The sequence below is a fragment of the Ferrimonas aestuarii genome, assembly GCF_005116665.1.
In the GTDB taxonomy this organism is placed as follows: domain Bacteria; phylum Pseudomonadota; class Gammaproteobacteria; order Enterobacterales; family Shewanellaceae; genus Ferrimonas; species Ferrimonas aestuarii.
The window spans coordinates 1-57,201 of the sequence record NZ_SWCJ01000001.1; the positions used below are offsets into that span (position 1 = coordinate 1).

Consider the following 57,201-nt stretch of genomic DNA (forward strand, 5'->3'; position numbering starts at 1 on the left):
GGTGAAAGTCCAGGGTCCCCTTCGTCTAGAGGCCTAGGACACCGCCCTTTCACGGCGGTAACAGGGGTTCAAATCCCCTAGGGGACGCCACTTATTTACTCTTGTCACCAGAGTCTAAATGGTGAAAGTCCAGGGTCCCCTTCGTCTAGAGGCCTAGGACACCGCCCTTTCACGGCGGTAACAGGGGTTCAAATCCCCTAGGGGACGCCACTTATTCGTTCGAAAGAGCAATTGAAGTGGGGCTATAGCTCAGCTGGGAGAGCGCTTGCATGGCATGCAAGAGGTCCGCGGTTCGATCCCGCGTAGCTCCACCACTTCTTAACTCACGACTCAACATCGTGAGTAAGTGATGGCAAAATACCAATGCGGTTCGATACGACACCCCAAAGGTAGCTCCACCACTTGTTTACTCTTGTCATCAGAGTCTAAACGGTGAAAGTCCGGGTCCCCTTCGTCTAGAGGCCTAGGACACCGCCCTTTCACGGCGGTAACAGGGGTTCAAATCCCCTAGGGGACGCCACTTATTCGCTCGAAAGAGCAATTGAAGTGGGGCTATAGCTCAGCTGGGAGAGCGCTTGCATGGCATGCAAGAGGTCCGCGGTTCGATCCCGCGTAGCTCCACCACTTCTCTACCTTCGTTATCTCTCTTTGACGTAATCTACGATCATCACGGCTCGATATCATTCCCACAAGCACTCGCTCCACCACTTCTCTGCCTTCGTTATCTCACTTTGACGTAATCCACGATCGCCACAGCTCGATACCAGTCCCACAAGCACTCGCTCCACCACTTCTCTACTTACGTTGTCTCATAGTGGTGTAATCCATGATCTCCACGGTTCGTGCCCGATTGTCACTGAGTCACGATGGCCTAGAGGGCGTTGTTAACTTGTCCTTAGGGCGCTACCGGTGAAAGTTAACTGTAATTCTTAACCCGAACTGTTAGCTACTATGCGCTTACCTAAAAACGTAGCTGCATTTCCAATTTTTTCAGTAGGTCTGCCTTCATTGCGACAGTTGTACGAAAACTTAAAAATTCATTTGGTTAAAAAGACTCTCAATTGTTAACAGATGAAGGGCAGTGAGTTTATTTAAAACAATCTGTAATGGTCTTTACTATGTAAGGTTTTGATTTGATCTGGCGAATTGTGTTGATCTTGAGCGTTACTCAGGTGTTTTTTCTGGATATTTTGTAATTTTACTGTAAAGAATCATGGGTGTTGGCCGATTAATACGTTACTGACTGTTATAAGTGTCACTGATGTATGCGAATCGCCACTAATACGTCTGCAATGATGACTGCAGATTTTTTAAGACAAAATCGCAATGGAATAACGACATCGATGGAGCGACTGTCGTCTGGTTTGCGAATAAATTCAGCGAAAGATGATGCTGCGGGATTGCAGATCACCAATCGAATAAGCTCTCAGATCAATGGTATGTCTGTGGCCATTCGTAATGCCTCCGACGCCATCTCTATGGCTCAGACGGCGGAAGGTGCGATTACTGAGGTAAACGATGTACTGTTCCGCCTTCGAGACCTGAGCCTGCTCTCGGCCAACGGCTCCTATGCAACAGAGGATAGGGAAGCCATGCAGAAGGAAGCTGGGGCGCTGTTGTCGGAGCTGAATCGAATTAACGACACCACTACTTTCGGTGGTCAGCGGCTATTTGAGGATACCGACCACGTAAGGGTTGGTGATCCGAAATACAGTGAGATCGTTGGCCAGTTGGGCACCCGGTGGTTGTCCGCTGCGGAAAAGTTAATTTCGGATCAGCTAGGCATCGATGGTAAAGGCACTACGTTAAAAATTGATTTAGAAAACTATGACGGCGCCGGCGGAACTGCAGCATATGTGCAATCTGCTACAGGGGGCACCGGCGAAGCGATAAATCAGGTTTTAGTGATAGACATGGATGACTTTGGTGAAGGCAAAAGCACGGGAATGCTTGAGCTTGATGAGGTCATCCTCCATGAAATGACTCACGCCATTCAAGGGGCCAACTTTGAGGAGTGGGGCAACTTATCCACGTGGTTTATCGAAGGGGCAGCAGAGGCAATGCGCGGCGCTGATGATCGCTTAAGCATTGACATTGCCAATCATGGTATCGCTGCTATCTGGAATCAGGTGAATACCGATAAAGCCAGTAACGCCAACCCTACAGGAGCACTTCCCACTGCGGGTGCTTATTCTGGTGGTTATGTGATCCACCGGTATATGTTTGATGAGCTCGGCGATGCGGGCTACAAGCAGATAAATACTGAGTTGGCGAATGGGGCCACGTTGGACGCTGCGCTAAATACGGCTTCCGGTGGCCGCTGGGGAGACATGAATGCCCTGTTTACTGAGTTAGGCAGTGCAGCAGCAGGCTATGCCAATAAGTTTGATGAGTTTGTTCAAACCAAGATGGATTTGACCAACGGCGATAATGGTTCTCTGGTGGGGTATGATGCAACGGGCTCTGGTCCTCTGCTGGACAACGTCATGGCAAATACCAGTGGGTCAGGCTCTAAGTCTGGCGCGGCTTCTTTCGAAGAAACCGTGGTTTACAACGATGATGACGATGACAATACCGACTTTGGCTCAGCTAAGTACGATACGACTCTGTTAGCGGGTATCGAAGAGGAGGCCATTGAATCCTATGGAGGCTCTAATGATCAGGAGTCGGGTTACGTCATCACGGCTCAGATTGGGGCGAATTCTGGCGAACAGATGTCGTTCCAATTGGGCACTTTTAGCAGTACCAACCTAGGGTTAAAAGATCTTAATTTGGTTGATAACCCTCAAGGCGCCATCTTCGCTATCGATAACGCATTGGAGGCAGTGGGAAGCAGTCAGGCTTCCCTCGGGGCAACCATGAACCGGCTGGATCACGCCATTTCGAACCTCACCAACGTCTCGACCAACCTCAGTGAAAGCCGTTCTCGAATTCAGGATACGGATATGGCCAAAGAGGCCGCGAACTTGGCCAAAAGGCAGCTACTAGAGCAATCTTCGTCGGCCATGTTGGCTCAGGCGCTGCAGATGCCTCAAATGGTGTTGCAGCTACTGTAATGGAAACAATAACGGCAGCCTAATTGGCTGCCGTTTTACGAAGAGGCGTTTGAGTCACATCGATAGCGCTTTAACGAGTTCGCGCTTCATGAAGTCCACGATGATGGGTTGCGCTTGCCTATTTGGGTGAATGCCATCTCGCTGCATCAACTCCGGGTTTGGAGCGATATCGATCATGAAAAAGGGCACAAGCGGCACCTCTAACTCTTGATGCAACTGCTCATAAACCGCTTCAAACGCTTGAGTGTATCTGGGGCCATAATTGGGCGGGATCATTACTTCACTGAGCAGTACCCCAGAACCTGAACTGATTGAAGCGTCGATAATTTTTGTAAGGTTGCTTTTCAGTAGGCTAGGGGGAAAACCGCGCAGGCCATCATTGCCACCGAGTTCAACGAACACCCAGTCCGGCTGGTGAGTCTCAAGCAGCTTAGGTAATCGCCTAAGGGCTCCGCCGGTGGTCTCGCCGCTTACCGATACATTAATCAGTTCGTAGTCATCCAATTCTTGATTGAGCTGATGAACCCACCCTTCCTTTTCACTCATACCGTAGCTTGCGCTCAAACTGTCGCCTAAGATAAGAATACTTACACTGTTCGCAAAGCTAAATGACGGAAAAAACAGTATAAAGATTAAAAACAGGGATCGAAGAATCATCACTATGCCTACATCAACTCAAGAATTAGCCATTGAAGTAAAGCAGCTTCAACAGCGAGTCCCCACTTTAGATGGCGAGTTACAGATCCTGCGAGATGTGAATCTGCAGGTCGCCTACGGTGAGTCTATTGCCATTATTGGTCCGTCTGGGGCGGGAAAGTCAACTCTATTGTCACTGCTTGCTGGCCTTGATAACGCCTCTTCAGGAGAGATCTGGCTTGCGGGCGGCCCCCTGCATCAACTGGATGAAGAGCAGCGAGCAGCCTTGAGAGGCAAGAAGGTTGGTTTTATCTTTCAGTCATTTATGTTGGTTGAAAGCCTCACCGCACTGGAAAACGTAATGTTGCCCATTGAGCTATCCGGTGCCGGTAATGCCGAACAGGAAGCTCGGGCATTGCTTGAGCGCGTTGGGCTATCTCACCGACTTGATCATTTTCCCAATCAGCTTTCTGGTGGTGAGCAGCAACGGGTTGCCATCGCTCGAGCGTTTGTTACCAAACCAGACATTCTGTTTGCCGATGAGCCCACCGGCAATTTGGATCAGACTAATAGCCGTAAAGTGGAAGATCTGCTGTTTGAGTTAAACAAAGAGCAACACACCACCTTGGTGTTGGTCACCCATGATCTAGGCTTGGCCGAACGATGCCAACGCCAAGTTGAGATGCAAGGTGGGGAGCTATTACCACGATGAATACGTTTGCGATTCCTTGGCGTCTGTTTAAGCGCGAGCTCGCCCATGGGCAGCTCAGGCTGATCGCTTCTGCGCTTATTCTTGCGGTTATGGCGGTGACTGCCTTGGCCCAAATCTCTTCGCAGCTGCAAAACTCCATTGTGAAGCAGGCCAGTGCATTTCTGGCGGCAGACCGAGTGCTGTCGTCGCCAGTGCCTGTGGATGAGGCTTGGCTGGAGCAAGCGAAAACGCAGCGGCTGAATGTAGCGACTACCCTTGAATTTCAGTCGATGCTGTTTGCCGGCGATAACTTCCAACTGGTTACTGTTAAAGCGGTCAGCGATAACTATCCTCTGCGGGGCGCCATTGAACTGGTGAGTGATTCGGCCCAGTCGCTGCCAACAACCGGCGAGATCTGGCTCGATAGTCGTCTCGCTGGCTGGTTAGAAACCGAGTCACAAGCTGAAATTGGCTTAAGCCAGTTTTCCCTGTCTGAAGCGATCTCTCGTCTTCCTGATGGCGGGTTTAACCTATTTGCTTCCGCTCCTGTGGTGCTAATGAATCTGGATGAGGTGGAAGCCACCGGCGTGGTTCAGCCAGGCAGTCGCCTGAGCTATCGTTACCAGTTTACCGGCAGTGATGAGGCGCTGGAGCAGTTTGAGGCGTTTTTGAAGCCACAGATGAGCACCAGTCAGCGCTGGGTAGACATCCGCAGTCAGGACTCGCCAGTATCCCGAGCCATCATTCGTGCCGAGCAGTTCCTGCTGTTGACGGCTTTGCTTGGTATTGCACTGGCGTGTGCGGCCATTGCCGTAGCGACTCAGCGGTACTGTCAGCGCCATTATGATGCAGTGGCCATGCTGAAGACCTTAGGCGCCAGCCACCAACAGGTTCGTACCATCTTCGTTACCCACCTAGCGCTTATTACGCTGCTGAGCATCATTGTGGGGCTTATCTTTGGGGTGCTGGCCGCCAAAGGCTTATCTACGCTGCTGCCGGCCGATCTGGTCACTGATGCCAGCTACACCCGCGCCCTGCTGCTTGGGGCAACCACCGGAGTGCTCGCTGGCTTTGGCTTTACGCTCTACCCACTGCTTAGGTTGCTATCGGTACCGCCGATGCGGGTGCTGCGAAAAGATCTTGGTCCTACTAAATGGACCGCTTGGCTCAATGGGGTGTTTGCCACCTCTTCTCTGGCCGCCATGGCTTATCTCTACAGTGGCAGTGCCAGCATGACCATCGCCCTGTTGGTTGGTGGTGGTGCCTTGGCGCTGCTGCTGATGTTGGTCGCATGGGGATTGCTGCGCTGGGGGCGTCAACTTGGCATGCGTACTGGCACGCCACTTCAATTGGCAGTCGCAGGGCTTCGCAGGCGAGCTCGAGAGAATTCGGTGCAGTTGGTGGGGTTCTCCGTCTCCTTGGTGTTGCTGCTGACCATTTTAGCGCTGCGTCAGGATCTGTTAGCCGATTGGCAAAAGCAGTTACCTCAAGGTACGCCGGATCACTTCCTAGTGAACGTCAGCCCCATGGATAAGGACCGAGTTAGCGAGTTCTTAGCAGAGCGGGATGCCGAGGCCACGGATTTTTATCCCGTAATTCGAGGACGGTTGTCGGCCATCAATGGCGAGCGCGTTTCTCGCCCAGTGACCAAAGAGGACGAATCCGAACAGCAGGCGCCTCGAGGCATTGGTCGAGAGCTCAATCTGACCTATCGTCAACTCCTGCCTCCGAACAATCCGGTGGTTGCCGGCCAGTGGTACGGTGAAGGCGCCTCCGATGAAGTGTCGGTGGAAGCGGAAGTGGCAGAGCGCCTTGGGATCGGCCTCGGTGACAGCCTCAGTTTCACCATTGATGGCACTGAGTTCGAAGTTAAGGTGACCAGCATTCGTCAGGTGAACTGGGAAACCATGCAGCCGAATTTCTTTATGATCTTTCCACCCTCAGTGCTTGGGGAGTTCTCGGCCACCTACATCGCCAGTTTTAAGCACCCTGAGCAGCATGCGCAGTTGGTTCCTGAGTTGATTCGACAGTTTCCAACCCTATCGGTGATCGATGTTGGTGCCATTATTGAACAGCTTCGAGAGGTGATCGATCAGGTCTCTTTAGCCTTATCCTTGGTGCTCATCGTGGTGATCTTGGCCAGTGTGATGGTTTTGCTGGCGCAAACCGAAGCGGGCATGAGCGCTCGTCGGCAAGAGCTGGCCATCATGAGAACGCTGGGAGCCAAGGGCAGCCTACTTAGACGAGCCGTCGCCTGGGAGTTTTTGCTTTTGGGGGCCATCGCCGGCTTGTTGGCCGTGGTGGTCACCGAGTTAACGCTGGCACTGCTAAAGAGCCAAGTCTTTAACTTGGTGGTGAATGCGCATACCAGTTGGTGGCTACTGGTGCCTCTCATCGGTGCAGCGCTGATTGGTGCTCTTGGTATGCTGGCCTGCCGACGCTTGCTGGCAAACCAGTGTTCAGCACTACTGAAAGGGTAGCTGGTTGCAATTAAGAGAAGAGCCTGTTCCTCAGGCTCTTGATAATGTTCCTTTGCACTTGGCTTCTAGCAGCTGCGACAATGCTTGCTCTAAGCTGGGGTATTGGAATTGGAAGTTTGATTCCAACGCCCGCGTCGGACGTACGTACTGGCCTTCCAGTAACAGCTGTGACATCTCCCCTAGAGCGAGCTTTAGCAGTGGCGCAGGTGCCGGCAACAGGGCAGGGCGCTTGACGCTATGAGCTAAGGCGTCGGTGAACTGCTGATTGCTTACCGGTTGTGGTGCGGTTCCGTTGTAGAGCCCGTCGCAGGCTTTGTCGTTCAGAAGGTGAATGAACAGTCCCACTAAGTCATCGATGTGGATCCAGCTCATTCCCTGTTTGCCCGACGCCAATTTTCCTCCTAGACCTAGCTTGAAGGCTGGCACCATCTTTTTGAGCATGCCGCCATCCCCTAACACTAAGCCGATGCGGACGATGGCAAGGCGAGTGTGTTGCTGCATAGGCGCGGCGAGATATTCCCAAGTTTGGCAAACCTGTTGCGCGAAATCGCGGTTGTCGATACTGAGCTCAGTATGCTCGTCTACCGTGTCTAAGCTGTTGCCATAAATTCCGATGGCGGATGCACTTAGCACGGTATGTGGTGGTTGCTGGCACTGAGCCACCCAGTGGCTTAAGGTTTCCGTGATGTGCCAGCGACTGTGGCAGATTTTACGTTTCTGCTTCTCGCTCCAGCGTTTGTCGGCGATGGGCTCGCCGGCGAGATTGATCACCGCATCGAATCCATCTAAATCCGCTAGCTGTTCTAAGGAGAAACCGCGAACCTCAATTCCTTGGTTCGCCAGTCGATGCTGCGTTTTGGCTGGGGTTCGGCTCATCACCCACAATTCATTATGGGGGGCCAGCGCCTTAAGAAGATGCTGGCCGATAAAGCCGCTGCCGCCTGTGATGATGATTTTCATACCGATTTCCCATTACCGCTACTATTTGTCAGTATACGTGTGTTTTCCCTCAGGAGTTCAACATCATGCAACCCATTGCTGTGATCACCGGGTGTGGTCGACGCCTCGGAGCTTACTTGACTGAGCAACTGCTTGAGCGTGGATATCGCGTCTATGGTCAGTACCTAAGTTCTTGCCCAAAGGTTGATGACAACCCCGACTTTATCGCTACTCAAGTCGATTTTAGGGATGCATCTCAGGTGGCACAGTGGCGAGATCAGTTGCTCACTGAGCTGCCTCGGTTGGACCTGCTGGTAAATAACGCGTCTATGTACCTGCCTGATGAAGCCGGTGCTCCAGTGGCACAGCTTCGAAGTATGATGCAGATTCATGTGGAAGCTCCGTGGATGTTGGTTAATGCGCTTGCGCCGCTATTGTCCAGTGCTGGAGGCTGCATTGTTAACCTTACTGACATCTACATACACCATCCCAATGAGCACTGCAGCGCCTACTGCGCATCGAAAGCGGCACTGGATAACCTGAGCCAGTCGTGGGCCAAGCAATTGGCACCCAAAGTTCGGGTGAACACCATAGAGCCAGGCCCGATTCTCTTTTTAGATGAACACAGTGATGCCTATCGGCAACAGATTTTGGCGAAGACACCGTTGAAAGTGGAGGGGGGCTTAGAACCCATCTGGCAGGCGCTGTGGATGATGCTCAACAACCCGTATATGACCGGAGCTCGCATCAAGGTGGATGGTGGCCGCTCGTTGGCTCAGTTGTGACTCTCCCAAGTTTAAGGTGGCTGCGGAATCGATAACGAGCCCTTGAGTTAGCTGCTGCCAAAGGGGCGTAAGGTAGCTTTCCAGCCCTACTGGCAGCAGATCGATACTGATGATGTCCAGATCCGCAGGTCGGTCCCGGTATTTGCTGTTTACCGCATTGCGATTTCGCCCTTCACCGGTTTCGATTTGATTGAATAGCTGTTTTAGCTCGAACGGTGGCAGTGGGGTGTCGAGTATAAACAGCCAGTTTAAAAAACGATTGGGGGTGTCGATGGCTACCGGCGCCGTTTCGATGGCACTGCTTACAATAACCGTCGAAAACCGCTCCAGAAGCTGAGTCAAAACCTGCTCTGCATGGCAACGAGCATCAATATTGGCACCAAAGCTACAGTAGTAGCGATGTCGAAATTGATTTGGCATACGCACTTCCTGTGCAAGAGGTCAAATTATCAGGATATACTGTCCATTCTGAACCTTATTAAATAGTGTCTATGAGCTCATTTCAACGCAGTTTACTGGTTTGTGCCGCCTTGGTGATTGTCTTGGCTGGTGTGAAGTCGGCCAGCGCCATCGTGATTCCATTTTTGTTGTCGATCTTTATCGCCATCATCTGCGCGCCGCTAGTGCGCCTAATCACCGGCTTGAGAGTGCCTAAGTGGCTGGCCATTCTTTCGGTGATGGGCATGGTGGTGCTGCTAGGCACTTGGCTTGGCGCATTGATTGGTAGCTCCATTAATGATTTTACTGCGCAGTTGCCACAGTATCGGGCGCAATTGGCAACCCAGTTTGCCGGTTTGGCTGAGTTGGCTGGCAAGTTTAATATCCCCATCAGTATCGACGTACTGAAAGAGCAATTTGATCCTGGACGAGCCATGAATCTGGCCACCGACATGCTCTCTGGCATCGGTGCAGTAATGGCTAACTTGCTGCTCATCGTGCTGACCGTGGTCTTCATCCTGTTTGAAGCGTCCGGGCTGCCGAAGAAACTGCACTATGCGCTGGATGACCCGCAAATGCGGATGCAGCAGATTGATCGCTTTTTAGAGTCGGTCAATCGCTACCTGGCCATTAAGACACTTATTAGTCTTGCTACCGGTGTGGTCTGTGGTTTTGGCCTCTATCTGATTGGTGTTGATTACTTTATTTTATGGGGCGTAGTGGCGTTTCTGTTCAACTACATTCCAAACATTGGCTCCATCATCGCCGCAGTACCGCCATTGGCACTGGCGCTGATTCAGATTGGCCCCGGAGCGGCTGCGGCAACCGGCGGTCTGTATGTTGGCGTTAACATGTTTATGGGCAACGTCATTGAGCCTCGAATGATGGGACGAGGCCTTGGCTTATCCACGTTAGTGGTGTTCCTGTCATTGATCTTCTGGGGTTGGTTGCTAGGCTCGGTCGGCATGTTGTTGTCGGTGCCTTTGACGATGATTGTAAAAATCGGGTTGGAATCGACCCAAGGTGGGCGATGGATGGCCGCATTACTTGAGGGGGAACCTCAAGCACCGAGTCAGGCGATTGCAGTGACCATGACCGGTGTTCCAGTTCGAAGTTATCCGAAAGAGAAGTGTTAATGAGTGATATTGCCCCCCATCTGCCTGAACAGCTTGACTTAGCGCAGGCACAGCGCCTGTTTCATGGCCGAGGTCACTGTTTCCCCGGCCTTGAAACCATCACTCTGGATCTGTTTCCACCTGTGCTATTGCTCACCAGTTTTCGTACCCCTGAGCCTCAATGGTTGCAGCTGCTGATCGAACAGATTGAGCATTGGTGGCAGCAGGCATCGGATGCGCCACTAAATCTAGTATGGCAAGACCGCGGCGCTTCTCCCGCTCAAACCCAGCTACTGAAGGGAGCATTACCTGAGGAGCATTGGGTGTATGAGGGGCAGCAGCAGTTTCGTATTGAGCTGCTTCGAGGGCAAAATCATGGCCTATTTTTGGATATGGCCAATGGCCGTGACTGGGTGAAGCAGAACAGTCAGGGCAAGCGGGTATTAAACCTGTTTGCCTACACCTGCGGCTTCTCTGTGGCCGCTGCAGCGGGCGGTGCTGAGTCCGTGGTTAATCTGGACATGAGTGGCGGCGCTTTGAAAGTAGGGAAACGAAATCATGCCAAAAACGGCACTGCGGATGGCATTCGCTATCTGGCTCATGACTTATTTAAGACTTTCGGGAAGCTAAAAAAACTGGGGCCTTTCGATATGATCGTGGTTGATCCCCCCAGCTTTCAGCACGGCAGCTTCATCGCAACCAAAGACTACCCAAGGGTACTTCGCCGTCTTGCCAGCCTGATGGCCCCTGAAGGGCAAGCGCTGCTTTGCCTGAATGCGCCAGAACTTAGCCGGGATTACCTGAAAGCTCAGATAGCTGAGGAAGCTCCAGAGCTTGAGTTGATATCTCAGCTTGATAACCCCGCTTCATTTAAAGAGCAAGATCCAGATAAAGGCTTAAAGGTACTGCATTATCAGTTACGATCGTGAAAATTTAGTACATTATTAAGCTCTTTTTGAGCCTTATTCGGTGCTAGTCCTCAAGTTAATTGAAAGTTTCATACGGTTAATGAAATGTAGTTAAATCTTCGAAAACTCAATATTTCCGTGGTAGAATTAACCTGTTGAGGCCACTGTTATGGTGGCATTTCGTTGACGCAGAGGTGGTTCCGATGGAAATGCAAGAGTACGAAGACGCTTACTATCAAGTACAAGATGACGTAGCACAGGATCTGCCTGTCGATCTGGATGAAGACGCTTACCTAGACTAAAGCGCCATCCAGCACGAAAAAAGCCAACGCAATGCGTTGGCTTTTTTGTTGTTTGAGAGCGGCAAGTTATTAGGTTGGCATTCGGGGAACCTGCCTAATTGGCGTTGCTTGGCCAAGGGTGCATGATGATCTCTTTGACTCGCCACTCTTTATTGAATTGACTCAATTTGACTTGCCGAATATCACGCCACTTCTTATTTCCTTTCATGCCAGATAATTTAATGGTGACTAAAATGTCGGCTTGATTGCGGCCAAAAAAGTTGCCTGTGGAGTCTGACAATTCAACTTCTGCTGGCTCTAAGTACAGCCCAAACAGGTGTCTTTGTACTTGGCTGGCCAAGCGGTAGTGTTTCAGTTGGGAGGCAATTTCGTCGGTTACGTAGGGCAGCGCTTGGTTAATGTCCCGCTGAATATAAACCGCTTCGAAGAAGGCAACGGCAGTTCGTTCTGGTGTTAAGCGAGAGCCAAAGCTATCCCCGCAGCCTAGTAGGCTGAAGCTCAAAATGGCCATCCACAATACGCGCATTACACCCATCGTCCGTCTCCCTGTTCTTTTATGTCCTGACTCTACCATAGCGGCGTGAACTGGCTCTAAGTTAAATCAATCCAATATTCAGAGTATCACTAGAAATTATTGATCTAAATCAACTTTTATCCATTCCCATCAAAGATAAGGTTAAATTTCAATTAGATTTTTGTGAAAATAAATGAAGGTATTTCTGCGATGGAGTTGCAGGGCTCAAGTGTATAGAGCGTTATTGGCCCTCGGGGGCAGTTGTCGGGATCTGATGCCCATAGTGCTGGTGGTGGCAATTTTCCAAACCATGGTGTTGCAGCAACCACTGCCAGATGTTGTCAATATTCTGATCGGCATGGTGCTGGTCGTCATTGGCTTAACCCTGTTTGTGTATGGCTTGGAGTTGGGGCTTTTTCCAATTGGAGAGACCTTAGCCACCGCGTTTGCCAGACAAGCAGCCTTAAAGCCACTGCTGTTGTTTTCCTTTCTTCTCGGGTTCGGTACTACGGTGGCTGAACCTGCTCTGATTGCCGTGGCTGCAGAAGCGGCAGCCATCGCCGCTGGTGGTGGCATGATTCAAGATACGGTGGATGCTCAGGCTACCTATGCGCTTCAACTGCGCATGGTGGTTGCGGTGTCGGTGGGATGCGCCATTTTGTTGGGAGTAATTCGAATCCTAAAAGGTTGGCCTCTGCACCTGATGATCATTGCCGGTTACTTACTGGTGATGGCCCTCACTATGATCGCGCCGAAGGAGATCATCGGCATCGCCTATGACTCCGGCGGGGTCACAACCTCCACCATTACCGTGCCTTTGGTGACCGCGCTCGGAGTTGGCCTAGCAAATTCCATTAAAGGGCGTAATCCGATGCTGGATGGTTTTGGTCTTATCGCTTTTGCTTCCCTGTTACCTGTGCAGTTTGTTCTGCTATTTGGAGTGGTACGCACATGGATTGGATAGTTCTGATTTTTGAGACGTTAGTCGCCACCCTAGGCGATGTGGTGCCCATTGTGGCAGTGCTGTTTGGCTTTCAATATCTGGTACTAAGGCGCCCCGTACCCCAACTTAAGCGAGTGTTGGCGGGGTTTGTCGCGGTGATTCTTGGGCTGGCTTTTTTTCTTGTCGGTCTTGAGAAGTCGCTGTTTCCTTTGGGGGAATTGATGGCAACTCAGCTCACCAACCCAGACTTTCTTGGCATTAGCGGCCAAGGAAGTTGGCAGGACTACTATTGGGTGTACCTGTTTGCGTTTGCCATCGGTTTTGCCACCACCATTGCTGAGCCGTCACTGCTGGCGGTTGCCATTAAGGCGGAACAGGTCTCCGGCGGCACCATTCGGCCAATGGGGTTGAGGTTATCGGTGGCCTTAGGTGTTGCGGTTGGGATTGCCCTGGGCAGTTACCGAATCGTGGTGGGCGACCCCATCCACTGGTATATCTTAGGAGGATACGTGGTGGTGGTGGTGCAGACCTTCTTTGCGCCTAAGAACATCATTCCCCTCGCCTATGACTCCGGTGGGGTTACGACCTCCACGGTGACCGTGCCTTTGGTGGCTGCACTTGGCCTGGGTTTGGCAAGCACCATTCCAGGTCGAAGCCCACTCATTGATGGCTTTGGCCTTATCGCTTTTGCCAGTTTGTTCCCCATTATCGGCGTGATGGCTTACGCCCAGTTGTCATCATTGATGCAAGAATTTCATAAGAGGTTTTTATGCGCTTCAAATTAATCATCGCTTTTGCAGAAGAGGACAAAAGTGAGCAACTGGTGGATGCGGCCCGCGAGGCTGGCGCTACCGGAGTCACCCTTATTAACCACGCCCGTGGTGAGGGACTTAAACCGAAAAAAACCTTCTTTGGCTTGCAACTGGAGGTTCAAAGAGACGTACTGCTGTTCGTTGTGGAAGAGCACTTAGCTAGAAACATTCTGGAATGCATCGCACAAGTGGGTGAGTTTGATAGCAGCCCAGGCACCGGGATTGCGCTGCAGATCGATATTGAAGATGTGGTTGGCGTGGCTCACCAGATTCAAAGCCTGTCTGACCGAGTAGGGGACGAGATATGAACCAGCAATTGATACAAGTAAAAGATGTAATGGCTCAGAAGTGGGTCATGATGGATGGCCTGAAAACCGTTTCGGAAGGGTTGGATGTGCTTCGCAAGCAACACGGTGAGGCGCTGATTGTCGACAAGCGCCATGAGAACGACGAATATGGCTTGGTGCTGTTGTCAGATATTGGTAAGCGAGTGATGGCTCGAGATAAGGCTGCCGATCGGGTAAACCTGTATGAGATTATGTCTAAGCCGGTGTTATCAGTGCATCCAGAGATGGACATTCGCTATTGTGCGCGTCTTTTTGAACGTTTTGGCATCAATCAGGCGCCAGTAGTTGAAAATCATAAGGTGGTTGGATTAATCTCCTATACAGAGATGGTGTTGCAGCAGAGTCTGCAGCAGTAATCCACACAATTCCCTCCTTGGCAGGGTTATCCACAAAACCTGTGGACAACCCTGTTGTTAGTTCTGTGCGCTTATTTTAAGTTGTTGCTTATAAAGGATAAAATTTACTTATCCTCAATTAGGCTAAAAAAGAACCCCTTCTGAATTCAGTCATTTTTTCGCCATTTTTAGTCATATCCTGAGGACGAGCACTGAGGTGGGTTTATCTTAGATGAGGACGTTTGGGCCGAAGATAGTGGGTTTTAATCTAGAACAACTCCTGAAGGTCGGCTTGCCCCCTCAAATCGCTTGTTGAATTTCCCTGTGTGTTCCCCACTTTTGATTAAACTCATTGGAGTTGATTTTAGTTACGATGTAACATCTCGTTATATTATTGAGATTCACAAGTATTGCTTCCATGAATAATAAAATTTTGTATTCACTTTTGGCGGTTTCTCCGTCATTTCTTGCTCAAGGTGCTGAAGTAGCAATGGCTTCAGAAGAGGAGATTGAGCGCATTCAGGTTAGCCAAATGTGGCAGCCATATCGTGGTAATGTGCCCTTGGTCGAAACGCCTCAAGCGGTTGATACCATCTCTGCTGATGTACTGGAAAATGAAGGCATAACCCATTTGATGGAGGCGTTGGAGTTTTCGCCAAGTGTGGTGAGGCAGAACAACTCAGGGGGATTGTTTGATAGTTTTGCCATGAGAGGCTTTTCAGGTGATGAAAATAACCCATCTGGTTATTTGGTCAATGGGTTTAACTCCCGAGGTTATAACGGCAACCGCAGCACAGCTAACGTCGAAACCATTGAGGTGATGAAAGGCCCGGGATCGGCGCTATACGGGCAAGGGGAGCCTGGCGGTACCGTCAACATCATCACTAAGAAACCCCAGTTTGACGAGCAAGGTTATCTGCAAGGTACGGTCGGCAATAACGACAAAAAACAGCTCGAGTTTGATTACACCAATGGGCTAAATGATGACGTTGCGTTTCGAATCAACGGTGCCTATGAAGACTCTGACAGCTATCGAGATCACGTATATCTAGAGGCGCTGTACCTGAATCCATCGTTATTATGGAATATTTCTGACGTAACCAGCGTCAGTTATGAAATGGAGATCTTGGATCAGAAGAAACCATGGGATCGTGGCGTATACGTTCTCGATAACGATTTCGATGCCACCAATCCAGAAGATTTCTATGGTGATCCTCGAGACGGCGCTCATCAGGTGAAAGCGTTGGGGCATCAGCTTCTGCTTAACCACAGTTTGACGGACGATTGGCATCTGTTGGCTGGGCTGGCTTACCGAGAATCCTCCATGGACGGTACGTCATCGGATACTGAACTGTCTGATGGCCGTCAGTTAATCTATGATGACCCAAATACCCTGTCGCGACAACGTCGTGTTCGTGATTATGATGCTCAAGACCTCTCTGCACGCTTTGAATTAAGCGGCGAACTAACAATTGCAAACATCACTAATAACTTACTGTTTGGGCTAGATTACTATCAATATGATCTGGACACGGATTATAAGCGTTGGCGAACGGCTTGGGGCTCTGGTGACCCGACATACAGCATTGATCCTAATAACCCTGATTACACTCAGCCACAGCCAGAAGCGACTCAAAATAAGTTGACTGAAGAAACGCAAACCGGGCTGGGTTTCTATGCTCAGGATCTACTTGAGCTGACCGAGCGAACTAAACTCCTGCTGGGTTTTCGCGTCGATAAAATTGAAAAAGATCTCGTTAACAAGCTTGATAACACCGAACAGAGCGACGATCAGACGCAGGTGACGCCTCGCATCGGCTTGACCTACAAAATGACTGATAATCTTGTGCTGTATACCAGTTACGCGGAGGGCTTTAGACCGAATTCTGGCATTGATTCCTCAGGCAACTCCTTCGAGCCAGAAGAGACAAAATCCTTTGAATTTGGTGCGAAGTGGGATGATATCCTTGAGCGATTCTCCGGCAGCATCGCGCTGTTTGACGCTGAAAAAAGCAACCTGTTGACGCTAAACCCTGGTACTGGCCAATCCGACACCTTGGGTGAAGTGGAAAGTCAAGGCATCGAGTTCGACCTAGTGACTGAGCTTGGGTACAACACGCGTATCGAGCTGGCGTACGCCTACACCGATGCGAAAACCAAGAATGAAGCGACCAACTTAGATTGGGGAACGGTGATTCCTGCAGGTTCTCGGTTGATTAACGTTGCTGAGCATGTTGGTCATCTGTCCCTTCGCCATGATACCGAATTGATGGGGAAGCCCACCTATTTGGGGACCACGGTACACTATGTTGGTGACCGTTTGGGAGAGACCACCGATCCTGACTACATCTTACCGTCCTACACCATAGTGAACTTGGGCGCTGTGGTTGAGATGAGCGACCAACTTACCTTGAAGCTTGATGTGAATAACCTCTTTGATGAAGAGTATTTCGTTAATTCCTATCATAAGTTGTGGACGATGCCTGGTGCCCCACTGAATTACACCGTGAGCGTTAAGTATTCGTTTTAACTAAGGTGGCGATGCCCATTTCTTAATGAAAGCAGCGGTTGAGCTGCTTTTTTTTGTGGGCGTCGCTTAGCGGGTTATTTCGATACCAATGACTGGCGTAAGCTGGGGCGTAGGGAGGCGAAGGGAGTTGCCTGTGGATGACCGTAGGTCACTGAAGATAAGCATTAAAAAAGCCACTTCTTATGGAGAAGTGGCTTTTTAGATTACAGGTTAAGCTCTGTAACGATTACGACGCGTCCGCTTGGATGGCAGTCAGGGCGATGGTGTAGACGATGTCTTCAACCAGTGCACCACGAGACAGATCGTTCACAGGCTTACGCATGCCTTGCAGCATTGGGCCGATGGAAACCAGGTCAGCACTACGCTGAACCGCCTTGTAGGTGGTGTTACCCGTGTTCAGATCTGGGAAGACGAATACGGTTGCTTGACCAGCTACTGGGCTGTTTGGTGCTTTAGAGGCGGCAACGTTAGGCATGATGGCTGCGTCATACTGCAGTGGACCATCGATGATCAGATCCGGACGTTTCTCCTGAGCGATGCGAGTCGCGTCACGAACCTTCTCAACGTCTTCACCTTTGCCTGAGCTGCCGGTGGAGTAGGAGATCATCGCCACACGAGGCTCGATGCCAAAGGCTTTCGCGGAATCTGCAGATTGAATCGCAATCTCTGCCAACTGCTCAGCATTTGGATCTGGGTTGATGGCGCAGTCGCCATACACCAGAACTTGATCAGGCAGTAGCATAAAGAAGATAGACGATACCAAAGACGCGTTTGGCGCGGTCTTGATCAGCTGCAGTGGTGGACGGATGGTGTTCGCGGTGGTGTGAACCGCACCGGATACCAAGCCATCAACCTGATTCTCTGCCAACATCATGGTACCCAGTACCACGTTGTCTTGCAGCTGCTCACGAGCAACCACTTCCGTCAGGCCTTTGCTCTTACGCAGTTCGCACATTGGTGCAACGTAACGCTCGCGGGCACTGATCGGATCGATAATCTCGATACCATCACCTAGGGTTACGCCCTGTTGGGCGGCAACGCGATGAATCTCTTCTGGGTTACCAATAAGCACACATTCCGCGATGCCGCGTTCGGCACAGATGGCTGCCGCTTTTACGGTACGCGGCTCATCCCCTTCAGGCAGTACAACGCGCTTACCGGCACGACGAGCAAACTCAGTCAGCTGGTAGCGGAATGCCGCTGGAGACAGACGGTGCTCACGCTTGGAATCGCTGGCAATGCTTTCAACGAACTTACGGTCGATGTGACCTGCAACAAAGTCTTGTAGCAGTTCGATACGGGCAGAGTCATCAACTGGCACTTCGTGGTTGAAGTTCTGAATGTTGAGAGCGGTTTGCCAGGTGTTGGTTTCCACCATCATGACCGGCAGTCCAGTTTCAAACGCTTGGGCACACAGATCTTGAACCTGCTGTTCCAGCTCGTAGCCACCGGTCAGCATTAGGGCACCGATCTTGGTACCGTTCATCGCAGCCAAACACGCAGACACGATGATGTCAGAGCGATCACCAGAGGTTACCAGCAGGGTATCCGCTTGCAGGTGACTTACCATGTTTGGAATGGCGCGGGTACAGAAGCTAACGCGGCGCAGACGACGAGTGTGCATCTCACCGGCGCTGATCAGGCGGGCACCCAGGTGCTTGGCCAGATCGGAGGCACGTGGCGAGACCAGATCCAAGTTGTATGGAACCGCACCCAGTACTGGAACTGGAGAGTTGGCAGACAATTGGAAGATGTCGGCGTGATCGCCACGAATCACTTTATCGTGTTCGAACACTTCGGACAGGTCTGGGCGAGCGCGGCCACGTTCATCGACAGGTGCACCGATCTTATTGATGATGGCTCCCATGATGCGTTTGTTGCTCTTGCCACCAAACTCGTCAACCACAATCTCCAGACGCTTTTGCACTTCGGCAGCGCTGTCTGCTCCTGGGTTGATAACGAACACGATGTCCGCATCCAGAGTTTTGGCGGTTTTCGCGTTTAGGCTGTTGGCGAAAGAGTGACTGCGAGTCGGTACTAGGCCTTCCACAATCAGTACTTCGGTGCCGGTATCCTGAGATTTAACGCGAGCGACGATCTCTTCCAGCAGAACTTCAGTATCACCGGTACTAATGCGCTGTTCGGCGTGTTCCATGGTGAAAGGTTCTGGTGGGTTGATGGTCGGAGAGGTCGACAGAATGGTAGAGGAGCGTTCAGGGCCGTTGTCACCAGGACGTTGCTGGGCGATTGGCTTGAAGAAGTTAACCTTTACACCTTGGCGTTCGAGAGCTCGAACCATGCCTAGGCTGATGGAGGTTAGGCCGACCCCAGTACCAACTGGGATCAACATAATAGAGCGAGACATAGATAACCTCTTGCAAAAACGCTGAGCCCTTGGGGCTCAGCGTATTGAAAATTAAAGCAGCGCCAAAGATTCGCTGGCAATCACAAACTCTTCGTTGGTTGGGATTACCATGGCAATTGGAGAGCCATCTTTGGTGATGGTGCCTTCAGCTCCGAAACGGGCAGCGGTGTTCTTCGCGTCGTCAACTTCGTAACCGAAGATAGACAGGTGCTCCAGCACTTTCTTACGGATCAGATCGGAGTTCTCGCCGATGCCGCCGGTGAACACGATAGCGTCTACGCGCTTCAGAGGCACGGTGTAGGAAGCCACGTACTTAGCCAAACGGTAGCAGAATACTTCCAAGGCTAGGGTGCAGCCTTCGTCGCCAGCTTCGTAACCTTCTTCGATGCCGCGGCAGTCGTTGGTTTTCTCAGACAGACCCAGTAGGCCAGACTCTTTGTGAAGAATCTCGTGTACTTTGTCTAGGGAGTAGCCCAGGTTGTTAACCATGTAGAACACAACGTTGGCATCGATGTCGCCAGAGCGAGTGCCCATCACGATGCCTTCCAGTGGAGTCAGACCCATAGAGGTATCAACGCATTTGCCGTTCAGTACTGCAGCAACGGAGCCGCCGTTACCCAGGTGGCAAGTGATGACGTTGGTTTCGTCGTTGGCCTTACCCAGCGCTTTAGCCGCTTCTTCAGAGACAAACTGGTGGCTGGTACCGTGAGCGCCGTAGCGACGAATGCCGTGATCACGATGCAGGCTCTGTGGAATGGCGTACGCGTAAGCAGTTTTAGGCATGGTCTGGTGGAAAGCGGTGTCAAACACAACGGTTTGAGGCAGGCTAGGGAAGGCTGACTTCGCCGCTTGGATACCGATCAGGTGCGCAGGGTTGTGCAGTGGTGCCAGCGCAGAGCAATCTTCGATGCCTTGAATCACTTCATCAGTGGCGATCATAGACTTGGTGTACTTTTCACCACCGGAAACGATACGGTGGCCAACGGCAACCAGCTGTTCGGTTAGTTCGGCCGGCAGGATGGTGTTTACGATACAGTCCAGCGCTTCGCTGTGTGCTGCACCAGCACCCAGATCGGCGTTGCCTTTCTCACCATTCAGTTTCCACTTAATGCGTGCATCTTCTAAGTTGAAGCACTCCGCAAGACCAGAAATGTGCTCATCGCCGTTTACCGCATCGATAACGGCAAATTTCAGAGATGAACTACCGCAGTTTAGAACCAGAACAAGTTTGCTCATTATTCATACACCCAAGTGACAGAAATGCATGTAATCAACCCAAGCTGGGGATTACGACAGAAGTTGGCTAGGGTACCAGTATAGCTCGCATGGCTTTCTGGTCTTGTTTCACATAATAGAAGAAACACGCCAACCCATAAAAGGTATGACCATTTTACCCGAAGAATTGATAAGAACCAGAATGAAGGCGTGTTACACTTACTGAATCTGTGATCAACCTCCAAATATCGGCTGGAGCGGTAACTATGTCTGTGCTGAAAACCCTACGTCAGGGCAACCGTTATATGGAACAGTGGCCGATGGCGACCCAGTTGGCACCTCTGTTTCCAGAATATCGAGTGATAAAGGCGACCCAGCTGGCGACTCGCTTGATGCCGCCGGCCGCGCTGCTGGTAATGTGGGTAAATTGGCAGTGGTTTGGCCAAGTCGGGCTGCCCCAGTCATTGGCTTATGCACTGTTTATGTTGAGTCTGCCGATTCAGGGGCTGTTCTGGTTGGGCTGGCGCTCTCAGCAGCCATTGCCCAAGCCTCTGGTGGCTTGGTGTGATGAGCTCAGGCAAAAAATGCTGGAGGCGGGGGAGCAAATCAGCCCTCTGGGGGCTAAGGCTCAGTATTGGAATATGGCGATCTTATTGCGACGGGTTTTTAGCTCCATGGATAAAACGCAGTGGAGACAGTTCGACTGATCCTCAATAATTGGTCATACCAATGCTTTTTAAACTCGGAAGGTTTAATAGTAGACCGACTTCTTTGGGCTGGGCTTTACCAATTGTTGCTTTAATAACATGGCCTTATGGTAGTCCAATCGCAGCTCGGCAACGTAGTTGTCACCCACGGGGTAGATTCTAATTATCTCAGCCCCTTTCACCAGACCTTTAACGTCGCTGGTGTACTTATCCTGATTTAGGCTTAATGACTCCACTTCACTCTGGCTGTTCACATGCACGCCATAGATCTGTTCTGCCAGCTCTCGATAAGCCTCTAAACGAGCCGCACGCATCGCTTGCTGCTCTCTCAGTTCTAATGTTTCACCCGGTTGTGAGCTAATGGGGGCAATGCCAGTCGCGGTAAGCTCAGGGTAGAGAGCCAAGGCGTCATTTGTCGTTGTTGGGTGCTGACAGGCAGCCAGCAGCAAACTCAAGCTCAGCAGTAAAATTCTCATGGGGTTACCTCTTCGACAGGGCCGGTTCCGCGGGTTTGATCTCGGTATAATCTTCCTTGTTGCATTCTGACCGTTTCACTGTCTTTAAGCAGACCCGATGACTGCTCCCATGGCATGAAAGCTTGTGAGCTGGCGGAAACGCGATTGTTTGAAATGTTTACTAGCCGAGTATTTACAATGACGCCGTCACTGTTCTTGCTTAGGGTGGCAATCAGCACTTCGCTAACGGGCAAGTTGGATTGCAACTGGGTGAAGTCGCGGCTGAGTATCAGATTACCCTGCTCGGAAATTCGGATCTGTTGGCTGCTGTTGAGCTCGGTTAGATTAAATCCCCGTTGATGCAGCGCGGCTATCAAGCCGTCACCCAGCTGGCGAGGTAACTGACCGCTAAGTTGATAATCCTCTAGCCAAACTGGCGTAGTCACGGCAATTAACTGGCTTTTGTTTAGAAGGTCATGGTTGGCTTCAATGTCAGCAGCAATTCGCTGAGACAGGTGAATGACCGCATTACTGTGCGGCAAGCCTTTGCCGCTCACTTCATAACTGGTATCGGTTTGTTGCGTCTGAGACGCGCACCCAACCAGACACAGCAGTAAAATGGAGAGGCTAAGTCGCATGATGATTCCTTCTAGACCGAGTTATTATCTCTATCGGCGCGGTTACCTTAAGCTTTAACTTTCGCTTAGGCACGATAATTGCTCTTGTTAGATGTGATAGATTAGTCACAGTGTCTGTGCACATCAAATCGAAGTTAAGGGGTCTAGATGGGATCACGTTTTTGCTTGGGACTCAGCTTAGCTGTTTTGGCCACCGCATTTGGCAGTCAAGCCAAGTGGGTTGAATTAGGCGGCATGGCGGAGATTCATGGTCAGTCTATCGAGACGGCCAGACAACAGGCAATTTCCGACGCGCTGTCTAAAGCAGGGGAATATGCCCCGCCGGCCATGGATTATCAAGTGAGTGAGTATCAACTTATCTCAGAGCAGATGGTCCGCGGGAAACAGATTCAGGTGTCTTTGCGCGCTAATTTACTGCCGCTTGGGCAGGAGTGTGATGGTGCTGGTTATCGTGTTGCCATTACCATTCCCAAAGCGCAGATTGTTCATTGGGAGCAGCTTACTGCGGGCAGCCTGTACGCGCTGGATGCGTCCGTAAGTCGAGTGCTGGCCAATACGCTTAACGGAGAGGCTAACTCAGCCTTTAGTCATCTACGAACTGATCTCACCATGGACTACCAGCAGCTGAATCGCCAATACCCTGGCCGCTGGGTTCAGGAATTAAGTCAAAAGGATCGAAGCCAATACGTGTTGGGATTAACCATTGATGACGTCACCATCGATGGCGACGCCAATGCCCTGTCTTGGATGGTTACCGGCCCGAAGCGCTATTTTGCTATGGACGCCACTTTATATGATGGCTTAAAGGGGCAGCAGGTTTGGCAGCAGCGATACCGCGTCGAGGGGCGCTGGCCATATAAGCGCACCGAGGCGGCCAACATTGCCAGCAGTGATTTTTGGAATTCGGATTACGGTGAGGAGGTTCGCGATCTGTTGAACCGAGTCGCTGTGGACGTAAATACCGCGGTGGAATGCCGAGCATTGGTTGGCACCATCCAAAATATCAGTGGGCGTCAACTGACGATTAATCTAGGCAGTCAACATGGGATAAAAGTGGGAGACAAGTTAGCGGTGAATAGCCGTTCTATTACCAGTAATACCAGTTGGCAGTTGCCGAATAATATTACCGACATGGCAACCATTACCCACCTTTATCCAGAGCAAGCAGTTGCGACCTTGGAGGAAGAATCCAGCTTTTCGGCGTGGCAGATTCAGGATGAGGTGCGGGTTATCAAGCGTTAAGCTTTGATGGTGCGGCCAAGGCGAGCGCCGGCAGTGGTGCCGCCGTCTTGGGTGTAGGTCATGGAGTTGAGGCTTTTGGTACGATGCAAAATTTGTTGTAACCGACCCATGCTGGCCAGAGTTTGATCGGCCAAACGATGGTTTTCGACATTATCTCGCTGGCACTGTGCCAGCGTGCTTTTACAGTGCTCAACCAACTGCAAAAATTCTGGCAGCTGCTTTAGCTGCGCCAGATCCGGATGCTCGGCAATCTCTCCATCGACCTGCTTGAGCTCGTCAATCAGACGCAGTTTTTCACGCAGCAGTGACTCAATGTTCACTGAATCTCGCTCGAGCAGAGCCTGCCGCTCTTTCACTAGCAACGTTTTAATGCCCTCCAGACGCTGCTGCTGGGCATGAATAGCGCTAAAAAGTGGGTGTTCAGCCACGTCCTGTCAGCTCACTTTCAAATTTAGACAGGTTCTTAGCCAGCTTGTCTGGGTCAACATGATATTGACCTTCGGCAATGGCCTTTTTCAGTGATTCCACTTTCGCAGTATCTACCTCAGGGGTTGCTTGCATCGCTTTTTCAGCGCGCTGTAGCTGCTGAGCTTCGGCTGTCAGCTTAACTTCATCGCCACCTGTGCGAGCTGCTTTTGCCTGCGGCTTGCTGTGAGTTGCTTGAGCAACATCCTGACGCTTGGCCGGTTGCAAATTGGTGGCACCAGCATTGTATTTGTTGATGTCGATAGCCATATTGGCTCCATCGGTTGTGTAGGTTTAAGGTGGTCTTACCGCTTTATCGACCGCTTGGGAAAAAGCTTTAGTGTTATTTTACATGACCACCTTAACTTGGCCAATTGCAGAGACAACCGCATCGACCATGCGTCTTGAGTTGGTGTTCTGTACTCGAATTGATTCGCCCAGGGCACCGCCGGTGAGGGCTGTGCCCGACGTTCGTATGGCGAGGTTTTTACTGACTGCCTGAATGACAACCGGGTCACCACGGCAAACAATGCAAATATTATTCTGATTGATCACCTGTCCTGCGGCGAGGCGGCGCTTTAAGCGAGCGCCTGCCAGACTGTCGATATCTGAAAAATGGCCGCCTCTGAGGCTACTTGAAGAGACATAACGTACTTCGAGCATGCTGCTGTCCAATACGGCGTTTGCTGCCAGCGTTGTAGTGGCGATCACCACCGGATATTGGATGTCTATCTGAATCGGCACATACACCAGCCAAGGAGAGCTACCTTCGCAGCTGACCTTTACCGTAGTGTATCGAGTGCCTGGTTTCATGCTTTGAGAGGATGCTTGGATAGGTTGATCGCAGTCGCCAAAATGCCGCCTCGAATCGAGAGCGTTGGTTTGCAGCGTGACCTTGGCATGGGGATCCGCATTTAAGTTTTCTAAAGTGTAGGATTCAGCAACTTCTCGAATCAGCTCGAGAGAGGTCTCACACTTTGCCGAAAAACTTATCAAAAATAGCGTAATTAACGCCCATGGTTTCATGTAATTTAGTCCGATTTAAATATACCCTATACTTGAACACTGTTAGGGAAATTGATAAAACGCAGCTTCATATCAATTATCGCATTGTGCCAATATCTCGTCAGTTGGGTTTACAGCAATATCTGTGCCTTAATTTTAGTTTTCATAAGGACATTTCCGATGGCAAGCATTTTAGACTCAGTAAACCAGCGTACGCAGTTGGTTGGACAAAATCGGTTGGAGCTATTGCTTTTCCGTCTTAATGGCAGCCAAATATTTGGAATCAATGTCTTTAAGGTTCGCGAAGTTCTCCAGTGCCCAAAGCTGACACAGCTTCCTCGCCTAAATCCTCTGATTAAGGGGGTGGCTCATATCCGAGGTCAGACCATCTCGGTGATTGATCTGTCGGCGGCGGTTGGTGGTCGCCCAACGGAATCCATTGATAACAGTTTTATTATCATCTCGGAATACAACCGCTCGGTTCAAGGTTTCTTGGTACGCGGTGTAGAACGAATTGTTAACTTGAACTGGGACAGTGTACTGCCACCACCTCAGGGCAGCGGCAAGAGTAACTACCTGACCGCTGTGACAGAGATCGATGGCAAACTCATTGAAATTCTTGATGTAGAAAAAGTACTGGATGAGATTGCTCCGGCTCGTACCGACATCAGCGATGAGATTGTTTCTGGGCTGACCCCCATTACCGAGCGTAAGCGCCGCATTATGGTAGTGGACGACTCCTCCGTTGCCCGTAAACAGATCGTTCGAGCTCTGCAGCCGCTGGGTCTTGAGATCGAATTGGCAAAAGATGGACTGGAAGCTCTGCAGAAACTTGAAGCTTACGTCAAAGATAAAGATGACATTGCCGATGTGTTTGGCGGTATCATTTCAGATATTGAGATGCCGGAAATGGACGGCTACACCTTAACCGCATCGATACGAGAAAACCCTAAACTGGCCTCGTTGAAAGTGATTTTGCACACTTCTTTAAGTGGTGTATTTAACCAAGCCATGGTTAAAAAGGTGGGCGCGGACGACTTTATTGCCAAATTTAACCCTGATGAGCTGGCCGGTGCCATCGACCGTTATCTAAGCGAGGCTTATTAGTGCCAACCAAAAATCTTGAACCGGCACAATACCAAGAGTTTGCGCAGTTTTTGCAGCAGCAGTGCGGTATCGTGCTAGGCGAGAACAAACAGTACCTTGTTCGCAGCCGTTTAAGCCCTCTAATGAAGCAACACAACATAGAGAGCATGGCTGAACTGGTTAAACAGGCGATGCAGCCTCGAAACAAAGCCCTTCGTGTCGATGTGATTGAAGCAATGACCACGAACGAGACGTTTTGGTTTCGAGATAACTATCCTTATGAACTGTTAGGTTCTGAGCTTTTGCCTGAAATGGCCAAAGCGGGCAAACGAGTGCGTGTGTGGTCTTCTGCCTGTTCGTCAGGTCAAGAACCTTACTCCATGGCAATGATAGTCAATGAAACTCGCTTGAAGCGCCCAGGCATGTTGATGAATGGCGTTGAGATTGTCGCGACCGATCTATCGACTCAGATTCTTGATCAAGCCAAAGCCGCGGAGTATGACGAGTTGGCGCTGACTCGAGGCCTTTCTCCTGAGCGACGTAAACAGTTTTTCGAGCCATCTCCAAAGGGGATGCGAGTTAAACAAGACGTACGTAATATGGTGAGTTTTCGCCAATTGAACCTTCTCGACAGCTACGCATTATTGGGCAAGTTTGACATCATCTTCTGTCGTAACGTGCTGATCTATTTCTCCGCTGCCGACAAAGGCAAGATCCTGCGGCAATTTGCTGCCGCTTTAAACCCTGGGGGCTATCTGGTGCTGGGGGCATCGGAATCTCTTGCAGGGTTAAGCGATGCATTCGAAATGGTGCGATATCCCTCTGGAATCGTGCATAGAAAGCGATAAGTCAGTTTTTTAAGATTCAAAAGGCGTGCGTTGGCACGCCTTTTGCTTTTCTAGTGGTAGTTATTTTTTGGAGGCAAGCATGGCCATCTCTTTTGATAAAGCGTTAGGCATTCATCAGTACAGCGTGGGCGTTCGTTCCGAGCGTGCTGAAGTGCTTGCCAACAACATTGCGAATGTGGATACGCCGAACTTTAAAGCTCAGGATCTGGACTTCGACCAAGCGTTGGAGCAGGCGCAACGAGGGCAATCTTCAGGCATGAAGATGGCGGCAACCGATGACCGCCACTTTGATCTCGGCATTGAACCGGTTGCCGGTTTGGCCTACCGAGTTCCGATGCAACCGGACACCGGTGATGGCAATACCGTTGATCTGGATATGGAACGTAATCAGTTCATGCAGAACAACTTAGAGCAGCAGATGTCTCTGGAGTTTCTTGGCAGCAAATTCACTGGCATGCGTAAAGCGATTCGAGGCGATTAATTATGAGTCTATTTAATATCTTTGATGTGTCCGGCTCAGGTATGTCAGCGCAGAATGTACGCCTGAATACCACCGCCAGTAACATCGCTAACGCCAATTCGGTGAGCAGCAGTGCCGGAGAAACCTATCGTGCTCGCCAACCGGTGTTTGAGGCTCAGTTGAATGAGTTTAGTGCTCAGCAGCAGGCGGCATCTGGTGTAACCGTTAAGGGCATCGTTGAAAGCGATAAACCTCTAATTCGTGAATTCAGTCCTAATCACCCGATGGCGGACGAAGACGGCTACATCTACAAACCTAATGTCAATGTAGTGGAGGAGATGGCCAACATGATCTCCGCGTCTCGCAGCTATCAAGCCAACGTGGAAGTGGCCGATGCGGCAAAGAACTTGGCTAAGCAAACCCTAAGACTTGGTAAGGGGTAAGTGAATGAGTAGCACGATCGATAACAGCTTTGTTAATTCGCTGAAATGGCAGGAGGAGAAAAACCTTCCTGAAGCGAATAACAATCAGGCGTTAACTCAAGAAGACTTCTTCTCGCTGCTGTCGCAGCAGTTGTCGATGCAAGATCCGTTTAAGCCGGTGGATAACGACCAGATGATCTCTCAGATGTCGTCGTTTGCCACCGTGGATGGCATCAACACGCTTAACGAAGAGATTCAGAACATGAACACCATGATGAATTCGAGCCAAGCGCTTGAAGCCAGCAGCTTGGTGGGTCAAAAGGTTCTTATCCCTTCCGCGACCGGTAGCAGTGATGGTGTCAACCCAATGACCGGTGTGATCTCGGCACCGACCGGCGTCGACGACATGACCATTAAGGTTAAGGATGAAGCAGGTCAAATTGTATCGACCTTGAAGGTACCAGCTGGCAATGGCGGTAACGTCGATTTCAGCTGGGATGGTACCGATGGCAATGGCAAGACCTTGCCAGCAGGCAACTACTCCTTTACCGCTGAAGCGTTAGTGGATGGAAAAACAGAATCCTTACCAGTCTTTACTTATGCTCATGTGTCCAGTGTGACTTTGGGCGGAGCCAATTTTGATACAGTCCTGAATCTGCGCGGTGTTGGTGGAGTTAAACTCGCCGATGTCTTGGCAGTCGCAGAAGGGTAAACGAGGAAAAGCAGATGTCTTTTAATATTTCACTCAGCGGTCTAAACGCCGCCCAGAAAGATCTGGATACCACTTCGAACAACATTGCCAACGTCAACACCGTCGGTTTTAAAGAGTCTCGCGCAGAATTTGCCGATGTCTACTCTGCCTCGCTGTTCAGTAACAGCAAAACTCAGGTAGGTAGTGGTGTGTCGACCTCCATGGTGGCACAGCAGTTCCACCAAGGATCGCTGCAGTTTACCAACAACGCGTTGGATCTGGCGATCAACGGCAACGGCATGTTTATCACCACTCCAGAGTTTGGTTCTCAAGATTACAGCTACACCCGAGCGGGTGCATTCAAGCTAAACGACAGCAACTTTATGGTGGACTCTCAGGGTAACTACCTGATGGCGCTGCCGGTGAACGAAGATGGTTCGGTTAAATCGGTGAGCTTGAGCGAAACCAAACCGATTCAGATTCCTCAGACTGCGGGCCAGCCGAAGTCCACCGAAGAGGTTCGTATGTCTATGAACCTGCCGGCGGCAGAGGGCTCCCATGATCCGGCAAACTTTGACCCAACGGATCCAACCACCTATAACAATGCGACTTCTATTACCATCTACGATTCTCTTGGTGAGCCGCACATTCAGACCCAGTACTTCTTGAAACCCACTGGTGGTGCGCTTAACAACGATAACCAGTGGATCACTTACGTAACTATCGATGACAAACCTGTGGACTTTGCGGATGCGGCGGGTGTGCCTTTGGCTGCGGTAAACTGGGATCAAGATACCAATGGTGATGGTGTGGCTGATGGTACTCAGACGGCGATCACCCCCAGTGGTCACGTTGGTGCGGTGATCTCCTTTGACGATACCGGTAACTACCTAGGCTCGGATCCGGCAACCATGATCACTCAGGAGCTAGGTACCGGCGTTAATGGCGCAGGCGTATTAGGTCCGGGTGTGGATGGCACTCAGCGACTGGATCTTAAGTTTGATAACCCAACTCAGTTTGCGTCGGCGTTTGAAGTGACGGCCCTAAGCCAAGACGGTTCCACCGTGGGTCGATTGACCAACGTTGAGGTGTCTTCCGATGGCTTGGTGAATGCTACCTATTCAAACGGCACCCAAGAAGCTCTGGGGAAAGTGGCTTTAGCTCGCTTTGCCAACGAACAGGGTTTGAGTCAGCAGGGCAACACCTCTTGGAAGTCGACACAGGATTCCGGTGTGGCGCTGGTGGGTGAACCGAACACGGGAACGTTCGGGAATATCAACTCTGCCGCGCTTGAGCAGTCGAACACCGATTTGACAACGGAATTGGTGGATCTCATCAGTGCTCAGCGCAACTTCCAAGCCAACTCCCGGGCGCTGGATATCTCGAATCAGCTGCAACAAAACATCCTGCAGATTCGATAAGATTGCCACTTTGCCGCCCCCATCCTGTGGGCGGCAACCCCTTTCCTCTTCCCCCGTTATTAATTCCTCAAAAGCCGCCTAAACAGTTAGTTTCCCGATAAAAAATCAAATGGCACACATATTGCTTTAATGTTGGCAACGTTAGTTTATTGTCATCTTTGGAGCCATCAGTGGATAACATGCTCTACATCGCCGCATCCGGTGCCAGCCAGAACATGAACGCCCTCGGCGTGCACGCCAACAACTTGGCGAATGCTCGCACCGACGGCTTCAAGGCTGACCTGCATCAAGCGCGCAGCATGCAAGCTTTTGGTGAGGGTTTGCCGACCCGAGTGTTTGCCATGACGGAACGACCAGCCAGCAATTTTGATGGCGGTGCCATTAAAACCACCCAGCGCGATCTAGACGTTGCCATCAAAGGGGAAGGTTGGTTTGTGGTTGAAGATCTTCAAGGCAACGAGGCGCTGAGTCGTAATGGCTCCCTTAAGGTTGATGAGAGCGGATTGTTATTAAACTCCCATGGGGATCCCATGGTTGGTGAAAACGGCCCCATTTTATTGCCGCTGCCGATTGAGAAAGTGGAGATCGCCAGCAATGGTGTGATCACCGTCCGTCCAGCTGGCGCCCCAGCTAACGAGATGGAAGAGATTGGCCAGCTTAAGTTGGTTAATCCTGAGATCAATACCCTGACCAAGGGCGAAGATGGCCTGTTTCGAAATCTAGACAATAACGACTACGTGGCTGACATCAATGTAGAAGTACTCAGCGGCGCCATCGAAGGCAGCAACGTAAGTCCTGTGCATGAATTGGTGGGCATGATTGAGATGCAGCGCCAGTTTGATATGCAACTGAAAATGATGAAAACCGCGGAAGAAAACGACCGTTCAGCTGCAAAGCTGCTTCGGGTGTAACCAGAGAAAAGGGATAGCAGCAAATGCAACCAGCACTGTGGATCAGTAAAACCGGCCTAGATGCCCAACAAACTGAAATTGCGAATATTTCTAATAACCTGGCCAACGCCAGTACTGTCGGTTTCAAGAAGAGTCGAGCAGTTTTTGAAGACCTTTTGTATCAGACCATCAACCAAGCTGGTGGCATTAGCGCCCAAAACACCGAGCTGCCTAATGGCCTGACTCTAGGTGCAGGTACCAAGGTCGCGGCGACTCAACGCATCTTTTCACAGGGCAATATGCTAACCACTGAGAACAGCATGGATCTGATGATTGATGGCCCTGGCTTCTTCCAGATTCAGATGCCTGATGGCACCCAAGCCTACAGCCGTAATGGTCAGTTCACCCTGGACGAAGAGGGGCAGATGGTTACCCCTGGATCTGGCTTTGTATTGGATCCTGGCATTCAAATCCCTGAGGACGCCCAGTCTATTTCGGTGTCTGCTGAAGGTGAGGTTTCCGTACGAGTGCCGGGTCAGGCGGAAAACGTGGTGGTTGGTCAGATTGAGATCAGCAACTTCATTAATGCCAGCGGCCTTGAGCCTATTGGACAGAACCTGTTTCTTGAGACGGGTGCCAGCGGAGCGCCAATTGCCGGTGTTCCTAGCCTGGATGGTTTGGGTTCGATTCGTCAGGGCGCCTTGGAGACTTCCAATGTGAACGTCACCGAAGAGCTGGTGAATATGATTGAAGCTCAGCGCGTCTACGAGATGAACTCCAAGGTGATCTCCACCGTGGATCAGATGTTGGCTAACCTGAACCAGCAGCTGTAAGGAGTTAAGATGAGAGTTGTCATTGGTTTATTGAGTGTGCTGGTATTAGCGGGATGTACCACTCCAGGTGGCCCACTACCGGATGACCCCTATTTTGCGCCGGTATATCCGGATCTGCCACCGACCCAGGTGGTTACCACAGGCTCCATTTTCCAAGACTCTTACTCCAATGAGCTTTATTCCGATATTAAAGCTCACCGCGTTGGTGATGTGATTACGGTACAGTTGATTGAGTCGACGAAAGCCAAGAAAAGTGCCACCAATGAGATCACCAAAGATAACTCCATGGAGCTCAGCCCAATCAGTGCTGGTGGCCAGCCGGTGACCATCGACGGCCGAACCATCGACCTGAGCTATAACGAAGCCTTGGATATGTCGAAAGAAGCTGATGCGGATCAAAGCAACAGCCTTAACGGCTCTATCTCGGTAAACGTGTTGCAGGTGCTGACTAACGGTAATCTAGTGATTCGTGGTGAAAAGTGGATCACCATCAACGAAGGCGAAGAGTACATTCGATTGACCGGCCTGATTCGTCCACGAGACATCAAACCGGACAACACCATCGATTCGACTCGCGTGGCCAACGCGCGAATTCAGTACAGCGGCACAGGTACCTTTGCTGAATCACAAAAGACCGGTTGGCTAGCCGCCTTCTTCAACGGTCCACTTTGGCCATTTTAAGGGGACAGCATGAAACGTTTCACTTGGTTATTAGCTCTGATATTAGTTGTTCCCAATGCCTTGGCGATGCGCCTGAAAGACATCACCGATGTTCAAGGGGTTCGCAGTAACCAATTGGTTGGTTATGGTTTGGTTGTGGGTTTACCGGGAACCGGCGAAAAAGGCCGCTTCACCGAGCAGAGTTTTACCACCATGCTGTCTAACTTCGGCATTAATTTGCCGCCAGGTGCACGCCCTAAACTGAAGAACGTTGCTGCGGTAGCGGTTCATGCAGAGTTGCCGCCTTTTACCAAACCCGGTCAGCAGATCGACATTACCGTGTCTTCGGTAGGCAGCGCCAAAAGTCTGCGAGGCGGAACCTTGCTGCAAACCTTCCTTAAAGGTGCTGATGGCAATGTGTATGCCTTGGCGCAAGGATCTCTAGTGGTTTCCGGCTTCAGTGCGGAAGGGGCCGATGGCTCCAAGGTGATTCAAAATACTCCGACGGTAGGCCGCATCCCCAACGGTGCCATGGTTGAACGCAGCGTACCGACGCCCTTCGGCAACGGCGACTTTTTGACGTTTAACTTACACCGTCCTGATTTCTCAACCGCAAAAAGAGTGGCCGATACCATCAATGGTTTGCTTGGACCTGGCGTGGCTCGAGCTCAAGACGCCACGTCGATTCAGGTGTCAGCACCGCGAGACCGCTCTCAGCGTGTCTCTTACCTAGCGACGCTCGAGAACCTGCAGGTAGAGCCTGCGGACGAAGCGGCTAAGGTGATTGTCAACTCTCGTACTGGCACCATTGTGGTTGGTAAAGATGTGCAGCTGCTGCCAGCGGCCATCACCCATGGTGGCCTAACGGTGACCATCTCCGAAACCCTGCAAACGGCACAACCAAACCCTTTCACTCAGGCTCAGCCTGTGGTTACGCCTAATAGCACCATTGGTATTGAGCAGAGCAATAGCCGCATGTTTAAGTTCAACCCCGGAGTGACTTTGGATGAGCTGGTGCGAGCGGTCAACGAAGTGGGCGCGGCACCATCAGATTTGATGGCCATCCTCGAATCACTGTCGCAAGCCGGCGCGCTTCGCGGTGAACTGGTTATCATCTAGGGGAACGCTGTGGGGCCACTTAAGACACAAACTCAAAATTACATGGATCTTGCCTCCATTGACGATCTTCGCCGTCAGGCGAAGGAAGATCCTAATGCGAGTTTGAAGCAGGTCGCGCTGCAGTTTGAAGGGATCTTCCTGGGGATGATGCTCAAAGAGATGCGCAGTGCCAATGCCGTGTTTGAGACCGACAGCCCCTTCAATAGCCAGACCTCAAAGTTTTACCAAGATATGCAAGACAAGCAGATGGTTACAGAGCTGTCTGAAGCGGGAAGTCTAGGTCTTGCCGATTTGATTGTCGCCCAGTTGGGGGGCGATGAGCAGTTGACTCCAGCTAGCGCTTTAAGAGGGCCCATTGGCGCGGATGCACATGGCGTTCTAACGCCGGAGTCTGCGGCGAGTAAAGCGATGTCGGTAGCAAACGCCAGTGCAGAAACAAACATATCTCAAAATCATGCTGATCTGCCGAAACCGCCATTGGCCGCTGCCATTAATCCTGAGCCGGATTACCATGAGCCTCGACAGTTCATTCAGAGTTTGCTGCCCCACGCGCAAAAGGCGTCCTCTCAATTGGGGGTTAGCCCGCAAGTGCTGATTGCTCAGTCGGCTCTGGAAACGGGGTGGGGACGTAAAGTGCTCTCCAGTGAACAGGGCAGCAGCAATAACCTGTTTAACATTAAGGCTGGCAGTGAGTGGCAGGGCGAAACCCTAGCTATCGATGCTCTTGAGGTCGAGCAAGGGGTGCCGGTTAAGCGTCGCTCTGAGTTTCGCATCTATGAGGACATCGCCCAGAGTTTTAATGACTACGTGGATTTTGTGCAGAAACCCCGTTATCAAGATGCCCTAGACGCGGGCAGTGACGAAGGCTTTATTCGAGGCCTGCAGCAGGGCGGCTATGCCACGGATCCTAACTACGCCGATAAGGTGATGGGCATCATGAAAAGAATGATATCAGACAGCGAGTTGTGGTCTGGAGGAGATAGATAATGACGGATCTATTGCAGATTGGCCGCTCTGGGGTCATGAGCGCCCAGAAGCAGCTTCAGGTTACCAGTAACAACATCGCCAACGTCGGTACCGAGGGGTACACCCGGCAGGTGGTGGAGCAGAGAACTCGCGAGTCGATCTTCGTTGCCGGTCATTTTCAAGGTTCTGGATCTTATGTCTCTGACGTAACTCGGGTTTACAACAGCTATGCCATGCGCGAGCTGCACCTGAGCGCCAGTCAGCTTTCTGAAGCCAAAACGGCTTATGTTAAAGCGGATGAGCTCAACCAGGTATTTTCTGTCTCCGGTGATGCCATCCCAAGCTCAATGGATAATGCCTTTAACGCCATCAACAACTGGGCCGATATTCCCGCTGATCTCGGTGCTCGCGACAACGTGATGGTGGCTCTGGAACAGCTGGCGGGTTCATTTGACACCATTGCTGAAGGTTTGGTGAGCCAACTTCGCCAGACTAATGAACAGATTATTACCACGGTGGATCGAGTAAACGCCATCAGCAGTGAACTGGCTGAAATCAACAAAGAGTTGATGGAGGTTGGTAGTCATGATCTTCAGTTGTTGGACTACCAGAATAAGCTGATTACCGAGCTCAGTGATTACGTTCAGGTTAACGTAATTGAGCAGGAGCGAGGGGTTAAAAGTATCATGATGGGCGGGTCGGCGATGCTGGTCTCTGGCCCCAACCAGTTGGAGCTAGGAACGACTGACGGCGATCCTGTCCGTCATGAACTCAGATACACCATCGATACGGGTTCTCAGAAAGTGACCCTTGAGGGCCGCAGCGTCGGCGGTCAGTTGCAAGCGTTGGCGGATTATCGGGATAAGACCTTGCTGCCTGCCGAGCGAGAGCTTGGCAAGATGGCTTTGGGGGTTGCCGATGCCATGAATACCGCCCAGGCTAACGGTTTTGATCTTAATGGTAACGTAGGGAAACCGATCTACGCCGACATCAACTCTGCGGGGATGTCCATTGGCCGCAGTGCGGCGTCCAGTAAAAACGCCGGTGGCACAGAAGTGAGTGTGTTTATTGATGACACCAGTAAGTTGACCGGCGGCAAATACACCATGAAGTACGACGGTGCCAACTATCAGCTTACTGATGAGTATGGCCAAGCCACCACTTTGACTGTTGATCCGGCGGATCCCAATCGATTGGTATCTGATGAAGGCTTCAGCCTGATGCTGGATACCTCGAAGCCACCAGCAAGCCAAGCAGGAGATACTTGGGCCATTATGCCAACGGCGAATGCGGCCAAAGGCTTGGATATGGTCATTGAAGACCCAGCAGGCTTAGCGGCAGCGGGTTATACCCTAGTGAGCAACACGCCGGGTTCGGAAGTGTCGCTGGTATCTGTGGATCGCACTAACGTTAATTTTCCTCAGGGTGAAGTGGCGCTGAACATCACTCCAGGGGATCCGTTGGCGGCGCCGCCGACGACTAATGCTTATACCATGACCGACCCAGATGGCAACGTGCTAGACGCGGGAACTTGGACCGGTAATACCATCAATACCCTTGGGGTTGAGTTACGCTTGGATGAAGTGCCAGCCAGCAGTGATTTCACTATGAATTTGGACTTCGCCGTTGGCGAAAACGGCAATGCGGTGTCCATGGGCGCGATTCCAACGGCAAAATTGATGGACGAAGGTAACTCAACCCTCATTGACGTATTCCAAGGCATCATCACTGAGGTGGGAAGCCAAGCGGCAGCCTCAGAGGTTCAGATGGACTCCGCTCAAGCGGTGTTTTCCCAAGCTCAGGATCGTGTTGAGTCTGACTCTGGGGTTAACCTGGATGAAGAGGCGGCTAAGTTGTTGCGTCACCAGCAAGCCTATCAGGCTTCGGCGCGGGTAATGACGGTGGCGCAAGACACCTTTGATACCCTGTTTAATTCGTTGCGTTAAGGAGCGTAGAGCATGCGAGTTTCCACTTATCAGTTCTACAACATGAACACCAATAACCTGACGAATCTACAGTCGTCGACAAACAAGGTGTTGCAGCAGCTTTCCAGCGGTAAGCAGGTTAATACGGCCGCAGATGATCCGGTGGCAAACATTGCCATTGAGAACCTCAAGCAACAGTCGGCTATGTTGGGCCAGTATGAAGCTAATATCAATTTGGCCAACAACCGATTAAAGCAAGAGGAGCCTCACCTGAGCTCCTATGAAACCTTAGTAATGAGCATTCGCGACACCATGCTGGAGGCCAACGACGGTTCCCTATCTGCGGACAGTCGTAAGGTTCACGCGGATGATCTTAAATCTCAGTTTGATGCGCTAGTTGCGTTAGCAAACAGTCAGGATGAATCCGGTAACTACATCTTTTCTGGAACGGCCAGTAATACCAAGCCGTTTGTTGATGCTGGCGGAACCGTGAACTATGCCGGCAACTCAGGTCAGCGAACCGCCATGGTGAGTGATGGCATTGAAGTGATCACCAATGACCCAGGCGATGAAGTGTTTATGGGGGTGCGTATTGCCGCTGGGGATTATCAGGCGGATTACGCCAATGCTACCATGGACGGCAAGTTTTTTGTGGAGAAAGCGGAGATCGTCGACCCGACTCAGAATCCGCAAAGCGACTACCGATTCAATTTTGTGGATGATGGTGCGGGCAATGTGGCCTATGAGATTACCGATTCCACCGGTACTTTGAGAACGCCAGTTCCTGTGGCTTTCGACCCGACTCAGCCGATTGCCATTGATGGCATTGAGTTTACCTTTAGCGGTGAGCCTAAGATTGGCGATGAGTTGGTGCTGAATGAACAGAAGACCTCGGATCCCTTTACCATTATTAATCGCACCATTGAGCTGCTTGAGAATGAATCAGGTCTATCTGCCAATCAGGTCCAAGCGGAGTATGGTCAGTTGCTAGGGGATCTGACCGAGGTGTTTAACCACGCTACAGGCGTTCGCGCCGAAGTGGGTAACCGCATGAAGTCTCTCGATACCTATGAAGCTCAACATTCGGACATGAAACTGGTATCCGAGAGCGTGAAATCCAGCCTAGAAGATCTGGATTATGCATCGGCCATCTCTGAATTTGAGCGCCAGAACCTGGCCATGAATGCCTTGACGGAAACCTTCGGCAAGGTGAGTGGCGTGTCACTGTTTGACTATATCTAGCATTTTTTCTCGCGGTTTCTTCAGAAAAATGAGCCAACTCTTTTCGAGTTGGCTTTTTTGTTTCTATGTGGGCACTAATTTATCTTCTTGTTTTTATTTTTATAAATCATGGGCTTAACTTGGTTTTTTTTGTGGGGACGGCCGATAAAAGTGGTGCTGTTAGTGGGCGAAATGTGAGGTGCGTAGGGAATTTGCGCTTACCGTTAAAAAAGATCAAGAAATCGTTAAAGGTATTTCTGAACAGGTCGATACAAGGTGTAAGCAACAGGGAAGCGCCATTATCCGGCGCTCGAAACAAAGGCTAGAACGCCGGACATCAAGAGGAATCCATCATGGCCCTTAGTGTAAATACCAACGTTACTTCCATGCAGGCTCAGAGCAATCTGAACAAGGCAAACAGCGCCACTCAAACCTCCATGGAGCGTTTGGCATCTGGTCTTCGCATTAACTCCGCGAAAGACGATGCGGCAGGTCTGCAAATCTCTAACCGTATGACCAGCCAGATCAACGGCCTAGACGTAGCAATGCGTAACGCCAACGACGGTATCTCCATTGCTCAGACTGCTGAAGGTGCGATGCAAGAATCCACCAACATTCTGCAGCGTATGCGTGACCTGTCCCTGCAGTCTGCTAACGGCTCTAACTCTGCAGAAGACCGTGCGTCTATGCAGAAAGAAGTTACTGCTCTGCAAGAAGAATTGACTCGTATTGCTGACACTACCTCTTTCGGTGGCCAGCAGCTGCTGGACGGCACCTATGGCTCTCAGAGCTTCCAGGTTGGTTCCAACAGCAACGAAACCATCTCTATCTCTCTGCGTAATGTTTCTGCTACCTCTATCGGTAGTAACCAGATTGACGATGCGGGTTCCATCATGGGCGGTAACGCCGTGGATGCGGCAGTTAACGCGAACGGTTTGGCTGGTGACACCCTGACCATCGCCGGTAACGGCAACACTGCAAACATCACCTACGCAGCAAACTCTTCTGCAGCGGAATTTGCTGCAGCAGTAAATAACGGTGCTGCGGGCACTGGTGTAAGCGCCAATGCGCGTACCGAAGCTCAGTTGGTATTTGGTAAGGGTGATGCTACTGCAATCAGCTTCAGCCTAGATGTAGGCGGCGTGAACGACAGCGAATCACTGGCCATCACCAACGCAACCACTTCTGAAGATATCGTTGACCAGATCAACGCAGGTTCTGGTACCACTGGCGTAAGTGCTAGCCTGAAAGACGGTAAAATTGAGCTGCTGAGCGAGAAGGGCGACAACATTGCTATCTCTGGCCACGCAACCAACGGTACTACCGATACTCTGACTCTGGCTGGCTACGATGAAGCTGGTAACGTCACCACTGCCGATGATGCGGAAGATGGTGCGGTTGTAACTGGTACTGTAAGCTTCGATTCCTCTTCAAGCTTCACTATGTCTACTGCAACCACTGCGAACCTGGCTGAAATTACTGCAACCAGCTCTTCTACTCTGGCTAACGTAGCGTCTATCGATATCGCCACCTCTGACGGTGCTCAAAACGCTATCGACGTGATTGACGGCGCGATTGCAATGATTGATGAGCAGCGTGCTGACTTGGGTGCGACTCAAAACCGTCTGAACCACACCATCAACAACTTGGGTAACATTCAGACCAACATCAGTGATTCTCGTAGCCGTATTCAAGACGTAGACTTCGCGAAAGAAACTGCCGAGCTGTCTAAGCAGCAGGTTCTGTCTCAGTCTTCCTCTGCTATGCTGGCTCAAGCGAACCAGCTGCCATCAGCGGCTCTGTCTCTGCTGTAAGCTCTCTGAATCTTTCAGAACAAAAGCCACCCGAGAGGGTGGCTTTTTTGATCCTAACTATTAATGACAAAAAGGTGCGTTGCAATAGAGTGGAGTGGGTAGCCAGATGGTCGATTTTTCTATGGCTCACAGTCTGAAGTTAAGCCGTGTATGGGCGCGGCTGTTGGATTGATGCCGTACTCTAGTCCAAGATAGCTCAGTCCCAGTTATCTCTTGCTGCACCTCTGTACTCTAGTCCAAGATAGCTCAGTCCCAGTTATCTCTTGCTGCAGCTCTGGATAGGAAAATCAGAGCGTTCTCGGCTTTTTCTATGTGCAAACTATAAAAAATCGTTAAAGTTTTGTTCAATGGTTCCGATAACCTAACTGACAAGCTGCGACTGTAATGGAAGTCGGTCAACTCTTGTTTGGGTTTAGATATTTGTTATGACACACAACGCCATAACTGAGGAATTGGCCATGGATATCACTTTAACACCCCAAGCTGGCACAATAGCTGCATCTTCTGACGCAAAAGACGTCAATAGTTTGTCAAATCAAGCGACTCAAGCGGAGCCTGTAGCCGCGGATGCAGTCACTGCGACTCAGGAAGCTCAAAAACAAGATGACGTTGAGCTGCAGGAGCGTGTAGAGAAGGCAACACAAGGGCTGAATGAGTTTTTCAGCTCGATTCAAAAAAATATTCAGTTTTCGATTGATGAAGATACTGACCGCAGTGTGGTTAAGGTGTTGGAGGCGAGTTCAGGTGAAGTGATCCGGCAAATTCCTGCCGAGAGTGTGCTTGAGCTTGCCGCTAAGATGTCGAAAGCGAGTGGTTTACTCGTAGAAGAGATGATCTAGATTTTACAAGATAGGGTGAAATTATGGGCTTAACAGCGGTAGGTCTTGGCTCTGGCTTGGACATTAATAACATCGTAAAGGTGTTGGTTGACGCAGAAAAAGCGCCGAAAGAGGCGAGCTTTAACCTGCGTGAAGCCAATGTCCAATCTGAAATATCGGCCATTGGCTCTTTGAAAAGTGCCCTGACGACCTTCCAAGATAGCCTAGAGAAGCTGAAAGACCCCGACGAGTTTGCAAAAAAAACCGTCTCCCGTAATCAAACCGAATACCTTTCTGCCACCGCAGATAAAGATGCCGTTAATGGCAGCTACAACGTTACTGTTGAGCAACTGGCTGAAAACCAGAAGATCGGTTCTGCTGGTGTAAGTGATGTGACCGCTGGAATCGGTACCGGTAAGATGAGTCTGGATGTCAATGGGGAGTCGTTCTCCGTGGATATCGAAGCGAGTGATTCCATGCAGGACATCATGCGCAAGATCAATGACTCTGAAGACAATGTCGGTATTACGGCAACCATCGTGACAGACGATACTGGTAGCCGTTTGGTAATGAGTTCTGACAAGACCGGTACTGAAAACACCATTACCGCTACGGCGACAGGTGATCAGGCCATCCTAGACACGTTTGGAGCCACTACCGAACTTCAACCTGCGAAAGATGCCATTGTCTATATCGATGGTTTGAAAGTGACCTCTGCGGATAATACCGTGGATGGTGCAATTCAAGGGGTTAGCCTAGACCTTAGGAAGGCCGACCTGAATGAAACCACCAAAATCACCATTGAAGACAATACTTCAGATGTAAAAGAGAACATCGAGGCATTTGTTGAAGCTTACAACGAGATGATGACCACGGTTGATAGTCTTGGCGCCTACGATGCCGAAACGAAAGCTGCAGGTCCGTTGCAAGGGGACTCTTTACCACGCTCCATCCAAAGTCAGATGCGCGGTGCGTTAGGTCAGTTATTTGATACCAGTGATGGAGGTAAGTCTCTGTCGATGTTTGGCGTTTCAACGGACCGGTATGGCAAGCTACAAGTCGATAGTGACAAACTAGACGATGCATTAAAAAATCAAGCGATCGAGGTAGGTGAGCTGTTTTCTGCGGAAGACACGGGTTTAGCCTTTAAGCTCGATGGCATTGTTGAATCCTACGTTCAAAGTGGTGGCATCTTCGAGGGGCGAGATGACTCACTTCAAGGCCAGTTGGACCGCATCAAAGATGATCGTTTGCAGCTGGCTACTAGAATGACGGCTTATGAAAATCGTCTGTATAAACAGTTTAACGCCATGGATCTAGCGGTATCTCAACTTAATGCACAAAGTGCCGATCTTCAGAGTCGATTCGATTCACTACCTGGATTTACAAGTAAGAAATGAACCAAAACCAGTTGAATCAAGTGTCCCAACGAATTTCGGAATTGCTTAAAGAGATTGAGCAAGCCGATGTAGAGCACAGAGATCCGCTGTTGTCTCAATTGGATGAGCAGATCAAAGCCCGCAAGGCCTGTTTATCTGAGTTATTGACTACTGAACTGGCGAAAGACCCCAACTGGCTGCGATTGCAGCTAGACATTTCACGCGCTTTGGCCGCTCAAGCCAAAGCAGAGTTAGCAAAACAACAGCAGCAGCTTGGCGGCTACCGCAAAGGTCGCAAGCAGGTCTCTGTATATCAAAACATTGAATTAGGAAAATAAGATGCGTGGTTCCTTAAAAGCCTATAGCAAGATGTCTGTCGATAGCCAAAAGGCAGAAGCTTCTCCTCATAAGGTGGTGCAACTGCTGCTGGGCGGTAGCATCGACAAGCTGATCCAGGCCAAGTTGTGCATCGAAACTAAGCAGATCTCGAAAAAAGGTGAGTTAACTGGTCGTACCGTTGAGATTTTAACTCACCTAAAAGCGGCATTAGATTTTGAAAAAGGCGGTGAGATCGCAGACAATCTATCCGCTTTATACGAATATGCTATTCGACGCATAACCGAAGCAAACGCGGAAAACAGCGGTGAAAAATTGGACGAAGTGATTGATCTGCTTAAGACTGTAAAAGAAGGCTGGGACGCAATCCCTGCAGAGCATCATCAATTAAAAACCCCTGCGTAATCTTCTGTTAAGTGGCCTTGAATTTGAATGTTAAACTAGATTCAAATATCAAGGTCGCTTGCTAATGCGTTTCTAGCCATTAAAATAACGACTACAAACAAGTCATATAAACAGCGCAATTGCCCCGTATGGGGGTTTTTGTATTGCTGTACTGACAATAATTAAGTAACGCTTTAAGCACAGTGGGCATGCCCGGAAGATAAGTAATGCAGACAGACATAAGCATTTTGTTAGCTGATTGGAATCAGGAACGGTGCCAACAATTAAGCTTTTTACTTAACTTCCTTGGGGAATCTGTTGAAATTGTTGATATCGACAGTTTATCCAAGCGCTTGAGTGATTCAGAACGTTACAGGAGCATCATTTTTGGTGCTCAATCTAATAAGGATAACGAGCAAATTATTGATTTGCTTAGAGGTTATCCCCATCAGCCGTTCTTGAGCTTAGATGCGCCACAAGTGGAAATGGCCAACCTAGTCGGCCAACTTGTAACGCCTTTTGTCTACTCTCAGTTAACGGAGATGTTGCACTTCTGCCAAGTTTACACTCGAACTCGGCACGAGGTTGCCCCCACTAGTCCAAATCAAACCAAACTGTTCCGTAGCCTCGTTGGTCGCAGCTCTGCGATTGCCGAAGTTCGCCATCTGATGACTCAAGTCGCTGAAACTGAAGCTACGGTACTGGTACTTGGTCAGTCTGGCACCGGTAAAGAGGTGGTTGCCCGAAATATTCACTATCTGTCTCAGCGCCGAGATGGGCCTTTCATCCCAGTTAACTGTGGTGCGATCCCTGCTGAACTGCTAGAGAGTGAACTCTTTGGTCATGAAAAGGGCGCATTCACCGGCGCCATCGGCACTCGCAAGGGCCGTTTTGAGCTGGCTGAAGGTGGCACTTTATTCCTTGATGAGATCGGTGATATGCCTGCTCATATGCAGGTCAAGCTGCTAAGGGTACTTCAAGAGCGCACCTTTGAGCGGGTGGGCGGCACCAAGGCGATAAAGGCCGACGTACGCATTGTTGCGGCAACTCATCAAGACTTGGAGCAGATGATTGAGAAAAATCGGTTTAGAGAGGATCTCTACTATCGATTAAATGTTTTCCCAATTGAGATGCCAGCACTGAACGAGCGTAAAGAAGACATTCCTCTTCTATTGCAAGAGCTTATCAGCCGCATTGAGGGGGAGGGGAAAGCTTCCGTTCGTTTTACTAAACGTGCCGTTGACTCTCTGGTGGCCCATCCATGGTTAGGTAACGTTCGCGAACTGTCTAACTTGGTGGAACGCATGGTGATCTTGTACCCAAATGGGTTGGTGGACGTTAATGATCTGCCCGCGAAGTATCGTCATGTGGATGTGCCTCAGTATTTGCCGGACTATCCTGAAGAGCTTCAGGAGCGAGATGTATTGGCCGCTCTGTTCAGTGGAGAAGAGCCAATTGAATTACCTGAGTCAAAGTTCAGTTCTGAACTGCCAGAAGATGGCGTTAACCTCAAAGACATGTTGGCGGAGCTGGAGGTGGAGATGATCCGCCAAGCGCTTGAACAGACTGGTAGCGTGGTGGCTAAGGCCGCAGAGAAGTTAGGCATGCGACGCACTACTCTTGTGGAAAAGATGCGTAAATATGGCCTCAATAAGGTCTAGGAACCACTGAGTTCATCCTACCTGGCACAATACCTCAGATCATTTCTTAAAAGGACATCGATTTGATTTATTAGATCAAATCGATGTTTTGTTTTTAAAATACTCGCACTGGCATATAAGTTGCTTTATTTTCCTTCATCAGTCACTTTGAATCGATTCTTTGACGGGACCCTGACAGGTTAATGGACCAAGCCAGCGAGCACACCACCCCTTTCGAACAAGGCCATGATCAAAGCCGTTTTGACCATTTAATGCATGTATTGCCTGCGGGCGTGCTGTTATTGAATGAATTTGGCGTGGTTGAAAGAGCCAATCCGGCAGCGTGCGAAATGTTAGGCTGTGAGCTGGAAGGGGTTAAGTGGCGTCAGATTATTGACTCTGTGTTTGCCCCCAGAGCCGACGATGGCCATGAGGTTTCCCTGAAAAATGGCCGCCGCATCAGTTTGACCACACGCTCGCTGACACCGGAATCCGGTCAATTGTTGATGTTAACGGACCTAACGGAAACCCGAGCTCTGCAACAGAATGTATCTCATATGCAGCGCCTGTCTGCGTTAGGCAAAGTCGCGGCGTCGTTAGCTCATCAGATCCGCACCCCCTTGTCCGCCGCCCTGCTGTACGGTGCCAATCTCGCTAGCCCAAAATTGGATGAGAGCGGCAGAGAACGCTTCCAACAAAAGTTGATGGCTCGCTTAGGTGAACTGGAACAGCGAGTGAATGATCTGCTGCTGTTTGCTCGAAGTGGTCACAGCAGTGATTCCAAACCGGTGGCGGTCAGCGAGCTTGTGGAAGAGTTAGAGCGCAGTTGTGAAGCGCAGTTGCAGCAACGACAAGTGGCGATGGCGGTCTCGGTGGAATCGCCTCTATGGATTGACACCAATGCCCGTGGGCTCATTGGTGGCCTTCAAAATCTCATCAATAACGCCATTGAGGCCGATGCCTCGGCGATTCGGGTAAAAGTAAAACAACAAGACAGTCGCTGCCTGATTGAGGTGGTCGATAATGGCAAAGGCATGACTCCGGAACAGCAACAGCAGGCACTTACGCCTTTCTACACCACCAAAGCCAATGGTACTGGCTTAGGGTTGGCCTTGCTGCATACCATCTGCCGAGCCCATCAGGGAGAGCTGCATTTAGCCTCAATTGCCGGTAAAGGCAGCCAATTTACATTGAGCTTTCCGCTCATTAAGCAAGATCAGGAGCAACCAGCATGACACAACCGACTCTGTTAGTGGTCGAGGACGACCTAGGGTTGCGTGAAGCGTTAGTGGATACATTGATGTTGGGTGGTTACCAGTGCTTAGAGGCGGGAGATGGTCAGCAGGCGCTAATGATATTGGCCAAGCAGCAGCCCGATCTGGTGATCTCCGACATTCAGATGCCGACCATGGACGGCGTGACACTGCTTAAGTCCATCCGCGCAAAATCGATGCAGTTGCCGGTACTGTTGATGACCGCTTATGGCAGCATCGACGCTGCGGTGGAAGCGATGCGCTGCGGGGCGACCGATTATTTAACCAAACCCTTTGCTCCGGAAGTGTTGCTGCATCAGGTTCAGCGTTACCTTCAGCCGGTTGAAAGTAAAACGGATCAGCCTATTGCTGAGGATCCAGCCAGCGTTAATATGCTGCAATTGGCTGCCAGAGTTGCCCAGTCAGACGCGTCGGTGATGATCGGTGGTCCAAGTGGCTCAGGTAAAGAGGTACTGGCTCGATATCTACATCAACAGTCTGCGCGAGCTAGCAAGCCCTTTGTCGCCATCAACTGCGCTGCCATTCCAGAAAACATGCTTGAAGCCACTCTGTTTGGGTATGAAAAGGGCGCGTTTACCGGTGCGGTTTCTGCGTCTCCGGGTAAGTTTGAGCAGGCGCAAGGCGGCACCATCTTATTGGACGAGATCACCGAGATGGATCTTGGGCTGCAATCCAAATTGTTGCGAGTCCTGCAAGAGCGGGAAGTGGAGCGAATTGGCGGACGTAAAACCATCAAATTGGACGTTCGCGTACTGGCAACGTCAAACCGAGATCTCAAACAAGCGGTAGCCAGTTGTGAATTTCGTGAGGATCTCTATTACCGCTTGAATGTATTTCCTTTACACTGGTTGCCTCTGTGTGAACGCCCTGGGGACATTGTGCCGCTGGCGGAGCATCTGATTTCACGCCACCAGCCTGAAGGTCGACCGAGCCCACAATTGTCAGCAGCGGCCAAAGCTAAGCTGAACGGTTATTCGTGGCCGGGTAACGTTCGTGAGTTAGAGAACGTGGTACAGCGAGCATTAATCCTATATTCTGGCGGCGAAATTGAAGCTTCCGATCTCTTTATCGATGAGATGGAGGTGGTTAAAGTTGCGGTACCGATGCCTGCAGAGTCATTGAGTGACAGTTTGGGCAGTGAGCTTCAGCAACAAGAACATCAGATCATTGTTGATGCATTGCAGCAACACCGAGGAAGTCGCAAAGCGGTTGCTGAGCAGCTCGGTATTAGCCCGAGAACCTTGCGATATAAAATGGCAAAAATGCGCGATTTGGGTATTGAGTTACCTGCGTAAACCAGTGGAAAGCCGAGGAAGGATAAGATGGAAATTAATAATGCCTCTATGATCGCCGAGATGCAGCAACTGGCGGTTGAGTCACAACCGGGCGCACTGCAGCCGACGGTCAACACCAGTCAGGCGGATTTTGAGTCGCTATTAGGAAATGCCATAGACCATGTTAATGGCCTACAAAAGCAATCCTCGAGCTTAGCGACGCGCTTGGAGCTGGGCGATAGCAGCGTGACATTATCAGAGACAATGATCGCCAAAGAGAAAGCTGGCGTTGCCTTTGAAGCAACGGTACAGGTAAGAAACAAGCTGGTTGAAGCTTACAAAGAGATTATGAGTATGCCTGTTTAATGGGCGTAAGGTGATACGGTGGCAGAGGCAAATCAGTCAACACAACTGGCAATTGGTAGCGAATCGGCACTGCCGATGGAGACCGACAGCCCAGAAACGGTAGAAGAGAATAAGGCGAGTCCTTTTGGTTCTCTTGCTGGTACCGATACCTTGCGTCAGATCTCGATGATCTTGGCGCTAACGGTATTTTTATTGCTGGTGGTGTTTATTTTTATCTGGGCTCAGGAGCCGGATTACCGTCCTCTGGGCAAGATGGAGACCGCAGAGCTGGTTGAAACCTTAGATTTTCTCGATCAACAGAAAATCGAATATAAGGTTGAAGGCAATGTGATCTCGGTACCAGAGGATCAATATGCCGATATCCGTTTGCAGATGACTCGTGCTGGCTTAGAGAGCATGAGTGCAAACGAACAAGACTTTCTCTCACAAGATAGCGGCTTTGGCGTCAGTCAGCGTTTGGAATCCGCTCGACTAAAACACACCCAAGAACAGAGTCTAGCCAAAGCCATTGAAGAGCTACGTAGCGTCAGTCGTGCTCGGGTAATTCTGGCGTTGCCGAAAGCCAATGTGTTTGCACGCCAGCAAGCTCAGCCGTCAGCAACGGTGGTGGTTGGTTTGGCTCGCAATACGGAACTGCGCCAAAGTGAAGTGGATGCCATTGTGGACATTGTGGCATCGGCGGTTCACAAACTGTCTCCTTCTCGAGTAACTGTGACCGACCAGCATGGCAGGTTGTTAAATTCCGGCAGTCAGGATGCCGTCTCCTCGCGCGCTCGACGTGAACTTGAGGTGGAGAATCAGCAGGAGCAAGCGCTGCTGCATAAGATTGACTCGATTTTGATCCCCGTTTTGGGCATAGGTAACTACACCGCTCAGGTGGATGTGGCCATGGATTTCTCCGCCGTGGAGGAGACCTCGAAGCGCTACAACCCAGATCTACCGGCTCTAAGAAGCGAAATGCTAGTTAATGACAATCGGCAGGGGCAGGGTTCCAGTGGCATTCCGGGAGCGTTGACCAACCAACCGCCGATGGAGTCACAGATTCCGCAAAATGCTGCCGAGATTGAGCAAAACAGCATCAACGGCAACCGCCATCAGCGCTCTGAAGAGACCCGTAACTACGAACTGGATTCTACCGTCAGCCACGTGCGCCAACAGGTAGGCGTGATTCGTCGAATTACGGTGTCCGTTGCCGTGGATTACGTACTGGCTCCCGCAGCAGCGGGAGAGCAAGCGCAGCCGCAGCCACGCTCAGAGCTTGAACTCAACAGTTTAAGCCGTCTGCTGGAAGCCAGTATCGGCTTCAGCCAGCAACGGGGAGATACCGTTGAGGTAATCTCCATACCGTTTGCCGAAGGCGTGTCTCTGGAAGTGCCGGAAGTGCCACTTTATGAGCAGCCGATGTTCTGGCGACTGGTGAAGTTTGGCAGTGGCGCCTTGGTGATCATCGTTATCATCTTTGCGGTGATTCGCCCAATGATGAAACGTCTATTGGATCCTGAGGGTGATAAAGCCAAAACAGGCCTTAGCGGTGAAGAGTTGGCTGAGATTGAAGATCAATACGCCGCGGATACGCTGGGCGTATTGAGCCAGGCCGATGGCGACTACAGCTATGCTGACGACGGCTCGATTCAGTTGCCAGACCTGCATCGTGAAGACGACATGTTGCGCGCCATCCGTGCATTGGTGGCCAATGAGCCTGAACTGTCGACTCAAGTGATTAAACATTGGTTAGAAGAAGATGCCTGATTTAGTTCCAACAGATAACGCCATGCCGGTGGCGGACTTTGACGTAAAGAATCTTAACGGCATCGAAAAAACCGCCATCTTGCTGCTGAGCCTATCTGAGTCCGATGCGGCTCAGGTACTGCGTAACCTTGAGCCAAAGCAGGTTCAAAAGGTGGGCATGGCGATGGCGGGAATGAACAATTTCAGCCAAGACAAGGTGACCGCAGTTCACCGCTTGTTCTTAGAGCAGATTAAGAAGTTCTCCTCCATCGGTCTGAACAGTCAGGAGTTCGTTAAGAAGGCCCTGACCCATGCGTTGGGTGAAGACAAAGCGGGTAACCTGATTGACCAGATTGTGATGGGCAATGGTGCCACAGGACTTGATTCACTGAAGTGGATGGACGCCCGCCAGGTGGCCAACATCATTCAAAATGAACACCCTCAGATTCAAACCATCGTGCTCTCCTATCTGGAGCCGGATCAGTCGGCACAGATCATGAGCCAGTTTACCGAGCGAGTTCGCTTGGATCTGATGTTGCGTATTGCCAACCTTGAAGAGGTTCAGCCAGCTGCATTGCAGGAGCTGAACGACATCATGGAGAAGCAGTTTGCGGGTCAGTCCGGTGCGCAAGCGGCCAAGATGGGCGGCCTGAAAGCGGCAGCCAACATCATGAATTACCTAGATACCGGCATCGAAGGCCAGTTGATGGAATCGATTCGCGATACCGACGAAGAGCTGGGTCAGCAGATTCAGGATCTGATGTTTGTATTCGAGAACTTGGCGGATATGGACGACAAGGCGATGCAGGTGTTGCTGCGTGAGCTGCAGCAAGAGGTACTCATTCGGGCGCTCAAAGGCGCAGACGACCAGCTCAAAGAGAAGATTCTGGGCAACATGTCCAAACGTCAGGCGGACCTGGTTCGCGACGACTTGGAAGCCATGGGGCCGGTACGAATTTCCGAGGTGGAGTTGGCTCAAAAAGAGGTGCTGTCTATTGCTCGCCGCTTGGCGGATGCTGGCGACATCGTACTTGGCGGCGCCGGTGGCGAAGAGTTTGTGTAACCCATGAGCCGAGACCTACACCGCCCCTTCGCACTGGATTCGGTCAGCAGCGAGTTGGCCGAGCACTGGGACCTGCCAGACATAGGCGATGACTCCAATGAGCCAGAGGTTAATGCGGTCAATCGCCAGCGACCGGTGGAGCCTGAGCCAGAAGAAACCGAAGAAGCTCCCCAGCCTCTGACCCTTGCGGAGATCGAAGCCATTCAAGAGGAAGCTCGTCAAGAGGGCTTCGATCAAGGTAAGGCTGATGGACACCAACAGGGTTTGGAGCAAGGCCGCCTGAAAGGGCTTGAAGAGGGGCATCAGCAAGGTTTTGAACAGGGCCTTGAGCAAGGTTTAGCGGAGGGCAAAGTCCGAATTGATGCCAAGGTGGCTCAGTGGCAGTCGCTGCTCGCGGAACTCGTAGCGCCTCTCAAAGCGGTGGATGATCAAATTGAGCATGAGCTGGTTGAGCTGAGCGTGCAACTGGCTAAGGCGGTGATCGCCTGTGAAGTAAAAACCCAGCCTGAGCCATTACTGGTTGCCTTAAGGCAAGGCATGGACGCGCTCCCCAGTAAAGGTCAGCAGGTGGTGATCGAGACCAATGCCGAAGATTTGGAGCTAATTCAACAGAGCTTCGGCGAACAGGAGTTAACGCGTCGAGATTGGCAACTGCAGCTGGAGCCTAGCTTGTCTCGAGGTAGCCTGAGGTTGGTGACCAGCCGCTCCCAGGTGGAGATGGACTTAGCCACTCGCATGGAGACGGTGCTGCAAGGCTTTTTAGCTCGCCCTCGAGATCCCGTTAGCGAGCCCCCTTATCCTGAATTCTCCCCTGAACCGGTGAGTCAAGAGGCGAACGCGCCAGAGTCCGCGTCAGCGGAAGTGGTCCCTGATACACCGGCATCCACGGATACTGCAGATGCAGAATCGAAGCCAGAGGCTTAATCAACGACTTAAGGCCTGGCAGCACAATGTTGCCTCCTATGCGCCGGTGGCTTCCGGCCAGTTGTTGCGGGTTGTTGGCCTGACTCTCGAAGCGGTAGGCTGTCGCGCCGCCGTGGGCTCTCTGTGTGCCATCGATACCCTCGCCGGCGAGATTCTCGCTGAAGTGGTTGGCTTCGACGATCAGCTTCTCTACCTAATGCCCATCGAAGAGATGAAAGGGGTGCTTCCCGGAGCCAAAGTAACCCCCATTGGCGGTCGCCGAGGTTTGGCCGTAGGCAACGCTTTGCTAGGCCGAGTCATCGATGGCAATGGTGAACCCATCGATGGCCAAGGGCCGCTGAAAACCAGTCAATACGCCGCCACCAGTGCACCGCTGCTAAATCCCATGGTGCGCCGTGCCATCAGCCAGCCCATTGATACTGGCGTTCGTACTATTAATGCCCTGCTGACCGTTGGACAAGGCCAACGAATGGGGCTGTTTGCAGGCTCTGGTGTGGGTAAGTCGGTACTGCTCGGCATGATGACTCGGGGGACCAACGCCGATGTGATTGTGGTGGGCTTGGTCGGCGAACGTGGCCGAGAGGTGAAGGAGTTTATTGAAGAGATCCTAGGGCCGGAAGGTCGCGCTCGAGCCGTGGTTGTGGCTTCTCCGGCGGATAATAGCCCGATGATGCGTTTGCGTGCCTGTGAAACCTCCACCCGCATCGCCGAGTATTTCCGAGATTGCGGCCGCAATGTTCTGCTGTTGATGGACTCACTGACTCGTTATGCACAGGCCCAGCGGGAGATCGCTCTTGCTATTGGTGAGCCCCCAGCCACCAAGGGGTATCCGCCCTCCGTTTTTGCCAAGCTCCCTAAACTGGTTGAGCGCGCCGGTAATGGTGGTCCCGGTCAGGGCAGCATTACCGCATTCTATACGGTGTTAACCGAAGGGGACGATCAGCAGGATCCCATCGCCGACGCTTCCAGAGCGATTCTTGACGGCCACATTGTGTTGTCGCGTCAGCTCGCTGAGAGCGGCCATTACCCAGCCATCGACATCGAAGCCTCCATCTCTCGTGTGATGCCGATGGTTACCGAACAGGCGCATCAGATGGCTGCACAGATGGTGAAGCAGCTTTGGTCTAAGTACCGACAAAATCAGGATTTGATTGCCATTGGGGCGTACTCAAAAGGCTCGGATCCTCAAGTCGACAAATCGATTGCGATGCAGCCTGCGTTCAACGCATTTTTACGCCAAGAGATGAAGCGGCCGGCCACTTATACTGAAAGTTTGGAGCAGTTGGCTCGCTTAGCGGCGAACTGTAAGGTGTAACCTATGGCTGACCCTAAGCAGCTACAACAGGTTTTGGATCTTGCAGATAAAGAGCTTGAGCACGCACAGCTAAAGTTGCGGGCGGCTCGGTCTCAATCCGATGCCTTGAAAGAGCAGTTGACCCAGCTGGATGCCTACCGATTTGATTACGTAAAACAGGCCAGTGAAAAAGCCGGTAAACGCGTGGCTGCTAACCACTACCAGCAGTATTACCATTTTATTGCTAAGTTGGATGGGGCCATCGATGCTCAGCGAAAACAGATCGCCGATGCCGATGAGGCGGTTAAGCAGTTTCAAGCGCAATATCAATTGATTCAGCAGAAACAGAAGGCTCTCTCTTTGCTGATTGAGAAAGAGCTCAAGCGCCGCCAACTTCGGGCAGAAAAAGTGGAGCAGCAGCAACTGGATGAGTTCTCGCTGCAACAGTACCTTCGTCGTAAAGCTTAGGGAGATTCGCTCCCAATTCCCTGGCCAGTAGACACGGGCCCCAGTAAATCCCCTAGATTCCTGATTGAAACTTCTCAACCTAACTTTTGGGCGAAATTTATAACGGCACATTTCTTGCTTTTAAGTTCATAGGCTCGATGTTGCCCCCTGTTGGCGTAGGGCAACGGTCACCATTTTGACGTTAGGACAACGAAATTCCATGAAAGCACAGATGCAAACTGCCCCCATTTCGGTGTTGAACCCAGTCAAGCAGCAAGCTGATGAGTCGTCTAATCAAGGTGACTTTGGAGAGTTTTTAGCGAGAGAGCATGGTAAGCAAGCTCAGTCCGAGTCGGCCAGTACCTCAAAGGCGAAACCAGAGAAGGGCGAAGCTGAAAAGCCCTTGGACAGTGCCGAGATTAAGTCATCAAATAAAGGTGCTTCCGCTGGCGAAAGTACGGAAAAATCCGCGCAAAATACTGATAAAAAATCAAAAGATTCGACAGATGGCGACTCATCTATTAAAGGCAACGTAGCGGCAGTGACTCAAGGTGGCAAGCTCTTCGCAATGGAGGGTTCAGAGGAGACAACTGATTCTGCGACGCTGGCGGATGATGTTAGCGAGCTTGGTGCTGACGAGGGCTCAGAGGAAGGCTTGAAACCAGAGACGCTGGCGAGCACCGAAACCGATGCCGACTCTAAAGCGAGCAGCGATGCGCTAGCGGCAACCCCGGACACCAAGCGGCAAATTAATGCCACATCCGATGCCTCAGAGCCGGCCACCGAGGCCAGTGACGACGGGGATGGGCTGCTCTCAGCGCAAACCAGCGCCACTTCGAACTCAGCCATGACCTCAAGTGATGGTGGCGAAGATGGCCAAAGTGCTGTCACGAGTGCATTAGGTAAGGGGGCTCAAGTTGGGCTGAGTGAACCTAAGTCCCCTAAAACCGATAAACCCTCTCCTTTTGCCAAATTGGACACGTCCAACGTAGGCGAGATGGCCACATCAGAGGCCGAGGCTGACGAAGTGGCGGAGGCCACCGAGTCCGATGTCACCGTGGATGAGGTTGTCCTTAATGACACCAAAGCCAGCAAAGAGAGTAAAACCCCCTTTGCGGCCATGCTGACGGCCAATTCAAATGAGGTGAAAGCGCAGGGGAAAGCAGAAGCGGCTCCTGCTGACGATGGCACTGAGGTGGTAGCCGAGACCAAAGGCGCCAGCGCCTCATCGGTATCGGCGTTAACGGATGCTGAGGCCGTTAAGACAACTGGAGCCAACGCTCAGTTATTGGCTCAGCTTCAAGGGGTTAAGTCGGTTCAGGAGAAGCTAAATGGTTCAACCGCAGCGCCTGTCTCTGCCACAGAGGCAGGTTCGGATGCGGTTTCCGAAGCATTGCCCGGTCGAAGTGCGTTGCCTAAGTCCAGTGGCGAGCTGGGCACCTTGCTGACGTCGGGAGATGCATTAACGCGGGATCAGGCGCAGATTCTGGCCGCCCATGAAAATAGTGCGTTGGAAGCTCAAGAGGGCAGTGAGGTCGACAACCATCTGCGCCAGCACAACATCCGAACCGCTGAGCCTCGGAGTGTACAGCACAATACCGCAGACGTTCAGGCTCAGTTGAGACAGCCCGTGGCAGCTGAGCGTATGGCACCAGAGCTGCGCGAGCGGATGATGATGATGATCAACAGCCGCACCAATCAGGCTGAAATTCGTCTGGATCCACCGGAGCTGGGGGCGCTGCAGGTGAAGATTCAGATGAACGGCGATCAGGCGCAGTTGCAACTTCAAGTGGCTCAAACTCAGACTCGCGAGATGGTTGAGCAAGCGTTGCCTCGACTTCGCGAAATGTTGGAACAACAAGGCATTACGCTAACGGATACTCAGATCAGTCAGGGTGGCGGCAATCAAGGCGGCCAGGAGCAGGGCGGTCAGTTTGCTGGTGGCGATGGCATGGTGGAGGTGGATGATGAAACCTTGCACAATGTCCAACAATTAAGCGGAAGAAATGTCGACGGTGGCATTGATTACTACGCATAAGCATCAGTGTGTTACTCTCTGTCAGTTAAAGAGAAAAAATAGGAAACGTACCGATGGCCGAAGAGTCGTTGCAAGTTGAAGTGAACGAAAAAACGCGCCCGAAATGGATGCTTCCCGCCATCATTGCTGCAGCGCTGGTATTGATTGCGGTGTTGGCGGCTGGGGTCGTAATGGTTCTCAGCGATGATGATGAGGCAAGTGTTGAACAGGACCAGGTGGACTTGACGACGCAGGTCACCATCGGCGATGCCCTGTATGTGTCTCTGCCTAGACCGTTCCTATTTAATCTGCCCAGCGACAAACGCAGTTATCTGGTACAGATTAACGTGCAGATTCAGGTGCGTGGCATCGAAGCGCAAGATTTAGTTAAAAAGCACATCCCCTTGGTGGAAGATTCCCTACTAAGCACGTTTAGCAGTGCCGATGCGGCCAAGCTTCAGAGCCGTGAAGGGAAGAACGAATTACGCTCACTGGCGTTAACCAACGTTCAATCCATTTTGTCGGGAGTAACAGGCAAGCCATTGGTTGAAAAGATTCTTTTCACCGGCTTTGTAATGCAATAAGAGAGATTCAATGAGCGATCTGCTTAGCCAAGACGAAATTGATGCGCTACTTCATGGTGTCGATGAGGTTGAAGATGAGGTAGTGGATGACGGCGCGTCGGGCGCTGCAACCTATGATTTCTCATCTCAAGACCGAATTGTTCGTGGCCGAATGCCAACGTTGGAGTTGGTCAATGAGCGTTTCGCCCGCCACCTTCGCATCAGCTTATTTAATGTAATGCGCCGCTCGGCAGAGATTTCGATCAACGGCGTGCAGATGATTAAGTTTGGTGAGTACGTGCACACTTTGTTCGTGCCAACCAGTCTTAATATGGTGCGATTCCGCCCTTTGAAAGGGACCGGTCTAATCACCATGGAAGCGCGTTTGGTGTTCATTCTGGTGGATAACTTCTTTGGCGGTGATGGCCGATTCCAGGCCAAAATTGAAGGCCGAGAATTTACGCCAACGGAACGTCGAATCATCCAACTTCTGCTCAAAACCGTGTTTGAGGATTACAAAGAAGCCTGGTCGCCGGTGATGGACGTTGAGTTTGAATATCTTGACTCGGAAGTGAACCCGGCAATGGCCAACATTGTCAGCCCCACCGAAGTGGTGGTGGTCTCCTCTTTCCACATTGAATTAGACGGTGGTGGTGGCGATTTCCACATCACTCTCCCTTACTCCATGATTGAACCGATTCGTGAGCTTTTGGATGCTGGCGTGCAGTCTGATAAGCAGGATACGGATCAGCGTTGGGGTCGGGCGTTACAGGAAGAGATTCTGGATGTTCCGGTGGGTTTCTCTGGTACGTTGCTGGAGAAAGAACTTACGCTTAATGACATCCTCGAGATGAAAGCCGGAGACATCATTCCGGTCGACATGCCGGAAAACATGTTGGTGCGCGTTGAGGGATTACCCACGTTTCGGGGGCGCTTAGGTCGCTCCGGTGACAACAAGGCGATCCAAATTACCGAACGCATACCACGCCCAGAGAGTTTTAAAACCGAATTGCAGATGGTGCAAAATGGCTTCCGTAGTGCCGATGACATGGCGCAGGGAATGCTGGATCAGCTAAAAGAGAGTCCTAAAAATGAGTAATGACGACGACCTGTTCAACCAAGATGGCCTTGCCGATGAGTGGGCCTCGGCGTTAGCGGAGCAGGCTGAGCCGGTAGAACTGGAATCTTTTGAGGAGCCAAAACCTTCCGGATTAACCGAAGACGAGCGCCAAAAACTGGATTCCATTTTGGACATTCCGGTGACCATCTCCATGGAGGTTGGTCGCAGCAACATCTCCATTCGCAACCTGTTGCAGCTTAACCAAGGCTCGGTGGTCGAGCTGGATCGCGTCGCCGGCGAACCTCTGGATGTGATGGTGAATGGCACCTTGATCGCCCACGGAGAAGTGGTTGTGGTGAACGAGAAATTTGGTATTAGACTGACCGACGTAATCAGCCAGACTGAGCGCATTAAGAAACTGAAATAATAATGAGATTGCTACTACTGCTGCTGGTGGGCCTGTGGAGCGGGCCCTTACTGGCCGAGCCGATTCAGCCCAGTGAACAGATCGCCACCACCCTAGCTACCCTGTTTCTTGTGGTGGCGCTGATTGTGGGATTGGCGGTGTTGGCCAAGCGCATGAATTTGCCTACCAAGATGAGCGGCGATATTCGGCTGCTGGCCAGTTTACCCCTAGGAGCCAAAGACAAAGTCGCGGTGATTGAAGTGGGTGAGCAGCAGTACCTTATCGGTGTCAGCGCCAACGGCATCACCTTGCTGGACAAGATGCAGGATAAAATTGATGGCCCACAACCGGCGGATTTTTCGAAAGTGTTTGCCGGCTTGAAAAAACAGCAATCCGCCTCAGCCTCTGAGGAGCGCTCATGAACCGCTGGATAGGCTGGGTGTGTATCCTGTTACCCCTGTTAGTGCCGTCGATCTCTTGGGCTGAAACCGGGATCCCTGCGGTGACGGTAACCACCAATGGCGATGGCAGCCAAGATTACACCGTCTCCTTGCAGATTTTGGGTTTGATGACGCTGCTCACTTTCCTGCCAGCCATGGTGGTATTGATGTCCAGCTTCACCCGAATCATCGTGGTTCTGGCCATTTTGCGTCAAGCGTTAGGCCTGCAGCAAACTCCGTCAAACCAAGTGTTGCTCGGCATGTCTCTGTTCATGACCCTGTTTGTGATGACGCCGGTGATGGACCGTATTTATGAAGATGCGGTAGTGCCCTATATGGAGGAGCAGGTGACCGCCCGCTCTGCATTGGATCGTGCCGCGGTTCCCCTTCGCGCCTTTATGCTGTCACAAACCCGCATTAGCGACTTGAATACCTTTCTTGAGATCAGCGGCACCACTAACGTGACCACTCCGGAAGAGACACCGATGCGCGTCTTGATTCCAGCCTTT

57 protein-coding genes and 5 tRNA genes (1 of these 62 only partly in view) are annotated in these 57,201 nt (G+C 51.1%); 51 read left to right on the top strand and 11 right to left on the bottom strand.

Going from position 1 to position 57,201, the window contains the following annotated elements; genetic code table 11:
• Positions 1-14: 14 nt before the first annotated feature.
• The 6 genes from FCL42_RS00005 to FCL42_RS21640 all read left to right on the top strand — a co-directional run bounded on the left by FCL42_RS00005 (position 15) and on the right by FCL42_RS21640 (position 3,056).
• Positions 15-90: transfer RNA gene (locus FCL42_RS00005), tRNA-Glu, on the top strand.
• A 44-nt stretch (positions 91-134) separates the two neighbouring features.
• A tRNA-Glu gene (locus FCL42_RS00010) sits at positions 135-210 on the top strand.
• Between the two features lie 28 nt (positions 211-238).
• Positions 239-314, top strand: a tRNA-Ala gene (locus tag FCL42_RS00015).
• A gap of 130 nt (positions 315-444) precedes the next feature.
• A tRNA-Glu gene (locus FCL42_RS00020) sits at positions 445-520 on the top strand.
• Between the two features lie 28 nt (positions 521-548).
• Positions 549-624: transfer RNA gene (locus FCL42_RS00025), tRNA-Ala, on the top strand.
• Positions 625-1,295: 671 nt separating this feature from the next.
• Positions 1,296-3,056, top strand: a complete 1,761-nt coding sequence (locus FCL42_RS21640) for a flagellinolysin (protein WP_407644356.1) — start codon at positions 1,296-1,298, stop codon at positions 3,054-3,056.
• 54 nt (positions 3,057-3,110) lie between these two features.
• Here FCL42_RS21640 and FCL42_RS00035 read toward each other — a convergent pair whose 3' ends face one another.
• A complete protein-coding gene (locus FCL42_RS00035) occupies positions 3,111-3,713 on the bottom strand; it encodes an arylesterase (RefSeq protein ID WP_136861337.1) in 603 nt (200 codons plus the stop codon).
• Positions 3,714-3,717: 4 nt separating this feature from the next.
• Between FCL42_RS00035 and FCL42_RS00040 the strand changes: the two genes are divergently transcribed.
• Positions 3,718-4,404 carry an ABC transporter ATP-binding protein gene (locus tag FCL42_RS00040; protein ID WP_136861338.1) on the top strand — a complete coding sequence of 229 codons (687 nt, stop codon included), beginning with the start codon at positions 3,718-3,720 and terminating at the stop codon, positions 4,402-4,404.
• Positions 4,401-6,863, top strand: coding sequence for an ABC transporter permease (locus tag FCL42_RS00045; RefSeq protein ID WP_136861339.1), 2,463 nt, complete (start codon positions 4,401-4,403; stop codon positions 6,861-6,863). The genes FCL42_RS00040 and FCL42_RS00045 overlap by 4 nt, the downstream gene beginning before the upstream one ends.
• A gap of 30 nt (positions 6,864-6,893) precedes the next feature.
• Here the strand turns inward: FCL42_RS00045 and FCL42_RS00050 are convergent, their stop codons facing one another.
• On the bottom strand, positions 6,894-7,823 hold the full coding sequence (locus FCL42_RS00050; RefSeq protein ID WP_136861340.1) for a TIGR01777 family oxidoreductase: 930 nt from the start codon (positions 7,821-7,823) through the stop codon (positions 6,894-6,896).
• Positions 7,824-7,888: 65 nt separating this feature from the next.
• Here FCL42_RS00050 and FCL42_RS00055 point away from each other — a divergent pair, with 65 nt between their 5' ends.
• A complete protein-coding gene (locus FCL42_RS00055; RefSeq protein ID WP_136861341.1) occupies positions 7,889-8,587 on the top strand; it encodes an SDR family oxidoreductase in 699 nt (232 codons plus the stop codon).
• Here FCL42_RS00055 and FCL42_RS00060 read toward each other — a convergent pair.
• Complete coding sequence (locus tag FCL42_RS00060; protein ID WP_136861342.1) at positions 8,486-9,007, bottom strand: 2-amino-4-hydroxy-6-hydroxymethyldihydropteridine diphosphokinase; 522 nt, start codon at positions 9,005-9,007, stop codon at positions 8,486-8,488. The genes FCL42_RS00055 and FCL42_RS00060 overlap by 102 nt on opposite strands.
• Before the next feature lie 71 nt (positions 9,008-9,078).
• Between FCL42_RS00060 and FCL42_RS00065 the strand changes: the two genes are divergently transcribed.
• Entirely contained in the window at positions 9,079-10,161 is a 1,083-nt protein-coding gene (locus FCL42_RS00065; protein WP_136861343.1) for an AI-2E family transporter, read from the top strand.
• Positions 10,161-11,069 (top strand): class I SAM-dependent methyltransferase, encoded by a 909-nt coding sequence (locus FCL42_RS00070; RefSeq protein WP_136861344.1) that lies wholly within the window; start codon positions 10,161-10,163, stop codon positions 11,067-11,069. The genes FCL42_RS00065 and FCL42_RS00070 overlap by 1 nt, the downstream gene beginning before the upstream one ends.
• Before the next feature lie 375 nt (positions 11,070-11,444).
• Here FCL42_RS00070 and FCL42_RS00075 read toward each other — a convergent pair whose 3' ends face one another.
• Positions 11,445-11,885, bottom strand: coding sequence for a hypothetical protein (locus FCL42_RS00075; protein WP_136861345.1), 441 nt, complete (start codon positions 11,883-11,885; stop codon positions 11,445-11,447).
• Positions 11,886-12,138: 253 nt separating this feature from the next.
• Here FCL42_RS00075 and FCL42_RS00080 point away from each other — a divergent pair, with 253 nt between their 5' ends.
• The 5 genes from FCL42_RS00080 to FCL42_RS00100 all read left to right on the top strand — a co-directional run bounded on the left by FCL42_RS00080 (position 12,139) and on the right by FCL42_RS00100 (position 16,831).
• Positions 12,139-12,828 (top strand): DUF1538 family protein, encoded by a 690-nt coding sequence (locus FCL42_RS00080; RefSeq protein ID WP_407644358.1) that lies wholly within the window; start codon positions 12,139-12,141, stop codon positions 12,826-12,828.
• Positions 12,816-13,592 carry a DUF1538 domain-containing protein gene (locus FCL42_RS00085; RefSeq protein WP_136861347.1) on the top strand — a complete coding sequence of 259 codons (777 nt, stop codon included), beginning with the start codon at positions 12,816-12,818 and terminating at the stop codon, positions 13,590-13,592. Before FCL42_RS00080 ends, FCL42_RS00085 begins: the two co-directional genes overlap by 13 nt.
• Positions 13,577-13,927, top strand: coding sequence for a P-II family nitrogen regulator (locus FCL42_RS00090; protein WP_136861348.1), 351 nt, complete (start codon positions 13,577-13,579; stop codon positions 13,925-13,927). The genes FCL42_RS00085 and FCL42_RS00090 overlap by 16 nt, the downstream gene beginning before the upstream one ends.
• Positions 13,924-14,322 (top strand): CBS domain-containing protein, encoded by a 399-nt coding sequence (locus FCL42_RS00095; protein ID WP_136861349.1) that lies wholly within the window; start codon positions 13,924-13,926, stop codon positions 14,320-14,322. The genes FCL42_RS00090 and FCL42_RS00095 overlap by 4 nt, the downstream gene beginning before the upstream one ends.
• A gap of 397 nt (positions 14,323-14,719) precedes the next feature.
• Entirely contained in the window at positions 14,720-16,831 is a 2,112-nt protein-coding gene (locus FCL42_RS00100) for a TonB-dependent siderophore receptor (RefSeq protein WP_136861350.1), read from the top strand.
• 226 nt (positions 16,832-17,057) lie between these two features.
• On the opposite strand, the gene pta is transcribed toward FCL42_RS00100, so the two are convergent.
• Both pta and FCL42_RS00110 read right to left on the bottom strand, forming a co-directional pair.
• On the bottom strand, positions 17,058-19,196 hold the full coding sequence (gene pta / locus FCL42_RS00105) for a phosphate acetyltransferase (RefSeq protein WP_136861351.1): 2,139 nt from the start codon (positions 19,194-19,196) through the stop codon (positions 17,058-17,060).
• Positions 19,197-19,247: 51 nt separating this feature from the next.
• Positions 19,248-20,435, bottom strand: a complete 1,188-nt coding sequence (locus FCL42_RS00110; protein ID WP_136861352.1) for an acetate kinase — start codon at positions 20,433-20,435, stop codon at positions 19,248-19,250.
• A gap of 242 nt (positions 20,436-20,677) precedes the next feature.
• Here FCL42_RS00110 and yfbV point away from each other — a divergent pair, with 242 nt between their 5' ends.
• Positions 20,678-21,118, top strand: coding sequence for a terminus macrodomain insulation protein YfbV (gene yfbV / locus FCL42_RS00115; protein ID WP_136861353.1), 441 nt, complete (start codon positions 20,678-20,680; stop codon positions 21,116-21,118).
• Between the two features lie 44 nt (positions 21,119-21,162).
• Here the strand turns inward: yfbV and FCL42_RS00120 are convergent, their stop codons facing one another.
• Together FCL42_RS00120 and FCL42_RS00125 are read right to left on the bottom strand one after the other, a co-directional pair.
• A complete protein-coding gene (locus FCL42_RS00120) occupies positions 21,163-21,594 on the bottom strand; it encodes an LPP20 family lipoprotein (RefSeq protein WP_136861354.1) in 432 nt (143 codons plus the stop codon).
• Positions 21,591-22,211 (bottom strand): FlgO family outer membrane protein, encoded by a 621-nt coding sequence (locus FCL42_RS00125; RefSeq protein WP_136861355.1) that lies wholly within the window; start codon positions 22,209-22,211, stop codon positions 21,591-21,593. Before FCL42_RS00125 ends, FCL42_RS00120 begins: the two co-directional genes overlap by 4 nt.
• A 147-nt stretch (positions 22,212-22,358) precedes the next feature.
• Here FCL42_RS00125 and FCL42_RS00130 point away from each other — a divergent pair, with 147 nt between their 5' ends.
• Positions 22,359-23,453, top strand: coding sequence for a flagella assembly protein FlgT middle domain-containing protein (locus FCL42_RS00130; RefSeq protein ID WP_136861356.1), 1,095 nt, complete (start codon positions 22,359-22,361; stop codon positions 23,451-23,453).
• Here FCL42_RS00130 and flgN read toward each other — a convergent pair.
• The 3 genes from flgN to flgA form a co-directional block, all read right to left on the bottom strand.
• Complete coding sequence (flgN, locus tag FCL42_RS00135; RefSeq protein ID WP_136861357.1) at positions 23,450-23,881, bottom strand: flagellar protein FlgN; 432 nt, start codon at positions 23,879-23,881, stop codon at positions 23,450-23,452. The genes FCL42_RS00130 and flgN overlap by 4 nt on opposite strands.
• Entirely contained in the window at positions 23,874-24,188 is a 315-nt protein-coding gene (gene flgM / locus FCL42_RS00140; protein ID WP_136861358.1) for a flagellar biosynthesis anti-sigma factor FlgM, read from the bottom strand. Before flgM ends, flgN begins: the two co-directional genes overlap by 8 nt.
• Positions 24,189-24,266: 78 nt before the next feature.
• Entirely contained in the window at positions 24,267-24,944 is a 678-nt protein-coding gene (gene flgA / locus FCL42_RS00145; RefSeq protein WP_136861359.1) for a flagellar basal body P-ring formation chaperone FlgA, read from the bottom strand.
• Positions 24,945-25,103: 159 nt separating this feature from the next.
• On the opposite strand from flgA, the gene FCL42_RS00150 reads away from it, so the two are divergent.
• From FCL42_RS00150 to fliP, 33 genes are all read left to right on the top strand, one after another.
• Positions 25,104-26,030 carry a chemotaxis protein CheV gene (locus FCL42_RS00150; RefSeq protein ID WP_136861360.1) on the top strand — a complete coding sequence of 309 codons (927 nt, stop codon included), beginning with the start codon at positions 25,104-25,106 and terminating at the stop codon, positions 26,028-26,030.
• A complete protein-coding gene (locus FCL42_RS00155) occupies positions 26,030-26,857 on the top strand; it encodes a CheR family methyltransferase (RefSeq protein ID WP_136861361.1) in 828 nt (275 codons plus the stop codon). Before FCL42_RS00150 ends, FCL42_RS00155 begins: the two co-directional genes overlap by 1 nt.
• Before the next feature lie 79 nt (positions 26,858-26,936).
• Positions 26,937-27,338: a flagellar basal body rod protein FlgB gene (gene flgB, locus FCL42_RS00160; RefSeq protein WP_136861362.1), complete on the top strand. Its 402-nt coding sequence runs from the start codon at positions 26,937-26,939 to the stop codon at positions 27,336-27,338.
• Between the two features lie 2 nt (positions 27,339-27,340).
• Entirely contained in the window at positions 27,341-27,760 is a 420-nt protein-coding gene (gene flgC / locus FCL42_RS00165) for a flagellar basal body rod protein FlgC (protein WP_136861363.1), read from the top strand.
• A gap of 4 nt (positions 27,761-27,764) precedes the next feature.
• Positions 27,765-28,451 (top strand): flagellar hook assembly protein FlgD, encoded by a 687-nt coding sequence (locus tag FCL42_RS00170; protein WP_136861364.1) that lies wholly within the window; start codon positions 27,765-27,767, stop codon positions 28,449-28,451.
• Between the two features lie 14 nt (positions 28,452-28,465).
• Complete coding sequence (gene flgE, locus FCL42_RS00175; RefSeq protein WP_136861365.1) at positions 28,466-29,851, top strand: flagellar hook protein FlgE; 1,386 nt, start codon at positions 28,466-28,468, stop codon at positions 29,849-29,851.
• Between the two features lie 170 nt (positions 29,852-30,021).
• Positions 30,022-30,762: a flagellar basal body rod protein FlgF gene (locus tag FCL42_RS00180; RefSeq protein WP_136861366.1), complete on the top strand. Its 741-nt coding sequence runs from the start codon at positions 30,022-30,024 to the stop codon at positions 30,760-30,762.
• Between the two features lie 23 nt (positions 30,763-30,785).
• Positions 30,786-31,574 (top strand): flagellar basal-body rod protein FlgG, encoded by a 789-nt coding sequence (gene flgG, locus FCL42_RS00185; protein WP_136861367.1) that lies wholly within the window; start codon positions 30,786-30,788, stop codon positions 31,572-31,574.
• Positions 31,575-31,583: 9 nt separating this feature from the next.
• A complete protein-coding gene (gene flgH / locus FCL42_RS00190; RefSeq protein ID WP_136861368.1) occupies positions 31,584-32,255 on the top strand; it encodes a flagellar basal body L-ring protein FlgH in 672 nt (223 codons plus the stop codon).
• A 9-nt stretch (positions 32,256-32,264) separates the two neighbouring features.
• Positions 32,265-33,353: a flagellar basal body P-ring protein FlgI gene (locus tag FCL42_RS00195; protein WP_136861369.1), complete on the top strand. Its 1,089-nt coding sequence runs from the start codon at positions 32,265-32,267 to the stop codon at positions 33,351-33,353.
• A 9-nt stretch (positions 33,354-33,362) separates the two neighbouring features.
• Positions 33,363-34,340 carry a flagellar assembly peptidoglycan hydrolase FlgJ gene (gene flgJ, locus FCL42_RS00200; RefSeq protein WP_229359739.1) on the top strand — a complete coding sequence of 326 codons (978 nt, stop codon included), beginning with the start codon at positions 33,363-33,365 and terminating at the stop codon, positions 34,338-34,340.
• Positions 34,340-36,265 carry a flagellar hook-associated protein FlgK gene (gene flgK, locus FCL42_RS00205; protein ID WP_136861370.1) on the top strand — a complete coding sequence of 642 codons (1,926 nt, stop codon included), beginning with the start codon at positions 34,340-34,342 and terminating at the stop codon, positions 36,263-36,265. Before flgJ ends, flgK begins: the two co-directional genes overlap by 1 nt.
• A gap of 12 nt (positions 36,266-36,277) precedes the next feature.
• Positions 36,278-37,486: a flagellar hook-associated protein FlgL gene (gene flgL, locus FCL42_RS00210; RefSeq protein ID WP_136861371.1), complete on the top strand. Its 1,209-nt coding sequence runs from the start codon at positions 36,278-36,280 to the stop codon at positions 37,484-37,486.
• Positions 37,487-37,818: 332 nt separating this feature from the next.
• Positions 37,819-39,279, top strand: a complete 1,461-nt coding sequence (locus FCL42_RS00215; protein ID WP_136861372.1) for a flagellin — start codon at positions 37,819-37,821, stop codon at positions 39,277-39,279.
• A gap of 458 nt (positions 39,280-39,737) precedes the next feature.
• Complete coding sequence (locus FCL42_RS00220) at positions 39,738-40,118, top strand: flagellar protein FlaG (RefSeq protein ID WP_169308229.1); 381 nt, start codon at positions 39,738-39,740, stop codon at positions 40,116-40,118.
• 23 nt (positions 40,119-40,141) lie between these two features.
• The gene (gene fliD, locus FCL42_RS00225) at positions 40,142-41,497 is read left to right on the top strand and encodes a flagellar filament capping protein FliD (protein WP_136861374.1); all 1,356 of its coding nucleotides are present in this window, start codon (positions 40,142-40,144) and stop codon (positions 41,495-41,497) included.
• On the top strand, positions 41,494-41,814 hold the full coding sequence (locus tag FCL42_RS00230; RefSeq protein WP_136861375.1) for a hypothetical protein: 321 nt from the start codon (positions 41,494-41,496) through the stop codon (positions 41,812-41,814). Before fliD ends, FCL42_RS00230 begins: the two co-directional genes overlap by 4 nt.
• 1 nt (position 41,815) lies before the next feature.
• Entirely contained in the window at positions 41,816-42,217 is a 402-nt protein-coding gene (gene fliS, locus FCL42_RS00235) for a flagellar export chaperone FliS (RefSeq protein WP_136861376.1), read from the top strand.
• Positions 42,218-42,423: 206 nt separating this feature from the next.
• On the top strand, positions 42,424-43,857 hold the full coding sequence (locus tag FCL42_RS00240) for a sigma-54 dependent transcriptional regulator (protein ID WP_136861377.1): 1,434 nt from the start codon (positions 42,424-42,426) through the stop codon (positions 43,855-43,857).
• A 182-nt stretch (positions 43,858-44,039) separates the two neighbouring features.
• Positions 44,040-45,071: a sensor histidine kinase gene (locus tag FCL42_RS00245; RefSeq protein ID WP_136861378.1), complete on the top strand. Its 1,032-nt coding sequence runs from the start codon at positions 44,040-44,042 to the stop codon at positions 45,069-45,071.
• Entirely contained in the window at positions 45,068-46,405 is a 1,338-nt protein-coding gene (locus tag FCL42_RS00250) for a sigma-54-dependent transcriptional regulator (RefSeq protein ID WP_136861379.1), read from the top strand. The genes FCL42_RS00245 and FCL42_RS00250 overlap by 4 nt, the downstream gene beginning before the upstream one ends.
• Before the next feature lie 27 nt (positions 46,406-46,432).
• Positions 46,433-46,750 (top strand): flagellar hook-basal body complex protein FliE, encoded by a 318-nt coding sequence (gene fliE, locus FCL42_RS00255; RefSeq protein ID WP_136861380.1) that lies wholly within the window; start codon positions 46,433-46,435, stop codon positions 46,748-46,750.
• 45 nt (positions 46,751-46,795) lie between these two features.
• The gene (gene fliF, locus FCL42_RS00260; protein WP_407644359.1) at positions 46,796-48,499 is read left to right on the top strand and encodes a flagellar basal-body MS-ring/collar protein FliF; all 1,704 of its coding nucleotides are present in this window, start codon (positions 46,796-46,798) and stop codon (positions 48,497-48,499) included.
• 22 nt (positions 48,500-48,521) lie between these two features.
• Positions 48,522-49,541, top strand: a complete 1,020-nt coding sequence (gene fliG / locus FCL42_RS00265) for a flagellar motor switch protein FliG (RefSeq protein ID WP_136861866.1) — start codon at positions 48,522-48,524, stop codon at positions 49,539-49,541.
• A gap of 3 nt (positions 49,542-49,544) precedes the next feature.
• Positions 49,545-50,465, top strand: a complete 921-nt coding sequence (fliH, locus tag FCL42_RS00270) for a flagellar assembly protein FliH (protein WP_136861381.1) — start codon at positions 49,545-49,547, stop codon at positions 50,463-50,465.
• Positions 50,440-51,780: a flagellar protein export ATPase FliI gene (gene fliI, locus FCL42_RS00275; protein ID WP_136861382.1), complete on the top strand. Its 1,341-nt coding sequence runs from the start codon at positions 50,440-50,442 to the stop codon at positions 51,778-51,780. The genes fliH and fliI overlap by 26 nt, the downstream gene beginning before the upstream one ends.
• A gap of 3 nt (positions 51,781-51,783) precedes the next feature.
• Complete coding sequence (gene fliJ / locus FCL42_RS00280) at positions 51,784-52,227, top strand: flagellar export protein FliJ (RefSeq protein ID WP_136861383.1); 444 nt, start codon at positions 51,784-51,786, stop codon at positions 52,225-52,227.
• A gap of 199 nt (positions 52,228-52,426) precedes the next feature.
• Positions 52,427-54,244 carry a flagellar hook-length control protein FliK gene (locus FCL42_RS00285; RefSeq protein ID WP_136861384.1) on the top strand — a complete coding sequence of 606 codons (1,818 nt, stop codon included), beginning with the start codon at positions 52,427-52,429 and terminating at the stop codon, positions 54,242-54,244.
• A 53-nt stretch (positions 54,245-54,297) separates the two neighbouring features.
• The gene (locus FCL42_RS00290; RefSeq protein WP_136861385.1) at positions 54,298-54,807 is read left to right on the top strand and encodes a flagellar basal body-associated FliL family protein; all 510 of its coding nucleotides are present in this window, start codon (positions 54,298-54,300) and stop codon (positions 54,805-54,807) included.
• 10 nt (positions 54,808-54,817) lie between these two features.
• Complete coding sequence (gene fliM, locus FCL42_RS00295) at positions 54,818-55,885, top strand: flagellar motor switch protein FliM (protein ID WP_136861386.1); 1,068 nt, start codon at positions 54,818-54,820, stop codon at positions 55,883-55,885.
• A complete protein-coding gene (fliN, locus tag FCL42_RS00300; RefSeq protein ID WP_136861387.1) occupies positions 55,878-56,273 on the top strand; it encodes a flagellar motor switch protein FliN in 396 nt (131 codons plus the stop codon). The genes fliM and fliN overlap by 8 nt, the downstream gene beginning before the upstream one ends.
• Before the next feature lie 2 nt (positions 56,274-56,275).
• A complete protein-coding gene (gene fliO / locus FCL42_RS00305) occupies positions 56,276-56,674 on the top strand; it encodes a flagellar biosynthetic protein FliO (RefSeq protein WP_136861388.1) in 399 nt (132 codons plus the stop codon).
• Positions 56,671-57,201 carry the 5' portion of a flagellar type III secretion system pore protein FliP gene (gene fliP / locus FCL42_RS00310; RefSeq protein ID WP_136861389.1) on the top strand. It continues 216 nt past the right edge of the window, so only the first 531 of its 747 coding nucleotides appear in the window; its start codon is at positions 56,671-56,673; its stop codon lies beyond the right edge, outside the window. The genes fliO and fliP overlap by 4 nt, the downstream gene beginning before the upstream one ends.

Coding starts and splice junctions, on each gene's coding strand:
- FCL42_RS21640 (WP_407644356.1), top strand. CDS start 1,296: ATGACTGCAGATTTTTTAAGACAAAATCGCAATGGAATAACGACATCG.
- FCL42_RS00035 (WP_136861337.1), bottom strand. CDS start 3,713: ATGATTCTTCGATCCCTGTTTTTAATCTTTATACTGTTTTTTCCGTCA.
- FCL42_RS00040 (WP_136861338.1), top strand. CDS start 3,718: ATGCCTACATCAACTCAAGAATTAGCCATTGAAGTAAAGCAGCTTCAA.
- FCL42_RS00045 (WP_136861339.1), top strand. CDS start 4,401: ATGAATACGTTTGCGATTCCTTGGCGTCTGTTTAAGCGCGAGCTCGCC.
- FCL42_RS00050 (WP_136861340.1), bottom strand. CDS start 7,823: ATGAAAATCATCATCACAGGCGGCAGCGGCTTTATCGGCCAGCATCTT.
- FCL42_RS00055 (WP_136861341.1), top strand. CDS start 7,889: ATGCAACCCATTGCTGTGATCACCGGGTGTGGTCGACGCCTCGGAGCT.
- FCL42_RS00060 (WP_136861342.1), bottom strand. CDS start 9,007: ATGCCAAATCAATTTCGACATCGCTACTACTGTAGCTTTGGTGCCAAT.
- FCL42_RS00065 (WP_136861343.1), top strand. CDS start 9,079: ATGAGCTCATTTCAACGCAGTTTACTGGTTTGTGCCGCCTTGGTGATT.
- FCL42_RS00070 (WP_136861344.1), top strand. CDS start 10,161: ATGAGTGATATTGCCCCCCATCTGCCTGAACAGCTTGACTTAGCGCAG.
- FCL42_RS00075 (WP_136861345.1), bottom strand. CDS start 11,885: ATGGGTGTAATGCGCGTATTGTGGATGGCCATTTTGAGCTTCAGCCTA.
- FCL42_RS00080 (WP_407644358.1), top strand. CDS start 12,139: ATGCCCATAGTGCTGGTGGTGGCAATTTTCCAAACCATGGTGTTGCAG.
- FCL42_RS00085 (WP_136861347.1), top strand. CDS start 12,816: ATGGATTGGATAGTTCTGATTTTTGAGACGTTAGTCGCCACCCTAGGC.
- FCL42_RS00090 (WP_136861348.1), top strand. CDS start 13,577: ATGCGCTTCAAATTAATCATCGCTTTTGCAGAAGAGGACAAAAGTGAG.
- FCL42_RS00095 (WP_136861349.1), top strand. CDS start 13,924: ATGAACCAGCAATTGATACAAGTAAAAGATGTAATGGCTCAGAAGTGG.
- FCL42_RS00100 (WP_136861350.1), top strand. CDS start 14,720: ATGAATAATAAAATTTTGTATTCACTTTTGGCGGTTTCTCCGTCATTT.
- pta (WP_136861351.1), bottom strand. CDS start 19,196: ATGTCTCGCTCTATTATGTTGATCCCAGTTGGTACTGGGGTCGGCCTA.
- yfbV (WP_136861353.1), top strand. CDS start 20,678: ATGTCTGTGCTGAAAACCCTACGTCAGGGCAACCGTTATATGGAACAG.
- FCL42_RS00120 (WP_136861354.1), bottom strand. CDS start 21,594: ATGAGAATTTTACTGCTGAGCTTGAGTTTGCTGCTGGCTGCCTGTCAG.
- FCL42_RS00125 (WP_136861355.1), bottom strand. CDS start 22,211: ATGCGACTTAGCCTCTCCATTTTACTGCTGTGTCTGGTTGGGTGCGCG.
- FCL42_RS00130 (WP_136861356.1), top strand. CDS start 22,359: ATGGGATCACGTTTTTGCTTGGGACTCAGCTTAGCTGTTTTGGCCACC.
- flgM (WP_136861358.1), bottom strand. CDS start 24,188: ATGGCTATCGACATCAACAAATACAATGCTGGTGCCACCAATTTGCAA.
- flgA (WP_136861359.1), bottom strand. CDS start 24,944: ATGAAACCATGGGCGTTAATTACGCTATTTTTGATAAGTTTTTCGGCA.
- FCL42_RS00150 (WP_136861360.1), top strand. CDS start 25,104: ATGGCAAGCATTTTAGACTCAGTAAACCAGCGTACGCAGTTGGTTGGA.
- flgB (WP_136861362.1), top strand. CDS start 26,937: ATGGCCATCTCTTTTGATAAAGCGTTAGGCATTCATCAGTACAGCGTG.
- flgC (WP_136861363.1), top strand. CDS start 27,341: ATGAGTCTATTTAATATCTTTGATGTGTCCGGCTCAGGTATGTCAGCG.
- FCL42_RS00170 (WP_136861364.1), top strand. CDS start 27,765: ATGAGTAGCACGATCGATAACAGCTTTGTTAATTCGCTGAAATGGCAG.
- flgE (WP_136861365.1), top strand. CDS start 28,466: ATGTCTTTTAATATTTCACTCAGCGGTCTAAACGCCGCCCAGAAAGAT.
- flgG (WP_136861367.1), top strand. CDS start 30,786: ATGCAACCAGCACTGTGGATCAGTAAAACCGGCCTAGATGCCCAACAA.
- flgH (WP_136861368.1), top strand. CDS start 31,584: ATGAGAGTTGTCATTGGTTTATTGAGTGTGCTGGTATTAGCGGGATGT.
- FCL42_RS00195 (WP_136861369.1), top strand. CDS start 32,265: ATGAAACGTTTCACTTGGTTATTAGCTCTGATATTAGTTGTTCCCAAT.
- flgK (WP_136861370.1), top strand. CDS start 34,340: ATGACGGATCTATTGCAGATTGGCCGCTCTGGGGTCATGAGCGCCCAG.
- flgL (WP_136861371.1), top strand. CDS start 36,278: ATGCGAGTTTCCACTTATCAGTTCTACAACATGAACACCAATAACCTG.
- FCL42_RS00215 (WP_136861372.1), top strand. CDS start 37,819: ATGGCCCTTAGTGTAAATACCAACGTTACTTCCATGCAGGCTCAGAGC.
- FCL42_RS00220 (WP_169308229.1), top strand. CDS start 39,738: ATGGATATCACTTTAACACCCCAAGCTGGCACAATAGCTGCATCTTCT.
- fliD (WP_136861374.1), top strand. CDS start 40,142: ATGGGCTTAACAGCGGTAGGTCTTGGCTCTGGCTTGGACATTAATAAC.
- FCL42_RS00230 (WP_136861375.1), top strand. CDS start 41,494: ATGAACCAAAACCAGTTGAATCAAGTGTCCCAACGAATTTCGGAATTG.
- fliS (WP_136861376.1), top strand. CDS start 41,816: ATGCGTGGTTCCTTAAAAGCCTATAGCAAGATGTCTGTCGATAGCCAA.
- FCL42_RS00240 (WP_136861377.1), top strand. CDS start 42,424: ATGCAGACAGACATAAGCATTTTGTTAGCTGATTGGAATCAGGAACGG.
- FCL42_RS00245 (WP_136861378.1), top strand. CDS start 44,040: ATGGACCAAGCCAGCGAGCACACCACCCCTTTCGAACAAGGCCATGAT.
- FCL42_RS00250 (WP_136861379.1), top strand. CDS start 45,068: ATGACACAACCGACTCTGTTAGTGGTCGAGGACGACCTAGGGTTGCGT.
- fliE (WP_136861380.1), top strand. CDS start 46,433: ATGGAAATTAATAATGCCTCTATGATCGCCGAGATGCAGCAACTGGCG.
- fliG (WP_136861866.1), top strand. CDS start 48,522: ATGCCGGTGGCGGACTTTGACGTAAAGAATCTTAACGGCATCGAAAAA.
- fliH (WP_136861381.1), top strand. CDS start 49,545: ATGAGCCGAGACCTACACCGCCCCTTCGCACTGGATTCGGTCAGCAGC.
- fliI (WP_136861382.1), top strand. CDS start 50,440: ATGCAGAATCGAAGCCAGAGGCTTAATCAACGACTTAAGGCCTGGCAG.
- fliJ (WP_136861383.1), top strand. CDS start 51,784: ATGGCTGACCCTAAGCAGCTACAACAGGTTTTGGATCTTGCAGATAAA.
- FCL42_RS00285 (WP_136861384.1), top strand. CDS start 52,427: ATGAAAGCACAGATGCAAACTGCCCCCATTTCGGTGTTGAACCCAGTC.
- FCL42_RS00290 (WP_136861385.1), top strand. CDS start 54,298: ATGGCCGAAGAGTCGTTGCAAGTTGAAGTGAACGAAAAAACGCGCCCG.
- fliM (WP_136861386.1), top strand. CDS start 54,818: ATGAGCGATCTGCTTAGCCAAGACGAAATTGATGCGCTACTTCATGGT.
- fliN (WP_136861387.1), top strand. CDS start 55,878: ATGAGTAATGACGACGACCTGTTCAACCAAGATGGCCTTGCCGATGAG.
- fliO (WP_136861388.1), top strand. CDS start 56,276: ATGAGATTGCTACTACTGCTGCTGGTGGGCCTGTGGAGCGGGCCCTTA.